This window comes from Bradyrhizobium genomosp. III (assembly GCF_000261705.1).
Lineage (GTDB): Bacteria > Pseudomonadota > Alphaproteobacteria > Rhizobiales > Xanthobacteraceae > Bradyrhizobium > Bradyrhizobium ottawaense.
The window spans coordinates 1-53687 of the sequence record NZ_AJQF01000400.1; the positions used below are offsets into that span (position 1 = coordinate 1).

The 53687-nt window shown below is 58.5% G+C and carries 32 protein-coding genes and 1 tRNA gene; 18 read left to right on the forward strand and 15 right to left on the reverse strand.

Going from position 1 to position 53687, the window contains the following annotated elements; all coding sequences use genetic code 11:
- Window positions 1-407 precede the first annotated feature (407 nt).
- The 6 genes from IC66_RS43790 to IC66_RS0132405 form a co-directional block, all read right to left on the reverse strand.
- Window positions 408-1406 carry a DEAD/DEAH box helicase gene (locus IC66_RS43790; RefSeq protein ID WP_014497703.1) on the reverse strand — a complete coding sequence of 333 codons (999 nt, stop codon included), beginning with the start codon at window positions 1404-1406 and terminating at the stop codon, window positions 408-410.
- Window positions 1407-1457: 51 nt separating this feature from the next.
- Window positions 1458-1838 carry a hypothetical protein gene (locus tag IC66_RS48525; protein ID WP_011084976.1) on the reverse strand — a complete coding sequence of 127 codons (381 nt, stop codon included), beginning with the start codon at window positions 1836-1838 and terminating at the stop codon, window positions 1458-1460.
- Window positions 1835-2713: a HamA C-terminal domain-containing protein gene (locus tag IC66_RS0132390; protein ID WP_244429201.1), complete on the reverse strand. Its 879-nt coding sequence runs from the start codon at window positions 2711-2713 to the stop codon at window positions 1835-1837. Before IC66_RS0132390 ends, IC66_RS48525 begins: the two co-directional genes overlap by 4 nt.
- Before the next feature lie 285 nt (window positions 2714-2998).
- Window positions 2999-3724, reverse strand: coding sequence for a DNA-directed RNA polymerase subunit alpha C-terminal domain-containing protein (locus tag IC66_RS0132395; protein WP_038950439.1), 726 nt, complete (start codon window positions 3722-3724; stop codon window positions 2999-3001).
- On the reverse strand, window positions 3721-3903 hold the full coding sequence (locus tag IC66_RS46570) for a hypothetical protein (RefSeq protein ID WP_038950440.1): 183 nt from the start codon (window positions 3901-3903) through the stop codon (window positions 3721-3723). The genes IC66_RS0132395 and IC66_RS46570 overlap by 4 nt, the downstream gene beginning before the upstream one ends.
- Window positions 3900-5048 carry a tyrosine-type recombinase/integrase gene (locus IC66_RS0132405; RefSeq protein ID WP_038950441.1) on the reverse strand — a complete coding sequence of 383 codons (1149 nt, stop codon included), beginning with the start codon at window positions 5046-5048 and terminating at the stop codon, window positions 3900-3902. The genes IC66_RS46570 and IC66_RS0132405 overlap by 4 nt, the downstream gene beginning before the upstream one ends.
- Before the next feature lie 848 nt (window positions 5049-5896).
- Between IC66_RS0132405 and IC66_RS0132410 the strand changes: the two genes are divergently transcribed.
- The 5 genes from IC66_RS0132410 to IC66_RS0132430 all read left to right on the forward strand — a co-directional run bounded on the left by IC66_RS0132410 (window position 5897) and on the right by IC66_RS0132430 (window position 12760).
- On the forward strand, window positions 5897-7441 hold the full coding sequence (locus tag IC66_RS0132410; RefSeq protein WP_038950442.1) for a type I restriction-modification system subunit M: 1545 nt from the start codon (window positions 5897-5899) through the stop codon (window positions 7439-7441).
- A complete protein-coding gene (locus tag IC66_RS42785; protein WP_049806696.1) occupies window positions 7438-8640 on the forward strand; it encodes a restriction endonuclease subunit S in 1203 nt (400 codons plus the stop codon). The genes IC66_RS0132410 and IC66_RS42785 overlap by 4 nt, the downstream gene beginning before the upstream one ends.
- A 158-nt stretch (window positions 8641-8798) precedes the next feature.
- On the forward strand, window positions 8799-8936 hold the full coding sequence (locus IC66_RS47955) for a hypothetical protein (protein WP_202948583.1): 138 nt from the start codon (window positions 8799-8801) through the stop codon (window positions 8934-8936).
- Between the two features lie 4 nt (window positions 8937-8940).
- Window positions 8941-9141, forward strand: coding sequence for a hypothetical protein (locus IC66_RS0132425; RefSeq protein ID WP_038950444.1), 201 nt, complete (start codon window positions 8941-8943; stop codon window positions 9139-9141).
- 205 nt (window positions 9142-9346) lie between these two features.
- Window positions 9347-12760: a DEAD/DEAH box helicase family protein gene (locus IC66_RS0132430; protein ID WP_038950445.1), complete on the forward strand. Its 3414-nt coding sequence runs from the start codon at window positions 9347-9349 to the stop codon at window positions 12758-12760.
- Window positions 12761-12774: 14 nt separating this feature from the next.
- On the opposite strand, the gene IC66_RS0132435 is transcribed toward IC66_RS0132430, so the two are convergent.
- The 3 genes from IC66_RS0132435 to IC66_RS0132445 all read right to left on the reverse strand — a co-directional run bounded on the left by IC66_RS0132435 (window position 12775) and on the right by IC66_RS0132445 (window position 17644).
- The gene (locus IC66_RS0132435) at window positions 12775-15027 is read right to left on the reverse strand and encodes a GmrSD restriction endonuclease domain-containing protein (protein ID WP_038950446.1); all 2253 of its coding nucleotides are present in this window, start codon (window positions 15025-15027) and stop codon (window positions 12775-12777) included.
- Window positions 15028-15322: 295 nt separating this feature from the next.
- Window positions 15323-16222 (reverse strand): hypothetical protein, encoded by a 900-nt coding sequence (locus IC66_RS0132440; protein WP_038950447.1) that lies wholly within the window; start codon window positions 16220-16222, stop codon window positions 15323-15325.
- Between the two features lie 366 nt (window positions 16223-16588).
- Window positions 16589-17644 carry a hypothetical protein gene (locus IC66_RS0132445; protein WP_038950448.1) on the reverse strand — a complete coding sequence of 352 codons (1056 nt, stop codon included), beginning with the start codon at window positions 17642-17644 and terminating at the stop codon, window positions 16589-16591.
- 73 nt (window positions 17645-17717) lie between these two features.
- Between IC66_RS0132445 and zorA the strand changes: the two genes are divergently transcribed.
- From zorA to IC66_RS0132470, 6 genes are all read left to right on the forward strand, one after another.
- A complete protein-coding gene (zorA, locus tag IC66_RS0132450) occupies window positions 17718-19739 on the forward strand; it encodes an anti-phage ZorAB system protein ZorA (RefSeq protein ID WP_038950449.1) in 2022 nt (673 codons plus the stop codon).
- Window positions 19740-19803: 64 nt separating this feature from the next.
- A complete protein-coding gene (locus tag IC66_RS0132455; RefSeq protein ID WP_038950450.1) occupies window positions 19804-20811 on the forward strand; it encodes a hypothetical protein in 1008 nt (335 codons plus the stop codon).
- A complete protein-coding gene (locus IC66_RS43795; RefSeq protein ID WP_083859363.1) occupies window positions 20808-22244 on the forward strand; it encodes an EH signature domain-containing protein in 1437 nt (478 codons plus the stop codon). The genes IC66_RS0132455 and IC66_RS43795 overlap by 4 nt, the downstream gene beginning before the upstream one ends.
- Window positions 22244-25147, forward strand: coding sequence for a DEAD/DEAH box helicase (locus tag IC66_RS43800; RefSeq protein ID WP_083859364.1), 2904 nt, complete (start codon window positions 22244-22246; stop codon window positions 25145-25147). The genes IC66_RS43795 and IC66_RS43800 overlap by 1 nt, the downstream gene beginning before the upstream one ends.
- Window positions 25148-25190: 43 nt before the next feature.
- Window positions 25191-28652: an STY4851/ECs_5259 family protein gene (locus IC66_RS0132465; RefSeq protein WP_038950452.1), complete on the forward strand. Its 3462-nt coding sequence runs from the start codon at window positions 25191-25193 to the stop codon at window positions 28650-28652.
- Between the two features lie 18 nt (window positions 28653-28670).
- Window positions 28671-34778 carry a DEAD/DEAH box helicase gene (locus tag IC66_RS0132470; RefSeq protein ID WP_038950453.1) on the forward strand — a complete coding sequence of 2036 codons (6108 nt, stop codon included), beginning with the start codon at window positions 28671-28673 and terminating at the stop codon, window positions 34776-34778.
- 109 nt (window positions 34779-34887) lie between these two features.
- On the opposite strand, the gene IC66_RS0132475 is transcribed toward IC66_RS0132470, so the two are convergent.
- Complete coding sequence (locus IC66_RS0132475; protein ID WP_049806699.1) at window positions 34888-39387, reverse strand: hypothetical protein; 4500 nt, start codon at window positions 39385-39387, stop codon at window positions 34888-34890.
- 47 nt (window positions 39388-39434) lie between these two features.
- On the reverse strand, window positions 39435-41204 hold the full coding sequence (locus IC66_RS0132480) for a tetratricopeptide repeat protein (protein WP_038950455.1): 1770 nt from the start codon (window positions 41202-41204) through the stop codon (window positions 39435-39437).
- A 167-nt stretch (window positions 41205-41371) separates the two neighbouring features.
- Between IC66_RS0132480 and IC66_RS0132485 the strand changes: the two genes are divergently transcribed.
- The 5 genes from IC66_RS0132485 to IC66_RS0132505 all read left to right on the forward strand — a co-directional run bounded on the left by IC66_RS0132485 (window position 41372) and on the right by IC66_RS0132505 (window position 47133).
- The gene (locus IC66_RS0132485; protein WP_038950456.1) at window positions 41372-42304 is read left to right on the forward strand and encodes a hypothetical protein; all 933 of its coding nucleotides are present in this window, start codon (window positions 41372-41374) and stop codon (window positions 42302-42304) included.
- A 70-nt stretch (window positions 42305-42374) separates the two neighbouring features.
- Window positions 42375-42623 carry a hypothetical protein gene (locus tag IC66_RS46580; RefSeq protein WP_157158132.1) on the forward strand — a complete coding sequence of 83 codons (249 nt, stop codon included), beginning with the start codon at window positions 42375-42377 and terminating at the stop codon, window positions 42621-42623.
- Between the two features lie 10 nt (window positions 42624-42633).
- Window positions 42634-44343 carry a S8 family peptidase gene (locus tag IC66_RS0132490; RefSeq protein ID WP_049806700.1) on the forward strand — a complete coding sequence of 570 codons (1710 nt, stop codon included), beginning with the start codon at window positions 42634-42636 and terminating at the stop codon, window positions 44341-44343.
- A 243-nt stretch (window positions 44344-44586) separates the two neighbouring features.
- Window positions 44587-46050, forward strand: coding sequence for a hypothetical protein (locus IC66_RS0132500; RefSeq protein ID WP_157158133.1), 1464 nt, complete (start codon window positions 44587-44589; stop codon window positions 46048-46050).
- Window positions 46051-46728: 678 nt separating this feature from the next.
- Entirely contained in the window at window positions 46729-47133 is a 405-nt protein-coding gene (locus tag IC66_RS0132505) for a hypothetical protein (RefSeq protein WP_244429202.1), read from the forward strand.
- Between the two features lie 1775 nt (window positions 47134-48908).
- Here the strand turns inward: IC66_RS0132505 and IC66_RS0132515 are convergent.
- The 3 genes from IC66_RS0132515 to IC66_RS0132525 form a co-directional block, all read right to left on the reverse strand.
- Window positions 48909-48983 (reverse strand) — tRNA-Val (locus IC66_RS0132515).
- A gap of 161 nt (window positions 48984-49144) precedes the next feature.
- Window positions 49145-50437, reverse strand: a complete 1293-nt coding sequence (locus IC66_RS0132520; protein ID WP_028144013.1) for a hypothetical protein — start codon at window positions 50435-50437, stop codon at window positions 49145-49147.
- A gap of 121 nt (window positions 50438-50558) precedes the next feature.
- Complete coding sequence (locus IC66_RS0132525; protein WP_018322430.1) at window positions 50559-51164, reverse strand: DUF1134 domain-containing protein; 606 nt, start codon at window positions 51162-51164, stop codon at window positions 50559-50561.
- A gap of 139 nt (window positions 51165-51303) precedes the next feature.
- On the opposite strand from IC66_RS0132525, the gene IC66_RS0132530 reads away from it, so the two are divergent.
- Complete coding sequence (locus IC66_RS0132530; protein WP_038950462.1) at window positions 51304-51789, forward strand: YHS domain-containing (seleno)protein; 486 nt, start codon at window positions 51304-51306, stop codon at window positions 51787-51789.
- 6 nt (window positions 51790-51795) lie between these two features.
- Here IC66_RS0132530 and IC66_RS0132535 read toward each other — a convergent pair whose 3' ends face one another.
- Window positions 51796-52578 (reverse strand): 3'(2'),5'-bisphosphate nucleotidase CysQ family protein, encoded by a 783-nt coding sequence (locus tag IC66_RS0132535; RefSeq protein WP_049806701.1) that lies wholly within the window; start codon window positions 52576-52578, stop codon window positions 51796-51798.
- Between the two features lie 227 nt (window positions 52579-52805).
- Here IC66_RS0132535 and chpT point away from each other — a divergent pair, with 227 nt between their 5' ends.
- Window positions 52806-53459: a histidine phosphotransferase ChpT gene (chpT, locus tag IC66_RS0132540; RefSeq protein WP_026202749.1), complete on the forward strand. Its 654-nt coding sequence runs from the start codon at window positions 52806-52808 to the stop codon at window positions 53457-53459.
- Window positions 53460-53687: the final 228 nt, after the last annotated feature.

Here is a 53687-nt window from a genome sequence, read left to right on the forward strand (position 1 = left end):
CGGGAAATCCATGGCTTCGAGCTGACCTTCGCGTTCGGTGACCCACGCCACGCATTCCTCCTTACTGAGATCGGTCTTCTCGTACAAGGCAACCGCGCTCATGCGGGAGAGACCGAGTTCCATGAGTGAGAGGAGGGTCCTCGACGAAATACCAAACTCAAGTTGTGTGCCGATGTCCAAGCCGTGATCAATCAGGTCCTCACGGTTGATCTGGCGGAGATTATGTGCAGGACATCCATGTAGGCGGACAGATACTTCGGCGCCTTGAATCGCGCGACTTGCTCGACCAGCTCCATCGTGTTGCGGATCTGCACCGGAAGGCTGTAGGTCCTACCGGTGGTACTCGATGTTCCCGCGGATCATCTCGGCCAACCTCAAGGACTCGGGCGCCTATCTGCTCACCACATTCATGCGGCTCGGGTCCATTTCGGCGGCCAGTCTCTCGAAGCGCCACGATGCCGCGTCGATGGCATATTGCCGAAGTGGAACGCGACCCCGCGTTCAACGAGCGGTGCAAGGCGGAAGTTGGGGCGTACGCCCTTCCGGGCGAGGTCGGCGAGCTGTGCAAGCTCCGGATCGATTGAGCCAGGCTGAGGCAGGAGCTGGCTAACCAGATCGGCGACATCCTCCGACTCTCCGGCGCCGTTCGTGTAGACGAGCGTTCCGCCTCTCTGGCCCGCCGCTGCGGCGATGAAGGCGAGGCGCTTCCTAAGTCCCGCTGGCGTGCTTGCGAGCTGGAGCGTTCCGACTGGAAGTGTCGAACCCTGCTGTCGGACGGTCAGGTTCCAGAGCTTCGGCTTGCGTGGGGTTTGGTTCGCGACGATCAGGTTCTGGAGAACGGTGGGAGCGTCGCTGTCGACGGCGACAGTCTGCACACCGTCGGGCGCGTCCGTTAGCAATGCCTCCGGGTTCTGTGTCGCGGGGCTGATGAATACGACCTTCAGCTTCGAGTTCGCACGGCTAGCCCGCTCTACGGCGTCCTGCAAGATCACGCCGCGTTGGCTGTCCTCGATTTTGTGCGCCTCGTCCACGATAAGCAGGTCAATTGAGAACGCGTCGCCGAGCACGTTGGCGAGAAGGTGCAGCCGCTCCTGCGTGGAGACTAGAATTACTTGCGCGCCTCCAGCGCGCGCCGCTTCGTACTTGTCACGGAGGGGAAGGGACGACACCTCGATGCGCTTGGTCTTGCCGAGAAGACCTTGGAGAGTGGTCTCGATCTCCGAAACTAACACGCGGGTAGGGGCGAGGTAGACTGCGACCCGGGTGTCACCCGCGCTTAGTTGGTCGATCAACCACTGAAGGACGAGAAACGTCTTCCCGGAGGCAGTGGGGGCGGACGCCGAGAGCCAACTTCCTCCGCCCGCATTGGCCAGAAGCGTTGCTGAAAATCGTTCACCTGCAGCCAAGCGCCGCTCGATTCCACCAGGATGGAACGGTCCATCTCGCGACGCTGGGATTCAAGGCGCAGCGCCACACCTAGCCGTCCGGTCGAGACCGGCCGTCAGTAGGTGGCGATCGTTGGCTAGCGTGATGGCCCGGTAATTGGAGAGCTTGCCCAACAGGACAGCGCCCGCGTCCTTGAGTGCTTGATCGTCCGTCAGAGAGATCGCCGCAGTTGCGATCCGGAGCGCGGCCTCCTGGTCGATCCGTTGATCGGACCGCGCCAATATGCTGCCGGCGAGCAGCAGCCTTGGCCAATCGATCGCCACGGCAGAGGGGGCGGCGGGTTCGGGCACTAGGTTGTCAAGTTCGGTGCGCACGGTGAGTCGAATGATCGCATCGAGATCGTCGCGAATTCCTTCCTGAAGAAGCCACGACTGGAGACCGACTAGGCTCATTCCGTCTTAATCCCCATCGCTCTGAGAAATGCGGCGCGGAAGCCGTCGGCCGACGGCAGCGGGATGCAAAACAGCTCGATTTCCATCTGGTCGAGCTTCTCCGACTTGAGCCGCTCGCCGATCCTTTTGCTCCAAACGGTCAGTTCCGCGCGTGAGGCCTCAACGATCTCCTCCGCGATCGCCTTTACGTCATCTTTCGGATAGAACGGCGCGTCGAAGCCCACCAGGGCCACGCCGCAGTATTGGACCCGCTTGGACATCACCGACGACTTGTCAAAATACTTCTTCAGCGCGTCGGTGAGCGTCGCATCACTGAGGTCGGCCTTGTCGCTCAGGAGCACCAGATCGCGTTCCCCGTCGGTTTCCTCGTGTTCTGGTTCAATGAGGAAGGGAGCGAGTGAGGCGAGGCAGTCGCGGATCGCGGCTCCCGCGTCCTTGTAGATTTTGGATTCACCCCAGTAGAGCTTCGGGATGCCTTCCGGCATCACGCCAGCGTACACCCCATCGGCTCCATGGTAGTGTAGGCGCGTGTCTGTCTTGAGATCCATCTTGCACAGAATCTGAGGCAGCTTGAGGAAGCGCTCGGCCAATAAGAACAGCAGCATCTCGCCGCCCTCTCCGGTCTTCGCCAAATCGGTGAACGACCGCTTGGCGCGCTCGACGAGTTCGGCGACCGCCTCGGTGCTATTGTACTTGGCGTCGCGCGCTTTCGCTGCAGCGAGCTTCGAGCGCGGTATCGCATAGTCGACTACGGCGTTCCGCATGAACTCCGCCAGCCGGTGCGGCTGGACGCGGCCGTTTCCATCCACTGTGAGGCAATGACAGTGGATCTTGACCGAATGACCCTCGATGAGGACGTCGCGCTCCACCAACATGAGGTGAACGTCGAGTGCTTCCGGATTCCCTGTCACGCGCGGACGTGAGATCAGTCGCGGTGATGGTCGACAGACGGCCTACCCCCTTGTTCGTACGCCCGTCTGCCCCCAGACGAGTCAACCCATAATTGTAACCACCTAGACCTCCGCAGTCCATGTTCGGCGGGAATTGCCATCGAATCCGCGATGATCGCGAGCGGCGCTTTCATGCGCTGCGGACTAGACCAAAGCCTTCACGCGCGTCGTCGCTGTTGCTCGCAAGTCTAGAGCAGCATCGCATGCTCTTTACGAAAACATGCTCGGCAATAACGCGCCTGCCGTCTGCTCTTGGATGGTTGGCTTCTCGGAAACGACTGACCAAGGTAGGAGCCGATGTGCCCCTATTGTGCCCCCGCTTTTTTGGGGCACATTACAGGGGAAGCCAGCGACTAAATCATTGAATTCAGGTTTGAAATGGTGGGCGCACAAGGGATCGAACCTTGGACCTCTCCCGTGTGAAGGTAATTTGCCCCCTCGTCCATCATGCTGATTGACCTGCTCTTTTCCGTTTTTGGCGGATGCGCTGGGCGGATTTTGGGCGAGCCGCCCGTCGAGCCGCCCAACGATATAGCCGGCGCGCTCGGCGCCGGCGGCGTCGTACTCGATCGAGAACAACTCGGGCTTGGGCTCGGCCTCGACTGTGAGGTGCGCAATCCGCCGGCAATAGCCGATGATCGTGCCGGCCGCCCACGGCTGCAAGCGGCGGCCGGCGAATTCGTCGGCGCGCGACTGGATCGCATCAAGGGCCTGCCCGAGCGTCATTGGATCGAGGCTCACGATCGCATTTGTTGCAACCGCCTCGCGCACCTCGTCGAGCGACTTCCGCCCGAAATTCGGCAGGCGCAACAATTCCTCGTCGCTTTCGGCGCGGATTTGATCGAGGGTCAGAATGTCACCGTTATAGAGCGCGTTCGCGGCGCGCACGCCGATCGCGAGTTCGGCGATCTCGGTGTTGTAGAATGGTGGTTTCACTGCTTCCTTTCCCGGTTGCTGATCGCGCTCGTCACGAGCATCGCGCCGGCTGCGATCAGACATCCGCCGGCGATCATCGCCGGCAGCATATAGCCGTGCGCGCCCGTAAGCGCGCCGGCAATTCCTGTTGCGCCCATGAACGCGGCGGCGATGCCTTGGGCGGCGTCACGCTCGATCATGCGGTGCCTCGCTTGCGCTTCGCGGGCTTCACCGCCACAACCTTCTTTGCCGGGCCAGGCGCGGCCTTGGGTGCGATCGACGGCATGTTGTTGATCGAGGGCGCGGCGTGCGCGACGTTTACGTGCGCGTAGCGCAAAACCATTTCGAGGCTAGACCAACCGCCGAGTTCCTTGAGCAAGTTGAGATCGCGGTTTTCCTGATAGTGCCACGTTGCCCATGTGTGCCGGCAATCGTGCGGATGAAAATCGGTGATCTTGGCGCGACCAACCGCCGCCGTGAATCCTTTCTTGATCCGCGATCCCGCCGAGGTGTCGCGCGGATCATCCTCGTCGAGTGGCGCATAGGGCTCACCGAGTCCATATTCGACGATCTCGATCGGCTTGCCGCTGTTGCTCTTTGCCGGCAGGAAGCGGCGCACCTTGCGGCCTTGCTTCCTGAAAACGCAGCCCTCGCGATGTGGCAAATTGGCGAGGATCCCGACGAGATCGGGGTGCAAGGGCACGCCACGGTCGCGCCCGTTCTTTGTGTCGAGGAATTGCACCTGTCCGCGCTGCAAGTCGATGTTGCGCCAGTCGAGCCAAAGCGCCTCGCCGCATCGCGCGCCGGTGTAGAACAGGAAGGCGACGAGCGGTTTAAGATGCGGCGCGCACGCCTCGATCAGGTTGAACGCTTCGGCATGGGTGATCCAGCGCACGCGCCCCTTGGGCGGCTTTGGGCGCTTGATCTTGATCGGCGAACAAAGGCCGTGCTCGGCCGCCTTGTTCATGACGGCGGCGAGCGGCGTGTAAATCTGTCGATCGAGCGTCGCAGGCGCGAGGCCGGGGTAAATTGTTTTCGCCGCCTTGTCGATCGCGGCTTGATCGATCTTGGTGAGCGGTGTCGATCCGAAATGGTCGATCAGCGGTTGTAGGAATCGCGCCTCGCCGCCGTTCTCCAAATACGCGGCTACGCCGGCGAGGAATGTGCCGCCCGTCTTGACGCCATAGACACTACTTTGCAGGATTTCCCATTCCCGCTTCGCTTTGATTTCTCCAGCGATCTTGCGGTCATCCGTCTGGCAGCTTTCGCGGACAGAAATACCTCGAAGGGTGCCGCGGAGGTACCAATTTGGTGATCCGGCACGCTGGTAAAGTTTAAGGGGCATCTTTGAACTTCCGCTCCTCGCACCCCAATGGGTGCTACCTCATTATTGAGCGTATGAGCGAGCTCCAGTCCAGTCGATCAGATAGCCTGACTCCAAGAATGATAAAAGAACCCCCCGACAGGGGCAGCTGGGGCATCGCAAGCGAGCCTCAAATGATGCAATTTTGTATCGTACGAAACAGTATCGTCCTCAAGAACGGCCTCGAGGGGCCATACGTATGAACGTGTCGGGCCGTTAAACCCCTAGCGTCCTGTTTCAACGCGTGTAGCGCGCCGGCTGCGCCGGCGGGCGGCCGTCTAAGGCCTAATGTGGCACCCCGCTTCCAGCATAGAACGCGTCAATCCGGTTGCCCGCTGGCCCGCGGAGCGCGTTGTACCTCGCCCTTGGCCGCCGAGTCCGGAGCCGCCGCCACGGCCTCAAGCGGCGCGTCTTGGAGAACTAGGGCTATGCGGAGCGATCGTGCAGCGCAGCAGTCGTTGGTCATCCACAACAATGCTAATGTCCGCGCTCAGCGTGCGTAGCCCCGTCGAGCCCGGATCCGCAAATTTCGGGCAGGCTCATAACCTGAAGGTCATAGGTTCAAATCCCATCCCCGCAACCAACTAAAGCGCTGTTATTGCAGCAAAAATCCAAAAAATCGCTCGAAAGAGCGGCTTTTTGTTTGAGTGGAATCGCCACCGAGTCGCCACCGTCGATAACGTCGCCAAGACTCCCCGCAGGAAGCTTCAGGAACAAACTTAGTCCGACCGGTTTTCGCCGTCCCGAGCCATTCGAAGACAGGAGCATAGGTGTTCGTCTTCGCGTGAAGATTTGATACTGCAACCAGGAGGTATCGATTCGGGGGTGGCATGCTGACGGGTGAACTTCGTTCTAAGATCGATAACGTCTGGAACGCCTTCTGGGCTGGCGGCATCGCCAATCCGATCGAGGTGATCGAGCAGATCACCTATCTGCTGTTCATCCGCGGCCTCGACGAGGCACACACTCGCGAGGAGAACAAGGCCAACCGCCTCGGCAAGCCGATGGAGCGGCGCATCTTCCCCAAAGGCAAGGACGATCTCGGCAAGGGCGGCGGCGTCGCCTACGACGAGATGCGCTGGTCGCGGCTGAAGAACAAGGATCCCGCGACGATGTTTGCCATCGTCTCCGAGCACGTCTTCCCGTTCATGCGCAATATGGCCGAAGAGGGCACCGCGCACGCCACCCACATGAAGGGTGCGCGCTTCACCATTCCAACGCCCGCGCTGCTCGCTAAGGTCGTCGATCTCCTCGCCGATATTCCGATGGAAGACCGCGACACCAAGGGCGACCTCTATGAATACATGCTAGGCAAGATCGCGACCGCGGGCCAAAATGGCCAGTTCCGCACGCCGCGCCACATCATCGCGCTGATGGTCGAGATGACCGCGCCGACGCCGAAGGACGTGATCTGCGATCCCGCCTGTGGCACCTGCGGCTTTCTGGTCGCGGCCGGCGAATATCTCCGGGACAACCATCCTAAACTGTTTCACGATAAGGCAAGCCGCGATCATTTCAACGAGGAGATGTTCCACGGCTTCGATTTCGACGGCACGATGCTGCGCATTGGCTCGATGAACATGACTCTGCACGGGGTCGACGACCCCGATATCCGCTACAAGGATTCGCTCTCGCAGGAGCACGCTGGCGATACCGATCGCTATTCGCTCGTGCTGGCTAATCCGCCTTTTGCTGGCTCGCTGGATTACGAAACGACGGCGAAAGACCTGCTCGCGATAGTCAAGACCAAAAAGACCGAACTCCTGTTCATGGCGCTGTTCCTCAAGCTGTTGAAGCCTGGAGGGCGTGCGGCGGTGATCGTGCCTGATGGCGTTCTGTTCGGTTCGTCCATCGCGCATAAGGCAATCCGCAGGATGGTGGTCGAGGATCACAGGCTGGATGGCATCGTAAAACTGCCGCCGGGCGTATTCCGGCCGTATGCCGGTGTCTCCACCGCAATCGTGCTGTTCACCAAGACGAATTCCGGCGGAACCGATCACGTCTGGTTCTACGATTGCCAGGCCGACGGCTTCTCGCTTGATGACAAACGCAACGCACTGCTGCCGGCAGACAAGATTGGCCTTAAGGTCAAGCTTGGCGCCGACGAGCACACGAAGAATAATCTCCCTGACATTGCCGGACGCTGGAAGGAGCGGGCCGATTCAGAGCGCAAACGCCCACGTACCGCACAGAGTTTCTGCGTTCCAAAAGCGGAGATTGCCGCGGCAGGCTACGATCTTTCGATCGGTCGCTACAAGGAAGTGGTGCACGAGGCGACCGAACATCGGCCGCCGAAGGAAATTATCGCGGAGTTGAAGGAGCTGGAAAAGGAGATTGCCAATGGGCTAAATGAATTGGAGAGGACTTTGACGTGAACCTTAAGGCGGACACAGGAGGCGCCTTCGCGAAAGCTTGCCAATTGGGCGACCTCCTCGATTTTCGAAACGAGATTGTACATCCGAAAGATCGTCCCGCGGGATCGTCGATCTTCGTCGGCCTGGAGCACATCGAACGAGATACTGGCGTCCGCATCGGGGCGGTACGCATTGATCTATCGGAATTGACAGGACGACGCGCGCGGTTCTATGCGGGCGATATTGTCTACGGTTACCTGCGCCCCTACCTTAACAAAGTCTGGATTGCCGAATTCGACGGAATATGCTCCGTCGATCAGTATGTCTTTATCGTCCGGCCCGAAGTTGATCGCGAATACATCGCTCGATTTCTTCGAAGCGATCAATTTCTTAAGACGGCTCCGATTGACTCAACTCCCGGTCAACTGCCGAGGATACGCTCCGGCGAGATTGCTGCGACGCCAATCGCACTTCCAACTCTAGCGGAGCAGCGGCGGATCGCGGCGATACTAGAAGAAGCAGACGATTTGCGCCTCAACCATAGGCGTGCCCTCAAGCTGCTTGATGATCTTGCCCAATCGATCTTCGTAGAGATGTTCGGAGAAATGGTCGATCGAGGCGACGTTAGATATCCGGTCGCATGCTTTGCTGAACTCTTATCCTCTCAGAAGATCGGGCTTGTGAGAGCGGCAAGCGAACTCAGCGAAGATGCACCCGTGCCCTACCTCAGAATGGATGCCATTGCTCTCGACGGGCAGCTTGATCTCGAAGGTACGAGGCGGACCCATGCATCGGAATTCGAGATTTCAGAGTACGCTCTAAAGCCTGGTGATTTCTTGTTCAACACTCGCAATTCGCGCGAGCTCGTTGGCAAGGCGGCGGTATTTGATGGCCCTGACGGTTATATCTACAACAACAATATTTTGCGGGTCCGATTTGCCGAGAGATTGAGGCCGGAATATGCGTCCGCCTTCTTCAGGACTCGGCTTGCGAGAAGCGAGCTTGAGCTAAGAAAATCTGGCACCACAAGCGTATACGCCATCTACCAAAAGAACCTCGATACAATGCCGATTGTTGTGCCTCCGACCAAGGATCAAGCAAAGTTCGCTGAGATGATCAGCCAGATCAAGAAGCAAAAGGCACATCTTCGAGACGCGGAAAGGCGATCGAGGCAGCTTTTCTCCTCCCTCCAGCACCGCGCCTTCTCCGGGCAGCTCTGACCATGCAGACCGAATTCGATTGGGATCCCGGTCAAGGCCGAGAGCAATCGACGCAAGCATGAGGTCGCCTTCGAGGCGGCGATGGGCGTTTTCGGCGATCCGCTGGCCCTGTCGCTGCTCCAAAGAGTCTGGCGAAGGGGAGGAGCGATGGGGTTACCATGGGTCGGAACCCGGCCGGCAACCTGCTCTTGGTCGGGCATACCTATGTCGAACTGTCCGCGGACCGGGCGCAGGTCCGCGTCATTTCGGCGCGCCACCCGACCCGCCGCGAGATCAAGTCCTACGAAGATGGGTGATCCGATGAAGGACGAATATGATTTCTCAGCCGCCGAGCGCGGCAAGTTTTTTCAGCAAGGCGCGCGCCTCGTGCCGCCGGTGCATCTGGAGCCCGATGTCCTGGCCTATCTATCCGAGCTAGCCGATGCGAAGGGGACCTCGCTAAACGAGCTGGTGAACACCCTCCTTAAAGAGGATATCGAGCAGCTCGACGCAGCCAAATAGCAGCCCCCAACGGCGGCGTGTCCCGGCGCGCGCAGTTGGCAAGCGGTCCCGTAGGGGTTGCATCCCGCTCGCCCGGATGGGACCATACCTCCCGTCATTGAGGCCTGTCGGGCAGACAGGCGAGTGCAGGGGGAGCTGGATTGCCCAAAAGTCTTGATCAAGCCGTTGAGGCCCGCGCGGCGGCGGAAGCCGCCTGAGCCGGCCGATGTCGAATTTCGCCTTTCTAGCCGCCGAGTTTCCCGCCGTGCACGAGGCCGCGCTGGAAGCCGAGCGCCAGGCGGCGCTATCGCCGACGGCGGCGGCGTTCTTTGCCGGCAAGACCGTCGAGGTCGCCGTGAAATGGGCGTTTCGATCCGATCCCAATCTCAAGCTACCCTATCAGGACAATATCTCTGCGCTGCTCCATGAGCCGAGCTTTCGCCGCGCTGCGGGCGAGGCGGTGTTCGCCAAGGCGAAGTACATCAACACGCTGCGCAATCGCGCAGTCCATGAAGAGCGGCGCATCAGCGCCGGCGATGCCACCGGTGCGTTGAAGGAGCTGTTTCACGTCTGCTTCTGGTTTGCGCGCACCTACGCGATGATCAAGCCGGCTGATAGCCTCGCCTTCGATCCGTCAGCGCTCTCACGGCGCGACGATGTCTTGAAGAAGGCCTTCGTCCAGCTCAAGACCCAGCAGGCCGAGCTCGACGCCAAGAACGGCGAACTGACGAAGCTGCTCCTCGACAAGCAGAACCTCGACGAGGAACTGAAGACAATCCGCGCCGAGGTGGCCGCCGCCCGCAAGGCCGCGGAAGCGCGGCCGGACCGGCACGACTATAACGAGGCCGAGACACGGGATCGCTATATCGACCTCCTGCTGCGCGAGGCCGGCTGGGCGCTCGACAAGCCCGACGACACCGAGTTTCGCCTTGAGGGTATGCCCAACAATGAGGGCGTCGGCTTTGTCGATTACGTGCTCTGGGGCGCCGACGGCAAGCCGCTCGGCCTGGTCGAGGCCAAGCGGACCCGCAAGGATGCGCGCGCGGGCCAGCAGCAAGCAAAACTCTATGCCGACCGGCTGGAAGCACGGTACGGCCAGCGGCCCGTGATCTTCTATTCCAATGGCTATGAGCACTGGATCTGGGACGACACGCGCTATCCGCCGCGCCAGATCGGCGGCTTTCACAAGCGCGACGATCTGGAGCTTCTGATTCAGCGCCGGGCCAGCCGCAGATGGCTCGGCGCAGAAGCCATCAACCGCAAGATCGTCGAGCGGCCCTACCAGCACCGGGCCATCCGCTCCATCGCCAAGCATTTCGAGGAGGACGCGGAGCGCAAGGCGCTTCTCGTCATGGCGACCGGCTCCGGCAAGACGCGCACCGTCATCGCGCTGGTCGATCTCCTGATGCGCGCCGGCTGGGTCAAGCGGGTGCTGTTCCTCGCCGACCGAGTCGCGCTGGTGAACCAGGCGGCCGGCGCGTTCAAGGTCCATCTGCCCGACTCCGCGCCGGTCAATCTCGTGACCGAACGGACCAGCGAGGGCCGGGTCTTCATCTCGACCTATCCGACCATGATGGGACTGATCGACGGGAAGCAAGAGGGAAAGGCCAAGTTCGGTCCCGGACATTTCGATCTCATCGTCATCGACGAGGCGCATCGCTCGGTCTACCAGCGCTATCGGGCCATCTTCGAGTATTTCGACTCCTTGCTCGTTGGTCTCACAGCGACGCCGAAGGACGAGATCGATCGCAACACCTATTCGCTGTTCGACCTCGAAGACGGCGTGCCGACCGACGCGTATTCGCTGGAGGAGGCGGTGGCTGAGGGGCACCTCGTGCCGCCAAAGACCATCTCGGTGCCATTGAAGATCGTGCGCTCCGGTCTTCGCTATGATGACCTGTCCCTCGAGGAAAAAGACCAGTGGGACATGCTGGAATGGGGCGAGGACGATGTTCCCGACACCATCGAAGCCGCCGAGGTGAACAAGCGTCTCTTCAACGAGGAGACCGTCGATCTCGTCATCGCCCACCTCATGCAGAACGGCTTGAAGGTTGAGGGCGGCGACCGGCTCGGCAAAGCCATCATCTTTGCCAAGAACGAGGCACATGCGAAATTCATCGAGGCGCGCTTCAATACCGCATATCCGGCGCTGGCGGGCCATTTTGCCCGCGTCATCACGCATCAGACCGGCGCCTACACGCAGACTTTGATCGACGATTTTTCGATCAAGACCAAGGCGCCGCATATCGCCATCTCCGTCGACATGCTCGACACCGGCATCGACGTGCCGGAAGTCGTCAACCTCGTCTTCTTCAAGCCGATCCGCTCCAAGACAAAATTCTGGCAGATGATCGGCCGCGGCACGCGGCTGTGCCCCGATCTGTTTGGTCCCGGACAGGACAAGGAGTTCTTCCGGGTCTTCGACTACTGCCAGAATATCGAGTTCTTCGGTGCCAATCCCGAATTGAAGGATGCGAGCGCGGCACGTTCGCTGTCCGAGCGCCTCTTCGCCGGACGGGTCGATCTGGTACGTGCGTTGGACGAGAAGCACGCCAGGGCAGATGGCTTCGCTGCGGGCGAACAGGCTCCCTATGGATCGGGCGACGAGGCGCCGCCGGGCGAGCCGGAAATTCGCGCGTCCGCGGTCAAGACGCTGCAGGACATCGTGGGCGGAATGAATGAAGATAATTTCATTGTGCGTCAGCACCGTCGCTCGGTGGAGAAGTTCCGCGCGCCAACGGCTTGGGAGACGATCGACGAGGAGAAGCGCAAAGAGCTAATCGAGGAGGTCGCGCCGCTTCCCTCTAGCCACATGCTGGGCACCGAGGACGCCAAGCGTTTCGACCTCCTGATGTTCCAGCTCGAGCTAGCGCTGCTCAAGGGTTCGAAGCGCTTCGACACCCTGCGCAAGCAGCTTCTCGAGATTGCGTCCGCTTTGGAGGAGCAAACCGCCATTCCTGCGATCGCGCAACATGCCGAACTGATCGAGGAAATTCAGACCGACCAGTGGTGGGAAGGCGTCACAGTACCGCTCCTGGAGCTCGTGCGTCTGCGCCTCCGCGATCTTGTCCAGCACATCGAGAAGGGCAAGAAGGCGATCGTTTATTCGAATTTTGCAGATGAGATCGGCGAAGGTATCGAACTGCAATTGCCGCAAGTGGGAGAGGCCGACTTTGCCCGCTTCAAAACCAAGGCGCGACATTTCCTGCGGGCGGACCAGGACAACATCGTTTTGCACAAGCTGCGGCAGGGCAAGCCGCTAACCCCATCAGACTTGAATGAGTTAGAGAAGTTGCTTCTCGATGCTGGCGTCGGTGCGGCCGGCGACATCGAACGTGCGCGCGAGACGAGCCATGGATTTGGCCGGTTCGTTCGCTCGCTGGTCGGGCTAGACCGCGTTGCCGTGAGCGAAGCCTTCGGCGAATTCCTGGCGGCTGGCATCGCGAGCGCCGCTCAGATCGAGTTCATCAACATGGTGATCGAGCATCTTACCGATCAAGGCATGATGGACCCGTCGCTTTTGTATGAACCGCCTTTCACCGGAGTTGCGCCGACTGGGCCGGAGCATCTGTTCGATGAAGCCAAGGTAGTTCGCTTGGTCAGCAAGATACGTGAGATCAACGAAAGTGCGGTGGCTTAGGGTTTTCCCCGCTTTTACCCAGGAAAACGTTGCTTGATGAATTGCTGAGTCTGGCTCGGCGGAAGCTCTGACGTTGCGGCACCGGTCCTAACGTAAAATCGCTCAACACCACCGTCTTTCACAAAGACCGGCGTCTTTGACGGTTGGCAATCGATCACCATCACCCTTGCATCCTGGTAGTCGTCGAATCGCGGCGAGATATAAAGCATCGACGTCGCCCCAATGCGATCTTTAATTATGTTGACCAGATGAAGGTCCATCTTGTCCTCGTTGGGGAACTTGTCGGCGGAGATACCGACCGGTTCGCCGTCGTCCGACACGCCAATGACAAGGGTGCCACCATTCATATTCAGAAATGCCGCGATGGTCTTCAGTACTACGAGCTCCATCTTGCTGTCTTTCTCTCCGGTATGAAGATTCGTACGCAAGGTGGACTTGAATTCGATTGACGTTCCTTCATGCGCCTGGACCAGCTGTTCGACAGTGAGAGCTGAAGCCTTGGATTCGGTTGGTTCTCCCCCGGCCAGCTTTTGGTAAGCATCGCGAATGCTCGTAGCCATCAGCTCCCGCCGCTTCTTCAAGAATTCATGGTACCCCATATTCTCCCAGCCTTCCGGCAGCGCGTGCCACGCATACATTTGCGCTAATTCGGTGCTTTTGAACCGCTGGGCTAGGGCAGGGACATAGTCGGTCGGAGAGGTCCCGCTTATCTCTCCGTTGTCACCCCATTCGACAAGCGTGAAGTTAGCAATCTGGTTGGTCTCCCTAGGGTCGGCAATGCCGATTTTCTTGAGATGCTCTTTTGGAAATAGGTGATGCCGTTCCAGGGCGGACTTCTTCGATTTGGTCGACGGGTCCAGGAGCTCGGTAACCTTGTGTTTTGAGAAAAGAACGCGCGCATCATGTAGAGTCAGAGCAGCAAAGAATGCGAACATTGAAGGGCTGCTTGCGGCAGCGGTGGCCAAATCATTAGGCAGTGTAATTGCCCAGTAATCGTTCGTGAGCGTTGCGTTGCAGATCTCTTCGATTACAGACACGAAACTAGCAGGGTCTTGGACCCCTCGAAGTCGCGCAAGGTCGAATTCCATCTTGGACTCGGGGGAGCTGCTGTATCGACCGGTAAGGGCCGTCATGAAAAACCATCGCGCGATAAGCTGGCGCAGCTTGAACTCATCAACCTTGTATTCGGTGCGCCCTAGCAGGTAGAGAATGTAAGCGAATACAATGTTGTTCTGTGAGCTGATTATTCTGCCGCTGCGGAAACCAGCTTGCATGATCGCTTTTAGAAAGTCGTGCCAGTACGTGAGATCGAGAACTCGTGCTTGTGCGTATTTCAGAATCGCGAACTGCGCCTCGCGACGTTCTGTGCTAAATGCGCCCGTTTCCAGGTCTTTGCCTCTGAGTATCGAGTAGACATATTGCAGGCGCGCTCGTCTGAATCCGAGCCCAACACTCACGCGCAAGAGCTGGTCCGGATCTGGTTCGATGAAGTGGTTGAATGAAGAGGGACCATTGCTGGGTGTTCGCGCTTGCCGACAGAAATCTTCGAGCTGGGTTCTGCCTTGATCCCAAAACACAGACATGAGCGTGAGGATAAAGTCAGCCTGATTGAGCTTCTTGCCCTCGCTATTAATGCGAACGAATATTTCGGCTACTTGCTCTTCGTCGATGCCGGCTGAAAGAGCTAAGGTCGTGAATGGAAAGCTGAGCAAATTTTGTAGCTTTGAGAATGCCTTCCGGATTCTCTTTCTTTCGTCCGGCGATATATCCCGCGCTTGAGCTAAGGCGTCGAGGTAACCATCTACCAAGTCGAATAGATCGGTTTCCTTGGACCAAATCACAGATATATTTGGGATGAAGGCTGGATCTCTTTTTATAGCCGCGTCGAGAACTTCGAACTTTTCGAGAAGTGGATTGAACGCGATCTCGATCTTCTCAGATTGGTAGTCTTCACGGACAACTGGGACGCCTCTAGTGACAGCATACAAGGACGTTAGACGCTGCTGTCCATCCACGATTAGAAGGCTGGGCGTTTTTTGCTTGCCGTCCGTCCCAATCGACTTGCTACCTCCCTCGATTCCATTCTCCCAGAGAAGGAAGTAGCCGACCGGAAAGCCCCGATATATCGAATCGAAGAGGTTGCGAACTTTAGCGTTCTTCCAAACAAAAGGTCGTTGGATGTCTGGCAGGCCGATCGAGCCCATCTGAATTGAGTCCATCAGAGTGCCAAGCGTATAATCGACTTTGTTGAAAACCTGCTCGCTCATATTCTTCCCCAGCCGCGGTTAGTGGACCCAGGGGCTGCCTACGAGCTCCCGAATCATTGGTCGTTATGGATTTGTGAAGAAAGTCCCCAGCGGGAAAGCGTTTGAACGAGTCAGGACACAACGCGCATCCGCCAGCTGCCTAGATATCTCCGCCGTTCCCCCGCTTTATCAAATTATCACCGACAAAATACGACAACTATTACAAGTACTACTGAACGCCTGCAATCTGCAAGGTTCTGCGGCGACATACGACATGCTAAATAATCGATCCGTGGAGCACTATATGTTTCTTGCCTTAAGCATTCGACTTTCCGCGCCGTCGTGGAGAGAACAGAATGAACGAGCCAGACTCGGGTGAGGCTTCTATAAGCGCAACGCTCTTCGATGTCCTCTTTTCACCGTCGTCTCGAGAGAGACTCTTTACGTGAAGCCAGGGATCCTTGCCATTACTGTCCTGAATGAAGCCTTCTTGGTCAAACTCCGGAAACCAAGTGGCTCTGCCCGAATCAAAGAGGTAGTCGAACCTCTTTATTAGCGGACCCAATACTCGAACCCTGACCTGCTGCATGCCTGCTGATGTTGCAGGCCGAAATGGCCTACTTGTTCTTTTCAGTAGGGGCAATTTTCGATCATCAATGTGCCAATCGGCGTCCACCTCCAAGCTGCCTCTGCCAACGTCAAGACCCTCTGCGCGGCACGTCAGTGATGTTGCGGCTAAATGGATTTGGGACAACGCCTCTAACGGAGAGCCAGGAAGAGTATCGAACAGGTGGATATGCACCTCTGTATCGAGGGACCGTATCTCACTGAGTTCTTCCGCGAGCTCAAAATATACAACGTCGTCTCGAGTTGGGACGTGGCCCGCTGACCGTGTTGCCACGATTACGACCGTCTTTTTAAGTTCGGCATCCCTGGGGGTGTCATTAGCTTCGGCTCGGAGACCATCAAAAAACTCCCTTGTCCACCACGCGTAACCCTCCTTCATTGATGGATCATAGGAAATTGCCTGTGCGAACGCTTGATCGACGTGGTTCCTTATTTCGCCGAGAATAGAATCCGCAGGCGTGCCTTCCAAGAGTACCCCCGCTTCGCCATTGAAGCCACGCAAGGCGAAGCCAGTCACATTATGGGAACCGACAAACGCTGACGCTAACCCGGAATCCGTCTCGAACAGATAGATCTTGCTGTGTAACATTGGATGATAGCGTGCGAACGGATTGCGATATCCACCGCTCATTCGAGAGTGGCCCAAGTGGACGCGAAACACGGATGGAGCGACGCCCGCGACTATCAGTTGGTCAATTGCTTCAAAAGCACGATAGGTCCCCGCTCCCACGACGAAGCGGGCAAGCTTTCCGATCTGCGAAGGAGATCGCAAAGTTAGCGCTTCTATACCGTCCGGGGTCACAAAGCCCGCGACAATGGAGACGCTGCGGCAACGGGCTACCAGTGAGCTTAGCAGGGCAGCAATGTCGCGCTGGGGCTGTGAGTGCAAAAATCGGACACTGGTCACCAAGGGAAGTCCCTCTTATCTGTTGCGTGGCAAGCTTGATATTGCGCCCTACTGTCGAGCAAGCCATGTGACGTCTCGAGTCTGTTCGCTCTTATGAGAGATCAGGACGTCCCAAACTCGATCAGCATTTGAGAAACGAACGTAGATCCTGCCCGCATCATCTTGGCCGTCGCTCATGTGGCGCTCCCACCAGTGCTCGAGCCCTTTGAGCTTCTTCCAAGTCGGAGGGAAGCGCCCATTTATGGTGCGCAATTCTGCAAGGCCACGGTAAAGAGCTCGCCGATTGGAGAATTCGGCTGCGACTACATTTAAACTGTCCCGCATCAGACGCACCTCCGGAATGAGTGCGGCAAGGACAACTTCGATCTCGTCCCTGATCTTGCCGACGCGCGGCGGTGGCCGATCTTGGCGGCCTGCGTTGAGCAGCTCTTGTGCCTCAGCTGCTGCCAAATCGGCCTGTTGCCTGGCCTCGCGTTCCAGATCGACAGCTAGCCTTAGTTCCTCGATCTGAACCTGCGTGTCGGCCGCGTTCGTCGACTCTAGTTTCAGTCGTGCGATCTCGACGCGCAGAGCTGCTTCGCGGGCTTTGGCAGAAGCGAGTTCCGTGGCGATGAGTTGGGCGCGATATTCGCCTAAGGTCTTATGGCTATCTCGTTCCGTAGCTTGATCGCTGAGGACATTTCTGAGAACTGTTGATAGCGAGTCGTTCGCCCCCCTAGGTCGAACGATGCGAACAAACCAATCTGCTTCGAATTCCTCCACAGGATCGCCAAGGTATCGTCCAGTCCTAATGATCTCATAGCCGGAAGCCCTGAGGCGGTTCGCTGCTTCTTCGCAGTCCGTGACGCTGCCTGACACGAGCACGTAGGCTTCGTCCACGCCCTCGATAATGGCGAAGTCTGTCCGAGCTGTTGGCCTTGCCCCGCTCAGAACGCAATCGCTTGGCGCGAACGCTTCGCTGCCCATCTCGATGCGATGGTCAGGAGGACAGAGCGGATAGGCTAGACCACGCCAGATGGCTCCCTGGCGCCCGCCAGGCAGCAAGACGAGCTCGCAAGACCTCGTCTCAAACAGCTGGTCGCCATTAAAAATTGCTATCATCATGATTGTACTGTTAAAATAGCACACGTTTCTGGAAATGCCAGGGACGTAGGGTAGCCGGGGGGCTAGATCAACTATGGAAATGCAAGTTGCTGCCGAATTCATCTCCCATAAGGAGACGGTCTTCGGCGTCGCGATAGTGTTGGTCCTGTGGGCCCTCGCATCGGGCGTGTCGCTTTCGCGCGGTACGAAGCGATTGATTGGGGCGCTTGGCGCTGCAAGAAGCGCGATCGAAGAGACCGTAACACCTATAGAGTTCGCTGAAAACTATGAGGTTATCTCGCCTAAGATTGCCGTCGATTCGGTTCTGGGCTCTCGCTGGCGCGAGTACACTGAGTCTCTCATTTTGCCTTCGGAAAGTACTCGGCCAATACGCGCCACTACGCGTGCAGCGGCCTGGTTCGACGCAAGTCTTTTGCGGGTTCCAGCTATTGGAGTCGATGCAAGATATCATGCGGCGCTTCCAAATCTTTTGGTTGGAGCTGGCCTGCTATTCACGTTTCTCGGCTTGGCTGCTGCGCTTGGGACGGCGGGGGGGATTATCGGAGGGGAAGATCAGGCAGGTAGAAATAGTGCCTTGAAGGTCCTACTCGATACAGCCTCGTTCAAGTTCATCACGTCACTCATCGGGTTGCTGCTCTCTATTTGGTACGCATTATTTCGCAAGGGCTGTTTGAAGCGAATTGAACGAGCGATCGACGGATTTTTGACGGTCCTCGAAACGAGGGTTCCTCTCCTAACTCCCGCCGCGCTACAGCAAGAAGCCAACGAGCTTCTCAAGCGCCAGTCGACCCAATTAGAGACTTTCTCGACCGATCTCGCCGTCAACTTGGGCGCAGCTTTTGATAGAGCGTTCAATGATCGGTTGGGCGAGCACATCGCGCCCCTGACAAGCGCCATGCAACGTCTTGCGGACAGCGTAGGCTCGAAAAATGAAGACGCGCTGAAAGCAATGCTGGACACATTCGTTCAACGCCTCCAAGGCGGAACCGGCGATCGGATGCAAGAGGTTGCAGAAAGCCTCGGTGGTCTAAGCTCACGGCTCGAAGGTCTTCAATCGGGCCTTGGAGACGCCGCCGTGCGAATGGCGCAATCCGCCGATGCGATGGCTAGTCGTATGGGCGACGGTGCTGAAGCCGCGCTTTCGCGGATTACGGACCAGATTGGCGGACTAGCCGATGGACTAAGGAATATCGTCGATCAAACGAGTGCGGCAGGGGCAAATGCCGGCCGCGATATGTCGGAACGAATCGAAGCAGCCGCTAAAATGTTCGAGCAGGCGGCTCGAGATGTTTCCGAGAGCCTAACTGCCGCTGCCGTAGGGATGGAAGCGAATATCGGGGAACAGGCAACACAAAGTTCGGCGCGACTCGCCACGCAGCTTGAAGCAGTTGTCGATGAACTGCGCTTGCTCGCTGAGAATAGCCGAGCGACAGGCACGGAGGCATTGACCGCTTTGGCAGAGCGTATTGGAGCCGCTGCGGCTACGTTCGAGTCGACCGCTTCAAGGGTCGCTGGCGAGCTTGGCGATGCCGCTACCAACACAAGCAAGACGTGGGAGCGAGAGGCCGAGCAATCGGCTCTCCGCATCGTGAGCGCGTCAGAAAGTCTGGCGAGCCGTGTCTCTGAAATTAGCGCGGCCACTGACGCCATGGTCGGCAAAATGACCGATCTGCAGCGCGCGACGCAAGAGGCCGTAACTCCGTTGGCCGCGACAGCAAACGAGATGAAACTCGCGGGGGAAGCCGCGAAGAGTGCTGCTGAGCCGTTGAACCAGGTCGCGCAAATTATCGGTAGGTCGGTGGATCAAATTGCGGGCGTAGCCCAAAGACTCGATGCCACGCACGCGGCCGCCGGGCGCCTCATTGAAGGTTTGGCGGCCGCGGCTCAGCGGTTTGAAGGCGTTGATCAAGAACTCTCGAAGACACTCGTTGCTTTACAAAATGGGCTGCAGGGTTTCACGCGTGAGGTCCAGGAATTTGTGATTGGAACCGACGAAAACCTTGCAAAGGCAGCAACTCAACTTGGAAATCTGGTGAAGGGCCTGCAGGACACGCTGGAAGACTTCGATCCCATCGGCAGCAGATTGAGGGCCTGATTATGCTCGGTCCTGGCGTGGTTGAGGCTCGAGTGGCAGAGTTTGGAGCATTCAAGTGGCGGTGATGGATACAGCCGACGAAGGCGGCGGAGAAGGCTATTTCGCGTCCGTCAGCGACATGATGGTGGGCATCCTTTTTATCTTCCTGCTCTTGCTAACTGTCTTTGCATTAAACTTCCGAGACGCTGAACAAGAACAAAAAGCTAAACTGGTCGATCTTATTGAGGCGGAGAAACGCGCGACGGCGGAGAAGAATCGCGCCAATGAGGCCGAACAGAACGCGCGTCGCGAAGCAGCACTCGCCGCAGCCAGCAAAGCCGAAAACGCCAGATTCAGATCTTTGTTATTTGATGCTGTTGCGCAACTGGAGAAGGACATAAAAGATCGCGAGGCAGCTCGCGGCCAATTGCTGGTCTCACTGCAGCAGTCTCTTAGTAATAGAGGAGTTTCGGTTTCGATTGACCCGACCTCTGGCATTCTGCGCCTTCCAGAAGATCTTCTTTTTAGGACGGGAGATTCAACAATCGAAAAGGAAAACTTGCCGAAGTTGCAAACGCTTGCAGCGGTATTGGCGAGCACCTTACCCTGCTACGTTCATGGGGGAGATGCCTCAGGATGCGGCAACTCCGTAGCGCCAATCCTAGAGACTGTCTTGGTGGAAGGACACACGGATCGACAGGCATACAAAAGTACTGTTCCCACATCCGCTATACCAGCCCCGACTGGGGGCTCGCTCCCCGCTACGCCGGTGCCGCCGCCGGCTCGAGTCGTCGTTGCGAAAGATTCCGAACTCCGAAACGATAGATTGTCGACGGATAGAGCTCTGAATGTATTTAAGGAGCTTAGGCAGGCTCAGCCATCATTGGATACCCTACGAAATTCTGACAAACAGCCGCTGTTGGGCTTTTCGGGCTATGGGCAACGTCGCCCGCTGCCAGATGCTTTGGGATCATCGCAGGCCGAATTCAAAAAAAATCGCCGCATCGATCTTCGGTTCGTCCTTTCTTCCCGCACCTCTGACGAATTGATGCGGCTACGCGAGCAGATTCAACAAGCGTTGAGCGGCCAATGACACACGCTTTGCAGGCTATCGATAGGCTGAACGCGTTCGCGAAGCTTCTTCCGCGAGCCTCTTCAAGGCTTCCGGCAAAATCGGAGAGCGCAAAAGCGGTTGAAGCACTTAAAGCGTCTGATTCCGTGATCGCACTCCCAGCGGATGCGGTTTTGGATATCGTTCGCAGTCGCCTTGTCAACGCCTCTTCCGGAGGCGCAAGTCAATTTCTGCAGAGTGATTTGCGTACTTCGGTGTGGCTCCTTTGGACTGAAAAGGAGCCTCTTGCAGATCTTCCTGGCTTACTAGAAGCAGTCTGGGCGCAGGCCTACAGATCAAATGCGACGGCGCGCGCTTTGATTGAGGCGTGGCTTAGGGCGTTCGGGCGTGAGCATCCTAGTGTTAAGCGCACCGGAATGGCGATACGACAGCTATTGATTTTGCGGCCGGCCGCGCGTTTGCAATTTTGGCGAGACGCCGATCGAAGATTCGAGATATTTGATGCTGATGAAGGGCCGCAAAAGCTCGCTAACCGGCTAATATCAAGTTCAGAAACGGTCGATGCAGAATTGTCCGCGGCCGGTTTTCACGATCCGTTGCGCGCAGCCGGAAATTATATGCGCACCGTGCAGCACGAGGTAGTTACGAAGGCATCAAGCTTTCTGACCAGACCGGATGCTAATCGATCTCTGAAGCGTACCTTGGCGTTTCTGGCGTCAGAAGGGGCCCTTCGCTTTGCGGAGCCAAAATCTCGCGGTGCAATGGTGCGGGGCTTGTTACGGCCTTGGCTAGAGTCAGAAAGAGAACCAGAAGAATCAATTCGATCTCAGATCCAAGACTTTTTGCTAGAGCATCTCGATGATCCTCGCTTGAAGCCGCAGCGCTGGCAGGAAGCAGGGGAGCCAGCGATCAATCTAATGCGCCGGTGGCTCACTCGCGCGTCCCTAAGGGCATTTTTTAGCCTTATCTCTGATCACGCATTGGATACTCATTGGCGATATCGAGAAGCGTTCTGGTCCGCGTGCCTAGAGAAAGACTCGACCGTCGAGGCCTGGCTTGCGTTAGGAAGTCGGATCCACGCTTCTGCTCGCGCACTCGAGGATCTGAAACGAGCGTATGCTCGCCTGGATGGAGCGAGCGGCGATCAGGCCGTACTGCTGTTGCGAGTGAAGAATCTAGTATTTTGCGAATGGAGTCATAACGGAAAGCTGCGCGCTTGGCCGGCGGATTGGTCGAATGCGCCCCTTCTAGGACGCGCGAGATACACGCGGGCTGAATTGACCGGGAAATGCCTTCCTTTCCCACCTAATGCTAGGTTTGGCTCGAACGGTTCGGCTGACGGCATGGGTCTCAGTCACGTAGGATCTGACCGTAATCTTTGGCAGGGGAGTGCCGCTGAACTCCTTGCGCGGCGAGCACAGATAGTGCTTGCCCCGATCGACTGGCGGCCCTGATGAGCTACCGCTTCGATTATCAGGTGACACCCGCAGCGACTGAACTCCGCATGGGCAGTCCTGGCGGTATTCTTCCCACGGATTCATGGTCGATCGAAGCACCCGCGTCTCTATTGCCTGGCGTCGACCTAGCTCAGCGTCTCATTGCTACTGGCGCTGCGATATCGGAAGACGACACAGTCTTTATTGAGCACCGCGCGACTTCATCTCTGTCGGTTCGCGAAGCCAAGAGTTTAGGGCTGCCGCCGATTTCTGATGTGGCCGCTCACCTTGAAACGATAGGGATAATTGCCCGTCCGGAATTTCGCATCAAGCTGAGTTGGCGACGTGGAGGTCGGCAGCCAATAATAGGCGCCAAACGAACGGGTGCTTGGCTACGGATCGGCAATGACTGGCATCGTCTACCCGATGTGCTATTTGAAATTGCTGAAGGGGTGGATCGCCTGAATGGGCTCCCTGATGACGATTTAGGAGAGCGCCTTAAGGCGATCGCCTCGCTACGCGAGGTCCTTCCCGCAGCTATTTCATCGGCGTCGGTCGAGACGACTGGACTTATCGGCGAAATTACCATCGCGGTTGCAGACGCATTTTCATTGGATTTGGTAGGCAGCGGAAACGACGCTAAGCTCGAGCCCATCCTTCATCGAGCGGGCGGAAATCCCGAGGATTTGCTTTTGTCGGCTGACGAGCAAGTTGCTTTTGGCCGAGATCAGTTCAATCGATTTGGAACAGCTCGACCGGTTTACGCGCTGGGCAACGGCAAATACCTTGTTCTCTCCCCCCCGCTGCGGAAGGCGCTTGCGGAAGTCCGAAGGGTCCAATCTTCGCCAATCGCGACAAAGCGAGCCCTTCTAGCGTCTCCTCGGGCATTTCTGCGTGACGCGTGGGGGATGGATACTGACGAGACGCTTATTGAATCGGTATTCCGTGAGACTTCGAGCTATTCAGAAAGAGTCATTGGATTGGGGCTATGGCAGCCTCGTGTTCTTCCTTGGATAAAGTTAGGAACAACCAATTGGTTCGGCCCTGAAATCGATCGCGTTGGAGGTACACAGCGGCAGAACGCTTCAGAGAACGCAGCGGGGATAATCATCGGCGCAGAGACTATTGCTCTATCGGAGGACCAAGCCGATCAGCTGAAGACGCGTATCGAGAATGCCATCGGTGCAGATCAGAAGAACGTATCGATCGATATTGAGGGACGAACGATCGATGTCCCCGCTTCCTACGAAGCGCTTGCAGCGCTGGAAGGTCTAAAGAAGGCTCGATCGTCGCTTGATCCGCCAAATGATGTTATCTCAACTTCGGGAAAGGCTGCCAAGCCAGGTCCCGACAAAGAAGCTCTAGTTATCAAGCCGAACGAGCAAGAGATCCAGGTTGAAGGTAATTTTGCAAAAAGGTCTGCTCCTCCTCCCGGATTGCCGTCCGGCCTTGCCTCACGACTTAAGCATCATCAAGTTGAAGGCCTTGACTGGCTTCAGAAGGCGTGGGCCTCGGGTCGTCCGGGAGTTCTTCTCGCAGACGATATGGGCCTTGGAAAAACCTTTCAGAGTCTAGCGTTTCTCGCTTGGTTGCGTGATGGGATGGCATCGGGTGCCATTGAGTGTGCGCCGATGCTGGTCGTGGCGCCTACGGGACTTCTTGAGAACTGGCGAGCGGAACACGATCGTCACCTTTCGGCGCCTGGTCTTGGTCATTGTGTTCAAGCCTACGGACGAGCGCTTGCGGGTATCCGCAAGGTTTCATCTGACGGGCGTCCTAGCGTCGATCTAGAAGCGCTTCGAAAAGCTGATTGGGTGCTCACAACCTATGAAACACTGCGAGACTACGATCGGGATTTCGGCCAAGTGCGATTTTCGGTATTGCTATTAGACGAAGCTCAAAAGATAAAAACGCCCGGAGTTCGAGTCACGGACGCTGCGAAAGCTATGAACGCAGAGTTCCGGCTTGCCATGACTGGAACACCAGTCGAAAACCGTTTGGCTGATCTCTGGTGCATTACTGACGCTGTCCACCCAGCGTGCCTAGGTGACCTGAAGACCTTTAGTGCGTCGTATGAGAAAGATCCTGATCTCGAGCGCCTCCGGCTCTTAAAATCATCCCTTGATGTTTGGCATGGCGGCAGGGCGCCCCTTTTGCTGCGTCGTCTCAAGGAAGATAAGCTGAGCGATTTGCCGCGACCGGTACAACGAGTGTCCGAGGCGGTCATGTCTGGCGCGCAATTAGTTCAATACGAAGCGACTCTCGAAGATGCACGCAAAATTAACAAACCTGGAGCGGTTCTAGAGATACTTCAGCGTATGAGGGCCATATCGCTTCATCCGGACGGAAATGCGTTGATGTCGGATAGCGACTTCATCGCCGCTTCCGCAAGAATGCGAATCGCATTCGATGCGCTCGATTCGATTGCTTCGCGTCGCGAGCGGGTATTGGTGTTTTTGGACGACCTAGATCTACAGGCCCGCATAGCGGGGATTGTCCAGCGGCGATACGGCATGGCTGCTCCGCCGATGATTATCAACGGTAGCGTCGCTGGCGCCACTCGGCAGGCGCGAGTTGATCGTTTCCAGGTTGGCCCGGAAGAGTTCGACGCGATGATCCTTTCGCCGCGTGCCGGCGGGGTAGGGTTGACGCTTACCCACGCCAATCACGTAATTCACTTGTCTCGGTGGTGGAATCCGGCGGTAGAAGACCAATGCACCGGTCGAGTTGTGCGTATTGGTCAAACGCGCGATGTAGAGGTTCACGTTCCTATTTCGTTATTGCCGCAGGGCAGGGCTTCGTTCGATCAGAACTTACATGCGCTTTTGGAGCGGAAGCGTCGCTTAATGAGGGATGCACTCCTGCCGCCAAACGCCACGGATGCCGATCGGAACGAGCTTTTCCAGGCGACTGTCAATTAGCAGCATGCCTATGCACTCTTCTTCGGAAAATTGAGAGGCTGGGATGTTGGAGGAAGAGTTCAATGATCTTTCCCGCTTGGATGACGGGCAGCTCGCTGAAATTTTTCAGCAAAGACGTGACGATCCACTGTTTCTCGACGCGCTAAACGAGGTGCTTAAGCAGAGAGACAGCGACGAAGCCATCGATCTGCAAATCGAGGTTGTTAAGGCCCGCCGCGCGGTTCCGCGTCCGGCGGTGCCGGGCGAGAGCAGCGTTGGGCAGCAGTCGAGCCCCATTAGCGATTGGCTGCGTGTTTTTCTAACCGCGAGGAACCTTATGCGTCCGGATGGACGCCCACTCTACCGCTATCGGATGGTAGACGCTGAGTACGAACAGGCGAAGACGATCTTGCGCCGTCTGGTCGGGTCGGGTCGTTTCGCTGATCCAGATCGTCACGCAAGCGCGATCTTCGTATCCTTTGGCGCCGAATGGTTCAGGCGCGAGTCGGCCTCGACGTTTCTTAGGTGGGACGATCTTGCTCCCGACCTTTTCCCCTCGGTCCCCTATTCAAGCAAACGGCAGTTGACCCTCTTGGGCTTAAACTACTGGGGCCGCGCACTCCGGAGGAGCGCGAATGCCCGGGAGTTCCTTTTGACGTTAGCGCTCGAAGGTGGCTTTCCGGTCCGAATCTTGGCGGAAGGCGCGCGCGGTTGGTTGAAGGACTATCTGTGCTCTGTCATGCGCCGGGCGATCGCCTGGCGGGTCGACGCACGGGACGAAATACTTGCCATCGCGGAGGAAGAACGCGGACGGATGCGCAAGAGCTATCAACATGACGATTTTGTCGCGTTGTGCTCTGAACTAGTCGAGAGTCTCCTCCATCTGCGGCGAAAAGCCGAGGCCGAGAGCGCCAACGGAATCCGCAACTCGGCGTTGCTCGATGCCAAACATCCGGGCTGGCAAGACGAACTGCCGATCTATGTGCCGGCCGAGGATGAAGCCCTCGTCACGGAACTGCTGACCGGACTGCTCGACGAGAAGTTGACCGGTTTGTCCACTGTGGGGGTAGAGGCTAGGCGATATCTGGTAAACAGAAACGGTCAATGGCTGCCAGCCGCGCAATTGCTTGCCGACGGCGAAATTCCGGCTTCGAAACTGCCCGGGTTGTCGGCCCTGGGGCGGGCTCGCGCGATTCCGACCGGTGAACTAGCCAATCACCTGACCGGCGACTTGGCTCTGCTCGAAGCTCCAATCGGCGAGCAACGGCACTGGCGCGTGCGGCCATTCATGCGAACCTCTAAGCTGCTGACTGATTTTCGTTTCACTTCGCCGGTCACTACGACACTCACCTCTCCGGACGGCGTTCCCCTTCCTTGGACGTGGCCCCGTGGAGAAGCCCTGCGATCGGACGTGCTCGTCTTTCAGCAAGACGAGGGCTCGACACCGAAGGAGCCGCTGCTCCGTTTCCTTCGGGCGGGGTCAGTGAGTTCTCCAGCCAAGACCCTTTACGCGCTTGTTCCGGACGATTGGACGGTCGAACCCACAACGGAGAGCGCTATCGTCGAGATTGAGAGCCTTCCCGGCCTTGCCCGGAAACTTGTCCGACTGGCCGAGGCCGCCTACTTCCGTAGCCGCGAAGCTGACTCGGTCCGCTTCAAAGTCGAACCCGACGCGGATGGGCGTGAGCGGGAACTTGAGTTCGGGAGTATGCTAGACGCGGGCATTGTTCTGGCCGACGAGCGGTGGGAGTTGGTTGGAGCACCTGTCCGGCCGCTGATCCGGGAGGCTGGAAAGCAGGCACGGGTCCCAAGCATTGGCGAGCTATTTGTTCGCCGCCCGGGAGGAAAATGGAGCCCGTTCTCCGGGTCTCTAAGTGGCGCCGGCCTGATCGAGCTTTCGTGGCGCGACCCGGCAGTCAATGTTCAGATCGAAAAGCGCCTGCTCGCGCTTGTGCCGAACGGCGCGCGCGTCAGTGGAACGATGAATGACGCGCTCAGTGGAAAAATCCGCCTTGAAGGGCTGCCCGGATGGTCCGCGTCGGTCCGCGAGAGCTCCTGCTCGGTCGATTTGGCGGACACCGATACTCTCTCGGTTCGATTCACGGGCCGTCCGGTCTATCGCCTTCCAATGAGTCTCCGCCCTCCGGCGGGGCAGCCCTTCGACGTTATAATTCCATTAGTCGGCCGTGATGCCGTGGTCGCGCTGGCGAACGGTTCGATTCTCGCGCCCGGTGCTCAGCTCGATGTCGGTGCGTTGCGAGGCGCGGTCGCTGCATCGCCTCGTAGAACGTACGTTCATCTGGGAGTGAAAGGCTCGAGGTCGGGCGGGCTAAACGTGGTCGTAGATGGCGAACTCCCGCTCGGAATCCTGCGAAGCGCCATCGACGAAACGCTCGCAACCCTGCCAAACCAAGACGATGTAGTAGAGTTTGATTTTATCGGCGACACGCGACGCCCCATTCATATCAGCCGCTATCGCCATGATAAGCTCACAATCGATCTCGGCATGGTGCGCTGGTCCACCCAGTCAGAATCGTCTGGCGCCTCTCCCGTGGTGAGAATGGTTCTTGATCCGCGGCACGAGCACGCGCTGGAGCCAGAAGCACACGGGCTCTGGCGAATCCCGGAGCGCTGCAAGGGCCTTTGCCTTGTCTATCTGCGGGACAGCGTGGACGTTGTTTCTCGACCAGTTCCCGTTTTGCAGCAGAGCGCTCCTGCCACCTATGCCGGGGATCTCGTTTCAGCGCTGGTTATTTCGGAGCACGAAGCGCGCCAGCGCGAAATCGCGAGAGCGCTCGTCAAACTGGGGCGAGGCGAAGGCCAAAACGGCGATCTCAACTGGTTGCTCGACGCCGCCACCAATCTGAACGGTCTTCCGGCAAGCGCTTTCGACGCACTGAAGCAGCTGCCGTCAAGCCCGCAAGTCCTGGTCCGCCTCCTGCTCAGCGCCCGCGATGCAGGTGAACGCGGTGCCATCTGGTCATTGCAAAATGAGTTGCCGTTCCTTTGGCTGGCGCTGCCGCTGTCCGCGTGGGAGATTGCCCTGCAGAGTGACTATGCGGCCGTTATAGGTGCGCTCGAAAACGTCTTCGGGAAGGAAAAGGCCGCCAGTGAGGCACTGGCGCGACTCGCTGGCATCCGAGACGAGTTGATCGCACTGGAGCCGGCACTCGAAACGACCTTCGGCCTTGTCGGGCTGCCTGCCATGCGTGCAACCGCCATACCCTCGCTTCGGGATCTGACAAGCGGCTATATCGCGGGTCAGTATCACCGTGGCGGTGAGACGCCGAACGATCTCGCGACCCGCCTCACTTCGGTCGGTCTGAAACTTCCAGCGGAAATTGAAACGAAATCGCATACCGACTTTGCCGGCCTTTTTGCACCCGTCCTGCTCGCCGCGAGCGCTCAAAAAAAACTGGTACTCGAACGCGATCTGGCGCTGCTCGCACGTCGCGCGCTCCGGGAGGACCCGGTTTATGTTGCGGCTGCGTGGTGTCATCTTCTGAAGTTCTATGGTTCTGCTTGAAGTGAGGCTGCGAGTGATATGACGCCTTTTGATGTTTTGAACGAGGTGAAACGCCGCACGGCGGAGGCTGTCATTGCGCAGTCGGGGCTGTCGCATGAAGGGCTACGGACGCATTTGCGCGAGCTACTGGGCGGCAATAATCCGTCGAACGGCGCGTTGCTGCAGGAACCCGTGCTCGAAGGTGCTCACCCATTCGTCACAGCCGACGACACGATGGCAGCGCTGGCGGGGCCCCTGCTGCACCCCGATCTGGTGACGGCTTTGGATAAACTCGGCGACGACCATGAGTATCGCTTCCCGCGTAGCCGCAAACCATTCCGCCATCAGGCAGATACCTGGCGGCTGCTTGCAGAGCGAGAGCCCCAATCTGTGCTGGTGACCTCCGGAACTGGTTCAGGCAAGACCGAATGCTTCCTCTTTCCGATCCTAAGCGATCTGGCCGCTCAAGCACATGGGCAACGCGCGGCTCTCGAAGGGGTGCAGGCAATCATGCTTTACCCCCTCAACGCGCTCATCGAGAGCCAGCGCGAACGACTCTCAGCCTGGACGAAGCCCTTTGGCGGAAAGCTTCGCTACAGCCTTTACAATGGCGACCTGCCGCCAGCAGTTAAGGAGTCCGAGCGCCGGCGCACGCCGGAACAGGTCATCGATCGGGCGCAACTGCGCGCGAGTCCGCCGCCGCTCCTCGTCACAAACATCACCATGCTTGAATACATGCTAGTCCGCGCCGAGGATCAGCCGATCATCAACGCGTCCAGTGGCAAGCTCAAATGGATCGTCCTCGACGAGGCACATTCGCTGGTTGGTGCGGCGGCGGCCGAGATTGCGCTACTCTTGCGGCGTGTGCTGCTCGCCTTTGCTGTCAACCCGGAGGAGGTCCGGTTTGTGGCGACTTCTGCGACGATCGGGTCGGGTGGGAACGTAGGTCAGCAGCTGCAGAGCTTCTTGGCCGATGTCGCCGGCATCCCGGACAGCCGGGTACACGTGATCGAGGGCCGACGCCGGATGCCACGTCGTCCGGAGGGGCAGTCTAGCGGGTCCTCCGAGGACATTCGCAGCGCTGACCCGGCCCGACTTTATGACCTTCTTGGCCGAGATCCGAAGATCTGGCGACTCGTGGAGAGATTGTTCCACGGGAGCGTGCCGCTTGCCGATTTCGAGGAGGGCGCGCGCATTTATGGCATCAGTGCGCCGGACCTCGTCTTCGCGATGTCGCGCGCGGCACAGAAGACGGCTGACCAAGAGGAAGAGCGCCTTGCGCCGATCCGCCTTCATGCATTCGAGCGTGCCGTTGCTGGCATATGGAGCTGTATCAACCCGGAATGCGCGGCAAGTCCTTCGGACTGGCAGTTTGGGCGCGTCCTTTCCGAACGCGCTGACCGGTGCCCGTCCTGCGGCGCGCCAGTATTGGAGGTCGTCAGCTGTACCGAATGCGGCGAAGCCTATTTGGAAGGGATCGAGACAGGTCCGCGACTGTCGGCGCCCTTGCGCAATCCGCCGCGCGACGAGTTCGCTTTCGACAGCGCGCGCGAGAACGGCGCCGACGGAGCGGATGACGCCGAGGGCGAGGCGGTGCAAGAAGAGGAAGTGGTCCTCGTTCAAGATCGTCTATTCGCGGCAAATCCGACCGGAACCGCCCGCGGGTTCTGGCTTGACCGTAAGAACGAATGGCGGGTTGTCGACGGGCCAGCCGACGGTATTGTCTCCTTTCTCTGCGAGGAGCACAACGGTTCGCGCGCCTGCCCGCACTGCAGTCCGGAGGGGCGCATTTCCGAATTGATCAGACCACTTCGGTTTGGCGCGCCATTCATCCTTGGCAACGCTGCGCCGGTTCTCCTTGAGGGCGTGGAACCCGCGAAAGTGGAGGCGGGCGAGAAGCTGCCTTCCGGGGGCCGCCGGCTGCTCTCCTTCGCTGACAGCCGCCAGGGCACAGCCCGCATGGCGGCTAAGCTGCAGATCGAATCGGAGCGCAATTTCTTGCGCTCCTTTGTCTATCATCAGGTCCAGGCTTCAATGCGTCCCGCTCCAGGTTCCGATGAAGAACTTGCGAAAACGAAAACCGAGATCGAGCAGTTGGAAGCGGCCCTTGCAGCAACCCGGCTGCCGGCGTTGGAAGGTGTGCTCGCCGAGAAACGGCGCAAGCTGGCAACCCTCGCGTCGGGGAATACGGAGGGTATCACGTGGCTTGAGTTGGTGAGCCGTCTGGCTGAGCGGGTCGAGACCTCCGAGTGGATCAAAGGTGTTTGGCAGGCGCGCGATGAGCAACTATTCGCAGACGCGTCCAAGATCGCCGAATTCCTTCTGCTTCGGGAGTTTGCTCGCCGGCCGAGACGTGCGAATTCCGTCGAAACACTGGGTATCGCTCGCCTGCGAAACCCTTCGATTGATCGACTCACCGAAGCCCAGCTTCCTAATGGTTTCCGGGGTAGGGGAAGGACGATCGAGGATTGGCGTGCCTATGTTGACGCCGTGTTGACCTGGTACGTGCGGGCCAACGGGGCCATCTCCATTTCCTGGCAAATGCAGCATTGGGTATCCTCGAAGGCGAAATTGACATCGCTGGTTGGTCCGGACGCCCAGACTGATGGCGACAAGAGACTTCGCGCTTGGCCGAACGGATATTTCCGTGCCCAGCCGCGATCGCGGCCTGGAGCCCTCCTTGTTCAGGGCCTCGGACTCAACCTTGACGACGCGGCGGACAGGTCTGAGCTCGATGAGTACCTGCACACAGCTTGGACGCACGTTCAGCCGACCTTTTCCGCTGATCCAGAAAGGCGCGTCTTCGATTTTTCTAAGACGTTCATCGCACCCATCGTCAACGCGTTCTACTGCCCAGTTACTCGGCGGATTCTCGATTGCTCCCCTTTCAGCCTCACACCCTACGGGCTTGAGGAAAAAGCGGACGTGCGTCGGCGCTCCATTCCCGTCGCTATGCCGCGGCATCCGGCGCCAATGCTGGGACTTCAAGATGTAGAAGCGGCGCGGGAAGTCACGCGCGACTGGATCGAAACGGAGACCAACATTGCTAGTCTAAGGGCCAAAGGGGCCTGGACAAATATCTCCGACCGTATCGCCCTTTTCGCTGACTATGCGCGGTCAGCCGAGCATTCGGCGCAGCAGGAGAGTGGTCGACTGCGTCGTTACGAGCGGGAGTTCAAGGCCGGCAGGATCAACATTCTCAGCTGCTCGACCACCATGGAGATGGGCGTGGATATCGGTTCGGTGTCGTCGGTAATGATGACCAATGTGCCGCCGTCGATCGCCAACTATCGGCAGCGCGTCGGCCGCGCGGGCCGACGAGGTCAGGCGGTGGCTCTGGCTTTTACCTTCTGCAAGGACCGACCGCTCGACCGCGAGGCATTCCGCGATCCGCAAGGTTTCCTCTTGCGAACGCTCGCCGCTCCGAAGGTTACACTGAGCAGCCGCCCGATCGTGCAGCGCCACGTCAACGCCTTCCTACTCGGTAGCTTCATGCACGAACGCGCGGGTGACGTGCTCAAGATGCAGATCGGAGCTTTCCTCGGCTGTCCCGCCGATCCGAGCGAGCCCCGTCCACTTAAGGCGGATCGGCCAGTTGAGGCTTTCATCGAATGGCTTGAGAGGCCAGCAACACTGGCGGACCATACGGAAAGTCTGCAGCTGCTGACACAGCGTTCGATCCTGGAGGGCGATCAGACGCTGGTCGAGGATGCAAGGAATTCGATCCTTGGGCTCGCGAACGGCTTTGTCGCCGAATGGGAGGGGGTGTTGGCCCTTGCGAAGGATGAGGGACTACAAGAGGCGGGCAAATCCCGGATGGCAGTCGAACTCCGGCGGATGTGCGGGGAGTTCTTATTGGGCAGTTTTGCTGACCGGGGTTTTCTCCCTGGTCACGGTTTCCCCACCGATGTGGTTACTTTCTTACCGGGCAAAGAGTTCAAATCCGCTCAAGATACGGCTCAGGACGGCGTGCGCCAATTTCGGACGGTCGGCCCCCAACGGTCGCTCGATCTTGCCATCCGCGACTATGCCCCGGGATCTGAGGTCGTCCTCGACGGCCTCGTCCACAAGTGCGCTGGCGTGACGCTGAATTGGAAACGCCCGGCGAGCGAGGAGAATCTGGCTGAGATCCAAAGCTTGCGTCATTTCTGGCGTTGCGCGGAATGCGGCGCGACCGATACTAGACGCAGCGGTGGCCCCGACTTTTGCCGCGTCTGCGGCTCGGAGCAGCCGGACAGCGTCGAGTTCCTGCGCCCGGCCGGCTTTTCCGTTGACCCGCGGGAGCGCGCGCATGCCGAGACAGAGACACTTTCCTATGTTCCGCCGGAAGATCCGGTCGTCTCGGCGCGTGGCGCAACGTGGCGGAGCTTGCCGGCTCCCGAATTGGGGCGTTACCGCTGCAGCCGGGAAGGCCTCGTCTACTATTCAAACCGCGGCGGGCCAAGCGGCTTCGGCTATGCGGTATGTCTGCAATGCGGACGGGCAGAAGCCGATACGGACAATCGGGGGCTGGCGGCGCCACCGCCGGCGCTCGTGGACCACAAGCCGCTCCGTTATCGGAAAGGCCAAGACTTGTGTCCGGGTAACGACAAACCTTTTAGCATAAAGCGAAACATCTCGCTCGGCTTCGAGATCACCACCGATGTCTTCGAGCTTCAGTTGCAACACAGGCTTGGACGCGCGGGCGCCCACGCGTTGGTTATCGCACTGCGCGAGGCGCTCGCGCAAGAACTCGGCATCGAGGCTGACGAGATGGGCTTTGCCGTCGGCCAAAGCCGCAATGCGCTCGGCGCGCTAACCGTTTCCCTTTTCCTGTTCGACCGAGCGGCAGGTGGCGCCGGCTTCGCCGTGTCGTTCGAGCATCTGCTGCGGCCGGTAATCGGCCGCGCGGAGCAGATTCTTGATTGCGAGACTCCGGGCTGTGAGAAGGCCTGCGCAGCATGCGTGCTTACCTCGGATGCTCCTGACGGAAACAACGATCTTGATCGAACGGCTGCGCTTGATTTTCTGCGCGCGCATCTGGTCTTCCCCGAGGAGGTCGGCCGCGACGACTGTTTTACCGATGGCGCGGAATTGTCTCTTGCTCCGCTGGATGAGATAGACCGCGAACTTCGCCGCTCGGCCCGTTCCAGCTTGACTGTCTTTCTGCCCGATCGGAGCTCGCCTGCAGCTGCGCAGGAATGGCCGCTTGCGGCGCAACTTCTTCACTGGGCGATGCGCGGGCATCAGGTGAGACTGGCCATCGCCCCGGCCCAGATGGAGAAGCTGAGTCCTGCGGAGAAGCTCGCTGTTCGCGATTTCTCTCTACAGCACAGTATCGATCTTGTGGCGGCGGAGGCGCCAGTTTTCGGGAACGGCGCATGTGCGCTGGCGACGGTCGCTGGGGAAAACGATAGTTGCCACACCTGGGCGTCGCGCGAGGTAGAGCCGCGATTTCCCGGGCGTGGGTGGGGACGGCCAACCAGCTATCCGGTAGTCCGGGGAAGAGCGCGGGTTGCACAGCAATTCATTCGGGTCGACCTCGACCGGCTGCTTCCGCCTCCGGATGCTCAACTCATCCAGATCGGTTCCGAACTTGACTGCGACCTCGTTACCTTCGGCGCCCGCGCGTCCAAGATCATAATCGAGCTACTGACGAAGTGTGGTCGCTGGCCGGGAGCCGGTATCATGAAAGCGTCCTACCAAGACCCCTATGTTTCATCGCCGCTCGTGGCACGACTGCTGATCGACACGATAAGCCAGGTCTTCTTACAATCGGGTGCGCAAGATGCGGCCTTAATGGTCGAGACCCGTCCACCGCGGAGCAACCAGCGCGGCCAGCCTTGGCAGATCGGGCATGATTGGCTGGAGGCGGCTGATCAGAAAGAGGTAATCGAACAGTTCGGAAATCAGAGCAGCGTTCGCGTTTCCGTGCTCCACAAGGATGTGCCGCATGGCCGCTATCTCAGTATAGACTTTAAGGATGGAAGCCGAGCTGCGATCGTGCTGGACCAAGGGTTCGGCGCTTGGGCGCCGCCGCGAAATGTTTCTGTCCGGTACGATTTCCAAGCCGACATGGCCATTCAGGCAAAAAGGCTCGCAACCATCAACGCAGTTCTTCAACGCCGGGGGATCGGTAAGACCTATTTGGTCGCGACAACCGCCTGAGATCGAGCTAAGGCGACGGGGTCGGCGCAGAAACTTCATGATCTCAGGACAAGGGATTAAAGATTTCCACTCTAAGCAAGCCGATCTTTTTGTCGCTCAAACGGAGTTACTAATTCTCGGAATGTCGGCGGTGTGGGGAAGTGGCACTTAGACCTACGAGATACCGCATTGCCGAAAGGCTTGGAAGGAAGAAATAGCCACCCCCCATGGTGGTTACAACGCTTTCCATGTTTTCGAGAACGACGGAGCCGGAGATGGTGGGTATCGTAAAACCCCGACCTGCTTCCCGCGGTGTCGAGGTCGCAATTGAATCCGGTTTCCGATTCGATCCATTAGACGTCAGAGGACACATCTCCGAAGCCGAACTCAGATCCGATCCAAGGGATTGCGGTGTGCTCATCCACGACGCGGCAATTGGATCCGGTTCTTGATTCAATCCATGAAATACCGGCGATCCGATCCACGATTGTTGCACAAATTCGAATTGACGTTCGATATCTGCGCAAAGACACATAAACAAGAGGCCCTTTTCGTCGACAGCGCCTTCTGCGGTCTTGCGTTTAATGTAAGACCGTCCCCGCCGCATCAATCGATGACGATTGGTTATCTTCTCCTGGGAGGGATCCAGGGGTTGAAGACTGTCGCGCGGATTGGCGCGCCTGATATGTGCTCCGAACGGACATGATAATCCCTGCGGGTCGTCCAGACCATAGCTGAAATCGTTGTAGTCTGGTGATGAAGCGCCTGGTATCAGCGGAGTTCCGTCGCGCCTTCGTCCCATCATTTTTGCGGCGATCCAATCCGCGGTAATTTGTTCGTTGCCTATCGTCGACGAACCAATGCAACGCTGAAGATCCTCAGCTTTGCTTTGAGTAAGCTTCTCGAATTCTTCGACGTGCTGAACCAGTTGCCTGATCACCAGGAAGGTGCCGTTGCGGCCGAAGTCCCGCGTATTCGGCGGCGCCGAAGCAAATCCCGGAAAGCGTGAATAGGCTCCCGCCGGAACAGGGGACAACGTTTTTTCAATATCGGATTCCGGACTTACGGTTGGCGTTGGTGGAAAGAAACCTTGATTGTTGCGATAGCCTAGAATGAATTCACCGGGTTCGACAATGTCGCGGGACGGGGTTGCGGCGTTGAAGCGTTCCGTTCCTTTGATCACTGGCTGCGAAATTCCATCGCGAAAGCCGAAATGATTGGTGTCTAACTTTCCACCGATCGCGGGACTCATGGCGATTTCGTGAAGAAATGCAGCGGCGCGCCCTCCCAGCCCTTGCGTATGGCGCTCAAGGAGATCGTCACATTCCTGCGGGCTTTTTGCATAAACAAGTAGGACCGCATCCGCGCCAGCCGCTATCCCACCATTTGTATCGCGATCTCTATCGGCCCAGAGCCATTCTTTCGGCGCCGACGGTCCGAAATCCCCCAGGATCTTGTCTCGACGCGTCATGCCGGTGCGAAATGCAGAGGGAAACGTCGACATGCCGTCGATGTCGTCCGATGTGGGGATACCAAGCTTGATAAGGCCCGCGGCCGAAAATCCGATAAATGTCGCAGAGTCATGGAATCTGTCGCCAAATGCTAGCGGCGCCATTTGTTGCGCGGGAGCGCTATCGCTGGATTGGGGCGAGAAACGAACATCTTGCATAACGCTGCCCAGCCAGCACGCGCCATCCTCGGCATTCGGTGGCAGTTGGAGTATGGCGCAAGCCGCATAAGGCAGCTCCGGCAATCCACGAAAGACGATTGATTGCACCTCGTCGGTCTCGATGGAGTAGTCAGGCCGGGGCATTGATCCGAAACAGTCGAGCCAGGCGCGCGCTGCCGTTTCGGTTCTAGCTCGCATCAGGCCGTCGTGGATCATGGCGTTGTTGCGAATTTGATCCGTGGTGAGCTGAGGAAAGCGGCAATACCAAAACTGTGAAGGCACCTGTTGTCTTCGGACCCAGCGTTTGAAACGATCGCCGTCTTGTGCGCCGCCGTAAATCAAAAATCGGGTTCGCGGAAATCCCAAGCCGTTGCTCCACGCGGCCGATTGCCCGGCATGCGCTTTCATCACGAAGTCCTCAAGGTAGCTTTCCCAGCTGCCGTCAAAGTTCGAAAGAAAAACAAGTTTCTCGCTGTTCGGTACACGAAACCATTTGGCATAATGAATGGTACCCATGTTCAACACGAATCCGGGGCGGTACCAGTGGACCACCAGCTGTTTGATTGACCACAGTGCTGCCGCCAAGGTCAGCTTTCTGAACCAACCGCTCTTCAACTGCGTGACGGCTGTAAAATGGTTCTGTACGTACCCAGGATGGTTCTCAGCCTGCAGTGCCTGTTCCGCGACCGTCAAGCTTGCCTCGCGATCTTCCGGCACATCACACATCTCGTTCCAGCGCAGAAGAGCCAAAAACGCGACGATCGTTGTGCCGACAACGATAGCAGTGGCGATTAGGCCATACTGCAGTGCCAGCGCCACGCGCCCCATCAGCGACGTGATCGTATCGATGCAAAGGTAAATCAGCAAAGAACTGCTGAGGAAGATAGCTGCCAGCGCCGTCGCGAGCGGCTTCACGGAGCGTGACGATAAGAAGCTGACCAGGGCATCCCAATCCGTGCGCTCAGACCATTCGGAAATCTTCAAGCGTCGGCGGCTGGGCCGCATCAGAAAGCCCGCAAATCCACGCCCGTCATCTAGTAGCTTCTTGACGCGCTGCCGATCCTCCACGGGTGCCATTGCATTGCTAGTATAGGCGACGAAACGTTCGTCCTGCTGAATGAATTTACGAACGTAATCGAGGGCCACCGTCGCGCGGCTGCCAAGGCCGAAGTGATTTTCCTCGTAATGCTTCAGCGCCGCGCGAGCAAAGGAGGCTAGCTCGGCCTGTCGTGCAATGTCGCTTATAGGAAATTCAGGGGTCCCGTTGAAGTTCAGCCCTGTCGATCCCCAAGGCACGGTCTCCAGGTCGAGAGCACGTTTTTTGAGCGCGTCCGCCAGCGAAAGGGATGCTCCGTCAGTCGTGCAATCGAAAATCGGACGAAGCCAAGCTTGTGCCTCGCTTGCAATGGTCTCAATTGCATACGAGCCACTTCCATCAACGTTTAGCTCGAAGATAAGATGTGGCGCCGACGCATCGTCACTTCCCGCATCGATGACCGACATGGAAGCGAAGTGCACTATCTTTGTGTCTTTCAATGTCCTAGCGACGTCATTGCAAGCCGGATTCCCGAGCGCGGTCACAAGCGTCGTTAGGTTGGCGACGTTGGCCTTGGGGACGGGTGCGCAAAATACTAACATACTCTGACGCGCAGGTGATAACTCGGTTTCGAATTCGATATCGAGACGCCGTGGAAAGGGACCGACGGAGGTCAATCGTCCGGCCGGTCCAGCGACACGTCGCAATCTTGTTTGCGGCAGCAGAACTCCAAACATTTCTTCCATTTGCGCGAGCGCGACATATTCCCCCAGGCACTGGTGCGTGCCAAAGCCGAAGATCAGGTCGGGCGCATGTTTTCGATCAGGCGAGAACCGCCCTGGAAATGGAAATCGACGCCAGTCGCGAAGGGCAGAGGCGGTTGCGACTAACAATATTGAGCCCCCGGCCACGTACTTCGCTCTCAGGGTGCCGGGTGCAATGACTCTCGATTTTGCGGCATATCGCCATTGTCCGGGTGAAAGGGCCGGGTTGAGTCGCGCTGCTTCCAGCAGGTACTTCCGTAGCCCGGCGCTATCGCCCGATCGGGCTCGTTCCGTAGCCCCGGCCATCGCGGATGGACGGCGCAACAATTCCTCGAAGACCTTTCCTGCCGCCAAGGTGATTGTCGGGACAAGACCCGTGGCTAGGCCCATCAAGTTGGCACGGATCATACCATCCGTGACACGCGGGTCTGAGTTTTGAAGCGCCACCAGTCTCGCCACGATGCAGGAGTTGCTCTTCGTCCCGGCATGTGCTTGCGCGATCGAGCGGTCGACGATGCGCCTCACGTTGAAGGCAGCGCGGCGGGCAAGTTGGTAGGTGCGCTCGTTCCCGAAGGGATCGGCGAAGAGCAACATCGAGATCGATATCGTGTAGCCCGCAAACAGATCGGGATCATCGACGTCAAGGCCAAGATATTCGATGCAAACCTCGGTCGCCACGCGGGTGATGAAGTCCTTCATCACGTCGAGCTGGCCGCCGCTCGTTTCAACTTGTCTCTTTGCTACGTCCTTCGTCAGGGCCCGGATCCGGTCGATATCACTCTTCAGGACGACTTTTTCGATGATGGCGTGCCATTCTTCTTGGATTTCGCCGTCCAATCCCAGAACGGACCCGCAGTCGGCCGCCATTTCCTCCATCTCTTTTTCGAAGGGAACCTTGAAGAACTGATTCTCAGTAAGAATCTGTCTGACGTCTCGGTCGCGCGTCACCAGGACAAGACGGCCGAACTGTGGGTTGGGCCAGAAGATCCTGAAGACAAAAAATGCCGTCAGCATCGCTGCCTCGAACAGCCATGATCCGACTCGCGTTAAGAGTCCGTTCGATGCAAATTCGTCGATGTCGAAGTCGGGGACCAGATATTGTTGTTGGCTGTCTCTCTTCTTTCTGGCGTCAATTTTTTCAAAGTATTTTAACTTGGGCATTGGTTCATACGCCGGTTGTGTGAATTGAGTTGAAAAACAGACGACGATTAGGCCAAGGTAAAGCGCTCAAGAGATGCAAGGCCTTTACCGGCCGCAGTTAGGGCACCAATGAAATACTCCGTCCATTTTCGGTCGATGAAGGGCAGCCACTCAATATGGCGCCGAGAAAAGTCCGGTTTCGCGAGCATCAATTCAGTGAATGCCTGTCGGGCCTCTTCGTGGTTGCCCCCCTCGCGCAGGGCAGTGATCCTTATCATTTGCGCGTACCAGTAGCCTGGCCGCCGGATCAGGGCCCGTTCGGCGAATTCCGTCGCTTGCTTCCACTCGCCCCGCATGCAATGGGCCATCGCCATTTCGCCCAACGGATAGAAAATATGCAGATCGTTCGGGCTGAGCCGCATCGCCATAGCCAGCTCCGGAATGGCCAGGTCCGGTCTACCTGACAGAGTTCGGCAACTTCCAAGTTCGGCATGAGCCAAGGCAAGGCTGGGATTAAGATCAATTGCCTTGCGCAGCAATTCCTCGGCCGGAAAGGGTTTTCGCAACCACATCTCGGCCATCCCCGCCAGCATATGCCCGCGACCGTCGTCGCAGTCGGCAAGAATGGCTCGTTGGGCGAGTTTCCGCATCTCCAGTATCTTCGCGGTCGATTGGCGACCCGCCCATATCGACCAGCTCAGGCAGAACGTTGCCTGAATGAGCGCTTCGGAGGACTCGGGATCCAACGTGAGAGCTTCAGCGAAAAGTCTCTGAGCCTGCTCCGCTCCCTCGCGGGAGAGCTGGTTAAGATACCATCGGCCGCGCCAGATCAGATCGCTGACGGTGAGGCTGTCTTGCCGTTTGCCCCGCGTCCGGAGTTGTTCGGCATGGTCGATTCGGGTTTCGAGATGCGCAACCAGTTCTATGGCGAGCTCTTGAAATGAACTCGTCGCGGTAAGCGAGGGTAAAACAAATCGCTGGGACCAAACCGTGTGTCCGCTCTCGGCTACAACCAAGCTGGCGTTGATCCAGAAGGTCCCCTTCTCCTCACGCAAACGACCCTCGAGGAGGTACTTCGCGCCGAGACTCCTGCCGACCATCGTTCGATCGGCGTTGCCGGGAAACGAAAAACTTGAGCTACGCCCAATGACGGGCAACCAGCGAATGCGGGACAGGCCGTTGATTAGTTCTTCGCTGATACCTTCGGCGACGTAGTCGAGTTCGCTTTTGCCGGTCATATTCTCAAACGACATGACAGCAAGAGCCGGGCTGCCGTTAGAACCGAAGGGGGAATGCGAGGTATCTACAAAGTGGTTAAGCACCGGGTCGGTGGTCCGCTGGTCAACAGCAAAGGTCCGTGCACCCGGTGTCGAGCTTTGTGAAGTCGCTATTCTTTTGCTGCCGACGAGGGCGCTTCGTTGCTCGCGGAGCCATTCCTCGAATCCATCCTCTCCCGCGATGTCCAGCCCTTCAAGAAAATCTCCGGCCTGACAGTTGTCGCGGGTAACGCGGACATCAACTTCGATCAGTTCGAGGCGGAGCTTTACCCGATCGCGTTCGCAAACTAGTAGCGGTGCGGATCCTTGGTTAAGATGCGTCCGCAAATTCGAAAGCTCCCGGCGCAGACTTCCGCGCGCTTCGGCATGCTGACGCCTTCCCCACAGCTTGTCCTGCAACCAGCCGCGCGTTCGTTCTCCATCCCTTGCCAGGGCGAGCATTGCAATCACCGCGACTCCCCTCTTGCTGGGGATTTCTATGCGCTCACCGCCGGGTGACAGAAGCCGAAAGGGCCCCAACAGACCGAGCGTGAACCGTTGTTGTCCTGCGCTGCCCACCATAGTGCATTCGCCCTCGCGTCCTAGGCGAGCATATCATTTTTCACACCTAAATCACGGCTTTTTCACGCGACCTGAACCCTTTGTTCGCGAATTGCGGACCGAGCGTTTGCAATATCGATCGTGCCGAAGCCAAGAAAGTCAGCTTCGTGCCAACCAGGAGGACAGTCATGATTTCGGCATTCAATGATGTGCAAGGCAGCCAACAGAACGGCATCGACCGCGGGTTCGTGCGGCCCCAAGGGGTAGATTGGGCAGAACTCGTAAAGACAGTCGTTCCGGTTGTGCTCAGCACGCTTTCGTCGAACCCGCAGCTTGCTCCGCAATTCAGCATTGGCGGTGGAATTGGCATCAACCCATTTTCGGCGACACCCGGTACGATGCAGCCTCAAGGATTTGATTTGGACGATTTTGTCCGGACCGTTGTGCCGATTGTGCTCAACACGCTGTCCACAACCCCGCAGATGAAGACGCAATCGGCGGGCGTGCAGCCGCAGGGGCTCGATCTCGGTGATCTGGTCAAGACCATCGTGCCGATCGTACTCAGCACATTGTCATCGAATCCTCAGCTTGCGCCTCAATTCAGCATTGGCGGTTCAATCAAAATCAATCCGTTTTCCGCCGCGCCGACGCAACTAAAGCCTCAAGACCTCGACATCGGCGAATTGATCAAGGTGATCTTACCGCCGCTGCTAAACGCTCTGTCCGCGAGTCCGCAGCTGTCGACCCAATCAGCGGGCGCGCTACAGCCGCAAGGCGTCGACCTCGGCAATTTGATCAAGACCATTGTGCCGATCGTACTCAGCACACTGTCGTCGAATCCTCAGCTTGCCCCGCAATTCAGTATTGGCGGGGGAATTAGCATCAACCCGTTCTCGGCCGCACCCGGAACGGTGCAGCCACAGGGATTTGATCTGGGCGACCTGGTTCGGACCGTAGTTCCGATTGTGTTGAGCACGCTGTCGGCGAGCCCGCAGATGAGAACTCAATCAGCTAGCGTGCTTCAGCCGCAGGGTTTCGACCTTGGCGGTCTAGTCAAGACCATTGTGCCGATCGTACTTAGCACTCTGTCATCGAGTCCTCAGCTTCGTCCAACGGGTTAAGCGCGTCTCAATCATCGCGGCGGACGGTTTGCACTGTCCGCCGCCGGATGCTGAAGGGCGATTTGCACCCGTGATCGAAAAACATTCGTACATTTTAGGATCGCTGGACTCCGACGTTTCTCCGGAAGAAATCGACGACCTCGTCAAAACCATCACGACATCTGTCCCGGGACTTCAGGCATCGGTTCAAGCCGACACTTGCGTAGCAGTTCTGGAAATTCCGTCCCACTCAGTCGGCGCTGTCAAGGATCTGTTGGACGACCGCTTCTTTCTGGAGCCAAACGGCACCCCCCGGTTAGTGCAAACATCGAATGCATAGGACTAGACAAATGTCAGAATCGGATGCCAGCAGACGTACGACAGTTGAAGTTTCTCAGCGCCAATTCCAGTTCTTGTTCGCGGCGAACTTTGACGGCGAATTGAGTCCGCTAAGCGTCCAGGCTATCGGCAATACGCTCGAGAAGATCGACGGTGTCCGAATAATTGATCGGATTCACGATTCTGGTCTGGATGTCATGGCCGCCGGTCGCGAGCCGGTAGCTGGCGAGGTTGTCGTTGCCGAGATGAGTTGGGAAAATGCGATGGCGTTGAGAGCAACGTCGACCAAGCAAATCATCATGGAGCGGAATTGGGAATTGCGCCACCTGGGGTGTTTCGCTCCGAATTTCGCTGGCCCGACGGGTGCAACGGTGGTCGCGCCCGCTCCGACTATCAGATTCTCGGTCAAGGTGCTCGGCAACAATGGTCAACCGATCCCTCGCGCGCAGGTTATCGCCTACGGGCACGGATTTCCCGTCCAGGGTGAGACCGACGTCGAAGGGAAGGTTGTGCTGGCGATCTACGCTTCAAGCCTGATCGGAGTTGAAGCGATTTACGTAAAGCCGTTCTCTGATTTCTGGGAAAAATTTATCGCGCACCCCGCGCTAGTCCCCGATGTCGACAACATCGTTTCGCTGGAATCTCTTTCGGCATTTCCTCAGTCGCATTTTCCTGGAAATCCCTTCATCGGATGGGGAGAGCGGCTAATGGGGTTAGACCTGGAAACGATGCAACGATATTCGGGCAAGGGTGCCCGTGTCGCCATCATCGATTCAGGGTGCGACAATACTCATCCTGTGCTCACCCATATTACCAAAGGGCTCGATTTGACCGATCCAAAGCTCGACGATCTCGGACAGGCGCGGAATTGGCAAATCGATACGCTTTCACATGGAACGCACTGCGCCGGTGTTATTACCGGCAGCGGCGTAGATGGCATGCGTGGTTTTGCGCCAGAAGCGGAAGTTCATATTCTCAAATTGTTTCCGGGTGGCCGGTTCGACGTGCTGATCAGGGGCCTCAAATATTGCATCGACAATCAAATTGACGTCGTTAACTGCAGTCTTGGTTGTGACCAAGGCTCAGAGTTAGTGAGGTTATGGCTGAACAAAGCTCGGCAGGCGGGCGTCGCCGTTGTGGTCGCAGCCGGCAACTCGGGCGGGCCGGTCCAATTTCCGGCGCTGGTTCCAAATGTCTTATCGGTTTCTGCAATCGGACAGGCCGGTAACTTTCCCGGCGATACTTACCATCAACAGACAGAGCCGAGCGTGTTGCCTGGCCTTGTTGGCGCTAATGGAATATTCGCACCTAGATTCAGTTGCTTCGGCCCCGAGATCAAGCTGTGCGCGCCCGGCGTTGCGGTGATTTCGTCCGTCCCTGGAGGGGGGTACGCGGCATGGGACGGGACGTCGATGGCGGCGCCCCATATCACGGGCCTTCTCGCGCTTATCGCCGCTCATCATCCGGCGATCGCAAGCATGCCGCGCGACGCAGCGCGCGTTGACCGCATGTTTCAAGTCCTTATCGACGGCGCGAATTCCGTTGGTCTAGATCGCATGCACGGTGGCGCCGGCATACCAGCAATTGGAAGCACGTTCCTTGCTGGCGCTTCGACAGTGGGACAAAGCGGCGTGTCGCCAGATATTGATGCGATTGTCGGTGCGGTCCTTTCTCAGATGCAAAAACTAGGAGCAAATCCAGCCGCCAATGCGCCACTCTAGATCTGACCTTGTTAGTCCCAGAAGCAGGCTGCGGCACGCTCAGGCGGTAAATTTGCGAAGAATTGGTCATTCAAGTTGTCGATGGGAAAGGAGAACTAGCATGGCGTTCAAATTCCTTCGTTTCATGTTCTTGGCCGGCGCGATTTCGCTCGTGTCATTTGCGATGGTAACGATGACGGTCAAATCCGCCGCATCGACGCCGTGTCCAAACGGAAAATGCAGCTAGCGAAAGTGGTGGGTGTGATGACCGATCCGCGGATGTACACCGAAATTGGGATTCACTGGGCAATATCATTTGTTGCCGGGCTGATAATTTTACTTTTGCAGGTAAACCTGCTCAAAAAACGTCCGCTATTAAAGTTAGCCGACCGTCCTTCATCGTTTTTTGAATTAGATGCCCTCGTATCGGAGCGAAGATTTCGTACGATTGCGGGGCTTATTGCCTGCCCGATCAGTGTTCTTGTCTTTTTGCTCGCCGTAGAAGCGTCGCCGTTTGTCGAACAGGCCAAAGCATTCGTCATCCCGTACTTAGCGGACCTTGCCGGCGATAAGTATAAGGCGGCTGCTGCCGACCTTATGCGTGCTATACCTGACTATCTTAGCCCTCTATTTGTGTTGATGGCGGCTGCGCTATCCTTCGCGCCCTATGTCCGAAAACCATTGGAATTGGTCCGAGACTTCATAGTTCCGGCGACCGGCATTGAATCCCGCGCCGATAAGGCTGGCCTTGAGGCGGCACGGCTCGCGCTGAAGAGGTTTGGTGATAGAGAAGCAGAAGAAAAATTGGAGGATCAATTTGGGGTTGATGCGCCTTTGCCGCCAGAGCTAATCCATTCGGACGACGAGACTAAGCTTGCCTATCAGATATTGTTCTTTAGCAGCGAATATACACGGAAGACAGGGTTAGAGCGAGCGATCGCCCAGACGTTAGGCAGGATCAAAGTCTATGAAACAGTTTCAGTGGACAATCCAATTCCTTCCGGGGCTTCCCCCGTCCTTGTTGGAGCGGCGCTCGTCGTTTATCTCGCGCTCTGCATCGCTTACGTTTTGTTGGTGCCGTTGGCGGCGCCGTGGTTCAGAGCCGGTCCTGCCAATGGAGGTTTTTTCTTTGTGGAGTGGCCTCTGGCTCAGTTTAGAGGGATACTCGCGCTGACTCTTGCGCAACAAACGCTAGCGTTTGTGGTGCCTTTTGCCTTGGGAATGTGGCTCTATCCGAGCCGGCGCCACCAGTTCGGTGGCGAAACTGTCCTGCAAAGTTTCGCAGTCGTTTTCGGGATCCTATTCTTGTTTGCGAGCCTCGTGAATTTCCTGTTTGACGCACTGTTTGTAGCGCGCCGATCCATTGGTGAGCTCAGTCATGATCTCATCTCATTTGAAGATGTGAAAATCTGGGCGGACGTTTTTATCCCTGCGATAGTTCCTGCCATGGCCCTAGCCATCTGGATTTGGTGCAAGGACTTTCGAACACGCTGGCTTAGTTATGCAATTCTGTGTCTGGCGTCGGCTATGCTGCTCAACGTTTGTCAGCTTGCCTACGAATGCGTCTCAGGTGAAATTCGAGGTTATTTTTGGCATCAGTCGGTCCTTGGATTCTTTCTTATGCTCTCCTTCTTCCTGTCATCCAACATAGCCAGCGAGCGTGCGACGCCGCTTGGCGATCGGAAGCCGCTTTCGCTCTTGCAAGGGGCAAAACCAGTCGAGGGGTAAATGTCATTAAGCTATCGGATGCGGCGCTTTTTGAAGCGCCGCTCGCGGTAAGCTCCCCAACGGCCAAAGCAATGGCGCATTCTTCCTGATACCCCTCGTCTCGGCGGAGACGAGGATGCTGGTCCTCTTGCTGAAAAGCAGGGAGCCACGAGGCGCAGCTCCTTCTGAGGGGGCGACCTGTCCACGAGGGAGGATCTTGGGGTGTCAACCTGTCAACCGTGTCAACCCAGATTTTGAAATCCGCAGCTAGTGCGTTTTCGGGGCGCGTTTGTGCCGTATGGGGGTGGGGTCAAGGAGGGACCCGCTGTGGCTTAGTTCGCGATCAAGCCAACGATGTCTAGGCTTTGCTTTGGTCCGGCTTGATCCGGAAAGCAGACGTTGGTTGCATAGTCTGCGGCGCCGGCTTGGGGCAGTAACAAGCCATATGCCGCGACCTGAACCAGGTACGGTCTGCGCACGCAAACCGACGTGGGCCGCGGCTTTCTCAATACGTGTTGGGAGCATCGCCTACGTTAACCCTGTCAGCAAATGATTTGTACGTAGGTCGGCAGCCACCGACAAGTTGCCTTATTGGAGCGGAGAATTTTCAGCGACACTAACTCAGGTTAGAGGCACATTATGCTGAGAATGGCGTTGTTGGGCCTCCTCATCCTATTGAGTGTAGGAGTACTGTCAGCGATGGAGCTGAGAGCTCCACCGCGCGGCGCAATCGCGATCGTCCAGCCGCTTGCCGAGCTAAGCGCAGGCATTTCTGCTTCACACGGCGCATTGGCGAAGGCCGATCGCCTTGAAGTTGTCGCTGTGAGCAGCGAGGCGCCGACACAGGCTGCTTTGGTCGAAGAACGCATCGCTCCACCAGAAGACATCAGTATCGGTTCGTCGGAGCCTCCGAGGCCGATCGCAGGTCATCGGTACAATTCGAAGAAGATCGCTGCGGCTGCACGCCCCAAGCCAAAGGCAACCGCTATCAAGCGAACTGCCATTTTCGAGCATTCAAAGGCCGCGAGCGATACCGAGCCCTGTCGGCTTAAGGCGTTTGGTGGCTTGCGCAAGGCATTGAATTTGGCCGGCTGCGAAATCTGAGGACCCCTCTGAGCGTAGAAGCATTACCGGACATGTCCGCTGATTGCGTGCAGCCTGTTGACACCGTCACGGTTGGACGGATGGTTGTCAGGTGTCAGGGTCGTCAGATCAGATCAGCGGCTCTGCCTCTAGTGCGTTTTTGCTTGGTCCACTCTGTCTTTGAAAGCGGGCGTGCCAGAGCCTTCGCTGCGTGGGGGCGGTGGTCGTGGCCGCCGTGAGGGGTGGGGTTGGGAGGGACTCGGCCCACTGTAGGCAATCAATCGAGCATCAAGGGAGTGGGTCCGAGCGCAGCGACGATCGCCCGCATTCGCACCGCGCGATGCAAGATGGCGAGCACATCGGCGACGAGGAGTGCGCCGCTTTTGGGAACGGGTAATCTCGACGGGCGCGGAAGACCGCCTTCGTCAGCGAGAGCCAGACTTTGGTCACCGGCGATAATTGGAGGGGGCGCGATTGGTTCATCGCTGAACAATGCGATGGTCAGCTCACGTTATAGTCTCGCTAGACGACCCAACCGAGGTTTTGTTCGGGCAAGATTGCACAGATGGCGCGTGCATCTAGCATCTCACTGGCTCGGTTCGCCGGACGCGCCATCCACTGCACAAGATTACTCGCGGGAAGGATTGAGGCGCCTAACAACAAAGCCGGTGCTCGCATGGTCCACACTACGATCGTACTTAGCTTTGATCATCCGTCGATCATCGCTGCCGAATCCGTGACCTTTCGCGAGGCCGTCCGTCTTACAACGCCGCTTGGGCGCGCACGCAGCTCAGTTCCACCGAACTCCACCATTAGTCAGGACATCGGTCTGGTTTAGGTTCAATGTAGGGATGTAGTGAAGATGAAGAGTTGGTCGACTCGCTACATCGACGTTTTGTTTCGATTTTTCATGTCTTTAGTGTCTCAACATGTAGGTATGTAGGGATAAAGCTATACGCACACATGAGAAGGTTATTTATTTCAGCGTCCTGTACCTGAAAGAGTCAGGGAAGGCGGATCTCTACAAAACCATACACGCCCTACATGCGTTCCCCTTAACCCATTCACTTGCTTGCGCTATTCGTCCGATGCAGCATCGAGATCGACGCTACATCGATGTAGGGCACGCTGCATAATTAGACCGGCTGAATGTCATCCTCGCTAGCCGGGTTCGTCGGCGCAGCAACGAAGCGTAAGGAGCACGGTCTTGATCGCGAGTTGCGGATAGCGCGTCAGCCGCGACCGGTTCCTTGACGTGTCCATTCGCAACGCTTCCGCCGCCAAGCTTTGGTCCTTCCACAACCGTCCCGCTTCGCAACCGCCCAGCCGGTGAAAGTCTCGTACATCGTCGTGCCGACGTCATGGGTACCGCTTCGCTTTCGGCGTTAGAGGGCGCGTTTTCGACGCGTGAGCCCAGCCATACCCATTGGCCTCTTGATCGGCCGGATCTACCCGTCGCTAGTAGTTCTAGCTCCCAGGGGACCTCCTCTCGGCGGGGTGCGGGGTAAGGCGTGCCGTGACGGGATTCGAGTTTGCGCGCGCGTCGCAGATCGCTGTTCGGCCTCCTGACCCGGCCTCACTGTGCGCCCGCTCTGAGCGCTGGATGGTCAAGAAAGGACGCTCGAATTTGCTCTTGCAACAGACGATCGAAAAGAGAACAAATTCTTGGCATCGCCGATATCACTGGGCGGATTTTGGGCGTATCCGTTCGCGTTTTGACGCCCTAAGACGTATCGAAACGCACATTGGAACCGAAGGGGATTTTGCAGAAAACCCTATAAAACAAGGGGTTTTGGTGGTGGGCGCACAAGGGATCGAACCTTGGACCTCTCCCGTGTGAAGGGAACGCTCTCCCGCTGAGCTATGCGCCCGGGACCATCATGCAGACGGCCGGACCTGTTAGGCCGGCCGGCGCATCGGAGCCCGCGATTTAGAAGTGCGGGCTTAAGGTGTCAAGTTTCCAGGCGCCGCGGGGGGCGGAAAACCTTGGCCCGGTCGCGCAATTCGCAAGGGAGACCGGATTTCGGGCTGCTTACGCGCCCTGCTGGCGGGCCCGGGAGGCGTGGGCCTGCAGCGCCCGGATGCGCTCGGCCAGCGTTCCGCCGCCTTCGGGCAGGCTCGGCGCGCCATTGGTCGCGGCGTCGTTGGCCGGGCGCGGCGCCGGCTTCGGCGGCTGGCCGGCCTCGGCCGCCAGCAACGCCTCGATCGGGGAGTTCGGGCCTTCAAGCTGCATCGCGAGTTTTGCCACCTCGGCGGCGATGTCGTTGATGCGCTCGCGGAGCAGCGCGTTCTCCATGCGCTCGGTCGCCCAGGAGCTTTCCGCCTGCTGCTGGATCGCGTTGATGTCGCGCTGGAGTTTGGCGCGCTCGTCGCGGGCGGTGCGCAGCTGTTCCTCCAGCGCGGTCTTTTCCGCGCGCAGCGCTTCCATGGCGGCCGACGACTTGCCGCCGCTCAAGGCCGCGATCTCGACGCGCAGCTCCTTGACGGTGCGTTCGGCGCCTTCATTGGCCTGGCGGAGCTGGTTGTTCTCATAGTCGCGCTCGGCGAGCAGCTTGCCCTGCGTGGCGAGCCGTCCCTCGAGGTCGGCGACGCGGCTCGACAGCATCTCGGCTTCCTTCACCTGTCCGATCAGCTGGCGATCGAGCTCGGTGACGCGCTGGCTCAGATTCTCGACCCGGCCGCGGGCATCGCCGAGCTCGCGCGAGGCGGTCTCGGATTCGGTGCGCTCCTGGGCGAGGCGGGCTTGCGTGGCGGCAAATTCCTTCTCGGCATCGCCGACGCGGTTCTTCAATTCCTCGATCTGGGCGCGCACCGCGACCAGCTCGACCTGGCGGCTCTCCGCCATCATCGAGCGGTCGGACAGTTCGGAGTTGATCTTGGCGAGCTCGTTCTGCTTGTCGGTCAGCGCGTTCTCGGCGGCGCGCAGGGCTTCGGTCTTGGCGTTGAATTCCTCTTCGGTGGCGCGGAGCTGCTCCTTCACCGCCTTTTCGCGCGCCTCCAGCGCGAAGATCGTGGCGTTCTTCTCGCCAAGCTCGATCTTCATGCGGTTGATGGCGTCGCTCTTCTTGCCGAGCTCGGCGAGCTGGCTGGTGGTCTTGTTCTTGAGCTGATCGACGCTCATCTCGAGCCGCCGCGCCGACATGGCGAATTCAGCGCGGAGCTGGTCCTTGTCGGCCTGGATCTCGGCCATCGACAGCGGCGTTGCGGCCTCCAGCCGGCGCGTGGTCAGGCGCACGGCGCGGTTATGCACCAGCGGCACGATCGCGAGCCCGCACAGCATCGAAAGCAGGAAACCGATCGCCAGGTACATGATCGGTTCGACCATGGGGCAGAACTCCCAAGCTTAAGGAAAAATTCACCAACGACCATGCCATGGCGACCCGGCAAAAAGCCAGCCCCGGCCTGTCGTTAACCTTGATCCGTAAGCCCGATGGGAGAGGAAAACCCTAGAATGGGTTCCAGGTCGCACGCGGCGTGTATTTGAGGTAGCCGATATTGGCGCCGAGCCTGAGGCCGAGCCCGGAGCGGATCGGCACCAGCACGATGTTGTTGGCGGTGAGCGCCGTCATGCCGAAGCCGCCGATGATGTAGGCCGAGCCGTCGAGGCCGGCGAAGCGCTGGTAGATCGCGTTGGTGGCGGGCAGGTTATAGACCAGCGTCATGGTGCGCGCGCCGTCGCCGCCCCAGTCGAAGCCGAGCGAGGGGCCCTGCCAGTAGACGCGCAGATCCCCGGCATTCTTGGTGTAGAGCGTGCCTTCGCCGTAGCGCAGGCCGGCGACGAACGCGCCGGAACCTTCCTCACCCAGGATATAGCCGTTGGGCAGACCCCATTGGCTGATCGCTTTCTCGATGATCGAGGCGAGCCCGCGCGAGACGTTGCCGAAGAAGCGGTGTCCGGCGCCGACGAGCTCGTCCGGCCCATAGGTGCTGGGCGTCGGGGTCCGCTGCGGCGGCGGCAGATTGGGCGGCGGCGCCTGCTGGGCGGAGGCCGGCACGATCCAGCCGACCATCGCGGCAAGCGCGAGCGCAGCAAGGCGTGATGCGAAAGTCATAAAAGAACCCCTGGTACCGAAACCGGTCGCTTCCTTAACCTGACGCCAACAGGCGAGGCTCTAGGTTGCGCCGGATGTCCCCTCGACTCGGATGTTATCCGCAGCAACTATGACGGCACAACGGCAGGAAGATAGCCCTTTGCGCCCCGGAATTGCCTTGATCGGCCTCCTCGTCTGCCTGCTGTCGGGCGTATGGCTCACCGGCCCGGTCACGCCGGCCGGGGCTGCCACCACCGAGCGGGTCGTCGTCAACCGCTTCACCGGCGTCGCCATCGAAGGGTTCGATCCCGTCGCCTATTTCGTCGGGGGGGCGGCCATGCAGGGCACGGCGGAGTTCGAGGCGAACCTCTGGGGCGCGGTCTGGCGCTTCCGCAACGAGGGCAACCGCGCCTCCTTCCTGGCCCATCCCGAAATCTATGGACCGCAATTCGGCGGCTACGACCCCGCCGACATCGCCCGCGGGGTGACCGTCGCCGGCAATCCCCGTTTCTTCGCGATCGTGACGCAGCGGCTCTATCTGTTCAGCCGGGAAGCCAACCGCGACGCCTTCGCCGCCAATCCCGAGCGGTTCCTCTATGAGGTGGGCAAGCGCTGGCCGGCCCTTCAGGACAAGCTCGGTCAGTAGCAGCCTTCAGAGTCTTGCCGCCTGCGGGTCGCCCCAGGCGATGAACTCCGGGATGATGAAGCCGCTGGCGTGCCGTTCGCCGAAGCGGAGCTCGCCGCCCTTGCCGTCGGTCACCTTGCCGCCGGCCGCGGTTACGACCGCAGAGCCGGCCCCGACGTCCCATTCGCAGGTGGGCCCGAACCGGGGGTAGATGTCGGCGCTGCCTTCCGCGATCCGGCCGAATTTCACGGCCGAGCCGACGGTCCGTCTGACGGCGTTGGGCCTGCTGTCGATGAACGCTTCGCTCCTGGGATCGCCGTGCGAGCGGCTCACCGCCGCGATCCAGGGCTCGCCTTGCGCAGGCAGCTTGCGGGTGTGGATCGGCTCGGCCACGCCGATGGTAGCGCCGTCAAAGCTCACGCGCTCGGCGCCGCGGCCGACGATGCCGCGCCAGAGCAGGCCGAGCGCAGGCGCGCTGACGATGCCCAGCAGCGGCTCGCCCGATGTCACCAAAGCGAGATTGACGGTGAACTCGTCGCGACCGGCGACGAACTCCTTGGTGCCGTCGAGCGGGTCGATCAGGAAGAAGCTGCCATCAAACGAGGGCGAGGCGAGCGGGGTCCGCTCTTCCGAAAGGGTCGGAACGTCGCCCGCAAGCTGGGCCAGGCCGTCCGCGATGATGTGGTCGGCGGCGAGATCCGCCTCAGTTACCGGCGAGCCGTCCTGCTTGCCGTCGATCCGCATCGCCGCCCGGTTGACGCTGAGGATCGCCTCGCCCGCCTTCACCACCAGCGCGGTGAGCGGCTCCATCAACCGGGATGCGGCCTCGGCGTCGATGATCCTCACCTGTGTGCCTCATTCGTCAGCAAGTCTCGCCCCCTCAGTTGATTCGCCCGCAGCCCCTTTATGGCCGCTTCGAACCTATCGCAAGCTAGCTGCCACGGGCTGGCGAATGTTAGAACCCGAAGCATCCGTCAAGCATGCGTGATTCGCGGCGTCCGCCGTGCAATTTCAGGAACCCTCCAGGACCCCTTTATATGTCTGACGCCTCGTCGCCCGCGACTGCTACTGCTCCCGATATGCTCGAACTCGCAGCGCTGCTGTGCTCGCGGGTCTGTCACGATCTCATCAGCCCCGTCGGCGCCATCGTCAACGGGCTCGAAGTGCTCGACGACGATCCCAAGCCGGAAGACCGCGAATTCGCGCTCGACCTGATTCGCAAGAGCGCCAAGACCGCCTCCGCCCGGCTGCAGTTCTGCCGTCTCGCCTTCGGCGCCGCCGGCTCGTCCGGGGCGCAAATCGATCTCGGCGATGCCCAGACCATGGCGCGCGGCCACATCGAGGATGGCAAGTGCTCGATCACCTGGAATCTGCCCCGGCTCCTGCTGCCGAAGAATCGCGTCAAGCTGCTGCTCAACATGCTGGTCGTGTCCCAGCACACGATCCCGCGCGGCGGCATGCTGACGATCGACCCGATCGGCGAGGGCGAAACGATGAGCTTTCGCATCACCGCGACCGGACATAATGCGCGCCTGCCGCAGAACATCTCCGAGCTCTTGAGCGGCGAGCGCGGCCCTGCCGCGGATGCGCATGCGATCCAGCCTTATTATACGCGGCTGCTGGCGCAGGCCTGCGGGCTCACCGTGACGCTCAAGCCGGAAGGCGAAGCCATCATCATTACCGCTTCGTAAACGCGCGCAGCGCTCGGCATCTTAATCAAAACTTTACGAGGCGCTTCGGCTTGTCCGGAGCGCCTTATCTCTTTGTTGGTTCCGTTCTTTTGCACATACTCAACCAATATTAAACGCTTTGCGGTGAAGCTGGCCCCATTCCGAATAGGCGCATCACAATTCGTGCGTGCCCGCCCTGTATGAAGGCCTGTTTTCATGGATGATCTGTTGCGGGAGTTTTTGACGGAG

Coding starts and splice junctions, on each gene's coding strand:
- IC66_RS48525 (WP_011084976.1), bottom strand. CDS start 1,838: ATGAGCCTAGTCGGTCTCCAGTCGTGGCTTCTTCAGGAAGGAATTCGC.
- IC66_RS0132390 (WP_244429201.1), bottom strand. CDS start 2,713: ATGTTGGTGGAGCGCGACGTCCTCATCGAGGGTCATTCGGTCAAGATC.
- IC66_RS46570 (WP_038950440.1), bottom strand. CDS start 3,903: ATGATCGAGCGTGACGCCGCCCAAGGCATCGCCGCCGCGTTCATGGGC.
- IC66_RS0132405 (WP_038950441.1), bottom strand. CDS start 5,048: ATGCCCCTTAAACTTTACCAGCGTGCCGGATCACCAAATTGGTACCTC.
- IC66_RS0132410 (WP_038950442.1), top strand. CDS start 5,897: ATGCTGACGGGTGAACTTCGTTCTAAGATCGATAACGTCTGGAACGCC.
- IC66_RS47955 (WP_202948583.1), top strand. CDS start 8,799: ATGGGTCGGAACCCGGCCGGCAACCTGCTCTTGGTCGGGCATACCTAT.
- IC66_RS0132425 (WP_038950444.1), top strand. CDS start 8,941: ATGAAGGACGAATATGATTTCTCAGCCGCCGAGCGCGGCAAGTTTTTT.
- IC66_RS0132430 (WP_038950445.1), top strand. CDS start 9,347: ATGTCGAATTTCGCCTTTCTAGCCGCCGAGTTTCCCGCCGTGCACGAG.
- IC66_RS0132435 (WP_038950446.1), bottom strand. CDS start 15,027: ATGAGCGAGCAGGTTTTCAACAAAGTCGATTATACGCTTGGCACTCTG.
- IC66_RS0132440 (WP_038950447.1), bottom strand. CDS start 16,222: ATGTTACACAGCAAGATCTATCTGTTCGAGACGGATTCCGGGTTAGCG.
- IC66_RS0132445 (WP_038950448.1), bottom strand. CDS start 17,644: ATGATGATAGCAATTTTTAATGGCGACCAGCTGTTTGAGACGAGGTCT.
- zorA (WP_038950449.1), top strand. CDS start 17,718: ATGGAAATGCAAGTTGCTGCCGAATTCATCTCCCATAAGGAGACGGTC.
- IC66_RS0132455 (WP_038950450.1), top strand. CDS start 19,804: ATGGATACAGCCGACGAAGGCGGCGGAGAAGGCTATTTCGCGTCCGTC.
- IC66_RS43795 (WP_083859363.1), top strand. CDS start 20,808: ATGACACACGCTTTGCAGGCTATCGATAGGCTGAACGCGTTCGCGAAG.
- IC66_RS43800 (WP_083859364.1), top strand. CDS start 22,244: ATGAGCTACCGCTTCGATTATCAGGTGACACCCGCAGCGACTGAACTC.
- IC66_RS0132465 (WP_038950452.1), top strand. CDS start 25,191: ATGTTGGAGGAAGAGTTCAATGATCTTTCCCGCTTGGATGACGGGCAG.
- IC66_RS0132470 (WP_038950453.1), top strand. CDS start 28,671: ATGACGCCTTTTGATGTTTTGAACGAGGTGAAACGCCGCACGGCGGAG.
- IC66_RS0132475 (WP_049806699.1), bottom strand. CDS start 39,387: ATGCCCAAGTTAAAATACTTTGAAAAAATTGACGCCAGAAAGAAGAGA.
- IC66_RS0132480 (WP_038950455.1), bottom strand. CDS start 41,204: ATGGTGGGCAGCGCAGGACAACAACGGTTCACGCTCGGTCTGTTGGGG.
- IC66_RS0132485 (WP_038950456.1), top strand. CDS start 41,372: ATGATTTCGGCATTCAATGATGTGCAAGGCAGCCAACAGAACGGCATC.
- IC66_RS0132490 (WP_049806700.1), top strand. CDS start 42,634: ATGTCAGAATCGGATGCCAGCAGACGTACGACAGTTGAAGTTTCTCAG.
- IC66_RS0132500 (WP_157158133.1), top strand. CDS start 44,587: ATGACCGATCCGCGGATGTACACCGAAATTGGGATTCACTGGGCAATA.
- IC66_RS0132505 (WP_244429202.1), top strand. CDS start 46,729: ATGGAGCTGAGAGCTCCACCGCGCGGCGCAATCGCGATCGTCCAGCCG.
- IC66_RS0132520 (WP_028144013.1), bottom strand. CDS start 50,437: ATGGTCGAACCGATCATGTACCTGGCGATCGGTTTCCTGCTTTCGATG.
- IC66_RS0132525 (WP_018322430.1), bottom strand. CDS start 51,164: ATGACTTTCGCATCACGCCTTGCTGCGCTCGCGCTTGCCGCGATGGTC.
- IC66_RS0132535 (WP_049806701.1), bottom strand. CDS start 52,578: ATGGAGCCGCTCACCGCGCTGGTGGTGAAGGCGGGCGAGGCGATCCTC.
- chpT (WP_026202749.1), top strand. CDS start 52,806: ATGTCTGACGCCTCGTCGCCCGCGACTGCTACTGCTCCCGATATGCTC.